Here is a 54563-nt window from a genome sequence, read left to right on the forward strand (position 1 = left end):
GCGGCGCGGTGGACAGCTCGTCCAGGAACAGCAGGCCGCGCCCGGCCCGCACCAGGCGCACCGCCCAGTCCGGCGGGGCCATCGGGACGCCCTGCTGCGCCGGGTCGTCGCCGACGATGGGCAGCCCGGAGAAGTCGGACGGCTCGTGGACGCTGGCGATCACCGTGGTCAGCGGCAGGTCCAGGGCTTCGGCGAGCTGGTTGAGGGCGGCGGTCTTGCCGATGCCGGGCTCGCCCCAGAGCAGGACGGGCAGGTCGGCGGCGACGGCCAGGGTGAGCGCCTCCAGCTGGGTGTCGGCGCGCGGTTCGGTGGTGGTGTCGGCCAGCAGGTCGAGTAGCTGCCGGGCGACGTCCAGGCGGGCTGCGTCGAGGCGGACTGCGTCGGGGCGGGAGCCGTCGACGTGGGCGACACCGTGGTCGGCGATGTCGAGGCGGTCTGTTTCGGGCGTGCGAACGGGCATGGGTGAGCACCTCCTGGTGCGAATGGCTTCAGTGAAGGACGAAGGACGAAGGGTGGCGGAGCGCCGCGGTCAGCCGTGGGAGGCGAGGCGCGGTCGGGCCCGGAACGACGGGTGGCGCGGGCGCGGACGGAAGGCGGCGTCGGCCGGGCGCGAGCTGGAGCGCACGGTCGGCAAGGGGTAGTTGACGAGCTCGGGCCCGGTCAGGCCCGCGCGGTAGAGGCCGTAGGCGATCCGCCGTTCGGCCGCCGCCGCCAGCTCGTCCCGCAGCGGTCCCTCGCGCAGCACCGCCTCCGGGCCGAGCAGGGCCTCGACCACGGCCAGTGCCCCGGCGGTGTCGCCGTGGTCCAACCGCTCGCGCACCCCGGCCAGTTGGTTCGGGCTCCGGTGGGCCCGGTCGATCGCCCGCAGGCAGGGCAGCGGGGTACCGGACAGGGCGGCCAGCAGTTCCTCGCGGCGCAGCTCGGCCGGGTCGTGGTCGAGCGGGGCGAGTACCCCGTCGACCAGCCCGATCCGGTGCCGCGCCCCCCGGCAGTCCACCGTCCGCTCGGCCGGACGCGCGTCACCGGTCCACGCGGACCGGTCGGGGCCGTGGCCGGGCGCCAACGCGGCGGCCACCAGCGGATGCAGCCGGTCGGCCTCGACCGCACCGCCGCGGAGCAGGTCGACGTCGGGTGGCACCCAGGTCGCGGCGTCGGGTAGCAGCGGCAGCCCCGAGGTGCCCCCGGAGGCCTCGGCCGTCGTCCCGTTCGGTCCGAGCAGCAGTCGCCGACGACGCCCGAGCCGCACCACGACGGGCCCGGCGGGTAGCGCGTCGGCGCGCCGCAGCAACTCGGCCTCGGCGGCCCAGCGGTCGACCGCGCAGCGCAGCGTGGGATCGCCAAGCACCGCGCCGGGCAAGCCCGTTGGGGGAGCGCCCGCGCCGGCCCGGACGGCCAGCTCCGTGCTGCGCCCGGCGTCCCAGAGGTGCCGGTGCAGGTCGAAGCGGAACCGCCGGCTGGGGCGCGGATGCGGGTGCGGCGAGCGGCCGTCGCCTTCCGAGCCGTCCCAGAGCGCCAGGCCGACCCGCTGCCCGTACTCCGCCCAGGCGGGCGGGGTGCGGACCACCAGGACGACCGGCGGCGCACCCGGGTAGCGGGCCAGCGGCACGGTGAGGCCGGGCCGCAGCAGTCCGTCGGGGGCGGACCTGGGAAGGTGCCAGCGCAGCAACTCCGGTGCGAGGCAGCGGAGATCGGCCCGGACCAGGTCGGCGAGCTCCCGGCCGTGGACGCGGGCGACGTCCCGCAGGCGGAAGTCGACCTCGACGTTGGCGGCGGCGCAGGCCCCGGCCCAGTCGCCGGTCAGCCGGCGGGCGGTGGCGGTTTCGATCATGGAGGGCGGCACGGCGTACTCGCGTACGCGCCGCCAGAAGGAGAGGCGGGAGTCGTTCCCGTGCGCGGGGTGAGTGGGCATCAGCACTCACTCTTCGCGGACGGGACCCCCATTCTGTGATCAGCGTGAGTGGTCATCGCCGGGAGCATAACGCCCCGCGCCGTCGCCCGCCACACCGTTCCGGCCGCTCGGGCCGGGCGTCCAGGGAGATACGGGGAGCGGGGGCGCGGGCCGCGCTGCCGCGCCCGCTCGCCGCCACCGGACTTCGCCGACCACGCCCGCGGCGGGCCGGGTCGAACGATCCTCTCCCGGGCCCCGCCCTCGGCACCCGGCCCCCGGCACCCGGCACCCGGTGCCCGACTGGCCGGTTCCGTTCGCTCGCGACCGACGGCGGGTCGCGGTGGACGGGCCGTCGGGAGCAGACTGGCCGGTGCACGGGAGTTCCGACCGCAGGGGGCAGGCATGTCCGTACGACCCGTCAGGCGCATGGCAGTTGGCAGGCTCCGGACCGCGATCGGCGCACTCGTCGTCGCCCTGGCCTCGGGCGCGGCGGTCGCCCTCCCGGCGGCCGAGGCGGAGGCGGCCGGCGTCAGGGGCGGCAAGGTGGTCTACCTGACCTTCGACGACGGCCCCAGCCCCGCCCACACGCCCAAGGTCCTGGCGGCGCTCGCCCGGTACGGGGTGCGGGCGACCTTCTTCGAGATCGGGCAGAACGTCGCCGCCCACCCCTGGCTGACCGCGCAGGTCGCCAAGCAGGGCCACAGCGTGCAGAACCACTCCTGGTCCCACCCGGACCTGCGCAAGCTCTCCGCCTCCGCGCTCAACGCGCAGGTGGCCGACACCGACAGGGCCATCCGCGCCCAGACCGGCCGTACCCCGACCTGCCTGCGCCCGCCGTACGGCGCGGTCAACAGCACAGTGCGCTCGAAGGCTGCGGCGCTCGGCAAGCAGGTCGTGCTCTGGTCGGTGGACCCGGCGGACTGGTCCCGACCCGGCACCGCCGCGATCCGGTCTCGGGTGCTCGACAAGGTCCGCCCCGGCTCGGTGATCCTGCTGCACGACGGGGGCGGCGACCGCAGCCAGACGGTGGCGGCCCTGCCGGCGATCATCTCCACGCTCAAGGCGCGCGGGTACGGCTTCGCCACCCTCTGCGGCTGAGCCCGGTCGCCTTCGCTCCGCCGACCGGGCCGAACCGGCCCGGTCAGCTGCGCCCGTTGAGGACGAGCGCCCAGGCGAGGCACGCCAGGGCGCCCGTCGACAGCAGGGCGCGCAGCACGTTGAAGCGCACCCAGCGCGCCTCGAACCGGGCGCGCACCGCGGCCGGGTCGGCGATCCGCCGGGCCTCACCGGCGGCTTGGAGCTCGTCGTTCAGCGGGATGTTGACCGCGCGGGTGACGCCGATCACCGCGACGTACAGCACCAGCGCGGCGATGGTCGCGGGCAGGACGTCGTGCCCGTCGGAGGGCAGGTGCAGGGCGACCGCGGCCGCGGTGGCGAGCAGGGCGCCGACGAAACCGAGGGCGAACCAGCCGTTCAGGATCGCCACGTTGACGCGCTGCATGACCTCGACGAAGGTCCGGTCCTCGACCCGCGCGAGCGCCGGCATGACCGAGCACGAGTAGCCGTAGAACAGTCCCGCGGTCAGTCCGCAGGTGACCGTGGCCGCCACCAGGACGAGTGTGCGCGCCGTTTCCATCGTGAGCCCCCCTGGCTTCTCGCTGCCGGTACCCCCGTACGGCGCTGCGCCGCGTCCCGGTCCGTACCCCGTGGGCCGATCATCCGGTATTCGGGGCGCACGAGGCCACCCCGATTCGCTCAGGATGGCCTTGGGTCACGGAACGTGGTCCCTGCGGGAAGCGGCCACCCGGGAGGCGTGGGCTGTTCGCCATTTGCCTAATCCATATAGGAAATCCCATACTGGCCGTAGACAGCCGACGCGACCGTACGGGAGAACGCACATGGCAAGGGCAGGGCTGACCGTCGAACGCCTGGTCGTCGCGGGTGCCGAACTCGCCGACGAGGTCGGCTTCGACCAGGTGACCGTCGCCGCGCTCGCCCGCCGCTTCGGCGTGCAGACGGCGAGCCTCTACTCCCACCTCAAGGGCTCCCAGGACCTCAGGACCCGGATCGCCCTCCACGCCCTGGAAGAACTCGCCGACCTCGTCGCCGACGCCCTCGCCGGCCGGGCGGGCCGCGACGCGCTCGCCGCCTTCGCGGACGCCTACCGCGACTACGCCGCCCGCCACCCCGGCCGCTACGACGCCACCCGCCTGCGCCTGGACGCCGAGACGGCCGCCGCCAGCGCGGGTGTCCGGCACGCCCAGATGACCAGGGCGATCCTGCGCGGCTACGACCTGACCGAACCCGAACAGACCCACGCGGTGCGCCTGCTCGGCAGCGTCTTCCACGGCTACATCAGCCTGGAGGCGGCCGGCGGCTTCAGCCACACCGCCGTGGACCCGCGGCAGTCCTGGGACTGGATCATCGACTCCCTCGACGCCCTGCTGCGCGCGGGCGGAGCCCGTACGGCCGGCTGACCGGCCCCCGCGCGCCCTGTATGACTCGACCATTTCGTACGACGACCCATGTCGTACGACGACCCGAAGAAGCATCATGACGACGATCACCACCCCCGTCACCGAGGACCTCCTCCACGGCCACCTCGACGTCGAGCACACCCGCCGCGGCCTGCTGCCGCACCGCCTGCCCGCCGGCGCCCGCCGACGGATCCCGGACGAGCAGCTCGCGATGGCCGAGTCCCAGCCCTCCGGCGTCCGGCTGGCCTTCCGCACCCGCGCCACCACCGTCACGCTGCACGCCGTCCCCACCAAGCGCGCCTACCGGGGCGTCCCGAACGTCCCGGACGGCGTCTACGAGCTCCTGGTGGACGGCCGCCTCACCGCGCAGAGCGGCGTCCCCGGCGGCAACCTGCGCACCGTCGACCTCGCCAGCGGACGCGTCGAACTGACCGAAGGGCCGCCCGGCAGCGCCCGGTTCACCGGACTGCCGGAGCGGGACAAGACCGTCGAGATCTGGCTCCCGCACACCGAGACCACCGAACTGATCGCCCTGGACACCGACGCCCCGATCGAGCCGATCCCGGCCGGCACCCGCAAGCGCTGGCTGCACCACGGCAGTTCGATCAGCCACGGCTCCAACGCCGCCCACCCCACCGGCACCTGGCCGGCCCTGGCGGCCAACGCGGCGGGCCTGGACCTCACCAACCTCGGCTTCGGCGGCGGCGCCCTGCTCGACCCCTTCACCGCGCGCACCATCCGCGACACCCCCGCGGACCTGATCAGCCTCAAGCTCGGCATCAACGTGGTGAACAGCGACCTGATGCGGCTGCGCGCCTTCACCCCGGCCGTCCACGGCTTCCTGGACACCGTCCGGGACGGCCACCCGACTACGCCGCTGCTGGTCGTCTCCCCGCTGCTGTGTCCGCTGCACGAAACGGTACCGGGCCCGCTCGCCCCCGACTTCAGCACCGGCACCCTGCGCTTCCGCGCCACTGGTGACCCGGCCGAGGTCGCCGCCGGACGGCTCACCCTCACCGTCATCCGCGCCGAACTCGCGCGCATCGTCGCCGACCGCCGGGCGGACGGCGACGAGCACCTGCACCACCTGGACGGCCTGGCCCTCTACGGCGAGTCCGACCACGACGCCCACCCGCTCCCCGACGGCCTCCACCCCTCCCCGGAAGCCCACCGGCTCATCGCGGAGCGCTTCACCGGACTCGCCCTCGGCCCCGGTGGCGCGCTGGCCCCGTGAGCCGGGGCGGGAGTGCCGGCACGATGGGGGCGGGTGCCGGTGCGTGGGGTCCCCGGGGGCCGGGATGGGGAACGGCCCGCCCCCTCTTGTCGCCTTGTCGCCTTTTGCCAGGTGGGCGGGGCGTGGGGGCGGGCCGCGGAAGGCGGTCAGTTGAGGACGGCGAGCGCGGCCTCGTAGTCGGGCTCGTCGGCGATCTCCGCGACGAGCTCGGTGTGCAGGACGGTGTCGTTCTCGTCCAGGACGACGACCGCGCGGGCGGTGAGTCCGGCCAGCGGGCCGTCGGCGATCGCCACGCCGTAGACGTCGTGGAAGTCCCGGCCGCGCAGGGTGGAGAGGGTCTTGACGTTCTCCAGGCCCTCGGAGCCGCAGAACCGGGCCTGGGCGAACGGCAGGTCGGCCGACACGCACAGCACGACGGTGTTGTCCAGCGAGCCGGCCTTGGCGTTGAACGTGCGCACCGAGGTCGCGCAGGTCGGGGTGTCGATGCTCGGGAAGATGTTCAGGACCTTGCGTCGGCCCGCGAAGTCGTTCAGCGACACGTCCGCGAGCCCCTCGCCGACGAGCGTGAACGCCGGCGCCTGGGTCCCGGCGGCGGGCAGTGCGCCACCGATCTGAACCGGGTTCCCCTTCAGCGTGACCTGAGCCATGAAAAGCCTCCTACCAGCGGTGTGTACGAGATGCAACGCCGCTGATCCTACTGCCCGCCGCGTCCCCCGCGTGGGGGAACCGGCGACCGGCCCCCGACCAGGGACGGGCGCCGGCGCTCGCGTTGCCGGGTCCTGGATCCCGGCGGGGCCGGTGGTGCGGTCGCGGTGGTCGTCGGGAACGGCTGCCCGTCTCAGCGGGGGGCCGGTCCGGTGTGTGTCAGGGCTTCCGCGATGATCTCCGCGATGCGCCGTGGTTCCTCGTTGGGGAGGAAGAAGCTGGTGCCGGGGATCGTGACGAGGGTCGCCCGTGGACAGGCGTTCAGGGTGCGCCGCTCGTCGGGGGTGAGGTCTCCGTCGCCCTTCTCGGCGTGCACGATCCAGACCGGCACGCCGGCCGCGCACAGGCGTTCGGCCGGTTGCTCGTGTGTCTCCAGGTGGTCGAGGTAGCCGCGGAGGATCCGGCGCGCCACGCGCGGGTCGTTGTTCCGCAGGTCGGCGAGGATCTCGCCTGGAAGACCGCCGTCTGGCCTGGGTGCTGCAGGCCAAGGGCTCGACGACCGCCCACCGGGAGGACGCCGAACCGCATCAGCCTCCCCATGGGGGCCGGGGCCGGGGCCGGGGCCGGGTCCTTGGCCGGGGCCCGGCCGCCCGCCGAGGGGTACGGCCGTTCGGCCCGTCATCTGCCGCCGTACTGGTTGGGATTTCGCTCCACCGTGCGCGAAGCATCGCCCAACGTGGCTCGTGGATCGTCGCTGCAGTAGTTCAGGAGAGTGGGGGTGTGATGGAGAGCGGGATAGCCGTCCTGTGCCTTCGATCCCAGGTACGCGTGAAGCTTTTCATCCAAAGCGGCTTCGACGGTCGCGTTGAGGTCCGAGCACTTGCTCTCGTCCGTGAGTGGCGTGGTGTCCACGGTGCGCGGCGAGGCAGGTGGGGCAGTCCCGCCGGTGTGTCCGAGGACTTCCTCCACCGCCGGTCCGAGCCCGGTCTCCGGATTGCTTCGACAGAAGTCTCCCAAGTGGTATGCGAGAGTGAACGACTCGTCGTCGTACTGCATGACGAATACCTCTTGAGCGATCTGGCTCGTTGTGTTGTACCAAGCACAGGACTCGCTGACTGAGAGCCTTTCGTCCTGAATACCGCTACTGCCGCTCGTCGTCGGCGGACCCGGTGGTGCCGACAGGTCGGCGGAATATGGTTTAGCGGTCGGTCCGCTCCATGCGCCCAGCACGAGGCTGGAGAGAGCCAGCCCTGTTCCGATCATCTTGTTCATGCTTGTCCCGCCCGGGGTGATTTCCGTGTGACTGACCAAAGGCTGGAGGTCATGTTTCCAGCCTGGCGTCGCCCCACGCGCCGTAGCAGTAAGTGGAAGTATCCGCCGTCGCGGTGTATGTGACTGCGATCTTCAGGCGCAGGGCGTCACTGACACCGAGATTCAGATCCTGGGACTGCCCGAGACGGAGAACCGCTCGGGCGGCTGACCTGCCGTCGACAAGGACCTCGAACGTCAGGACCGCATCAGTGGGAGAGTCGTCGCGAACGCCGATCGTGGCGTGGAAGCTCTGCCATGAGCGTTCGAGGTTGTACTCGGCCTCGTTGGTCGGAATGGAGCTGCGATCTGTGCGGAGCGAGACGCTGCGTGCATAGTTCCTGCCGTTCACGGCGACCGGACCGGTTTCGACTCCGTAGGAGGTGGACAGCGGCTCGGCCTCGCTCAGGTACTGCGCGCCGGTTGTCGGAGCGGAGGGCGAAGCCGACCCTGGACCCGATGCGGTCGGGGTGACGGCTGCACTGGACGGAACCGTCGTCACCGTGGCCGTCGGGGGCGCCGTGGCCGCAGCCGTCGACGTGTGGCCGCCGGACGACGATCCGCCGGCACCACACGCGGTCGTGGCGAGGGCGACCATACCGGCTGTAAGGGCGGCTGCGGCGGTACGCACCGGTGGACTCCACCGTGCCGACGGTCTTCTCGGCCCTCCGGCCAACTGCGTCCGCTTCTGGGAACTCGACAGTTCCGCACCCGCGCCGACTCCCGAAGACCAGTGATGGGAAGCACCCGCCATCAGGCGCTGACCGCTGTGGCGCTCAGAAGAATGGGAATGTGCCAAGGTTCCTCCAGCTGTTAAGGCGTCACGCCTTCGAGGAGGGAAAGCAGCAGAGCCACCCGGCCTCGTGTGCCGCGCCAGCACAGCTTTTTCAGCATCGTGGAGTCACGGTGCCACCGCAACTTCGGCTCGTGTCGGCGACGTGTCACAGCCGCCCTGTCCGCCCTGAACCAGGACCTGCTGCGCTTCACTCATGGGAGATACGCCCCCGAGACGACCGCGGCGGCGAACGAGGTGCCCCAGAGTTGCGCCCCCGCGCCCGTCAGGCCGGTCAAGGAGTTCAGGTCACCGAGACTGTCGGTAGTGCTTCCGCCGTACGCCCATTCAGTGATCGCCTGCTCGGGCGGCGTGGAGTTGTACCTGGCCGGCCGGCCCTGCTCATCCTTTGCGAGAACGACAACGGCCTCACTCACACGCGCCGGATATCCGCTGGCCTTTCCCCTTGTATTGCCTGCGGCGGCGACCAAAACCGGGACCGGGCTGACGCCATTGGCGTGACAGGCGAGCAGGGTGAAGTCGATGGTCCGGCCCAACGCGGTCTCGGAGGAACCGAAGACCGGGGTGGTCAAGCTCGCGTTGACGAGGTCGTACTCGCCGCAGAACAGGGTGTACATCAGGGCGGCCAGTACCTCGTACGACTTGGCTTCGGCCCGATGGTCCAGCACCCGGACGGGGTTGATCACCGCGTTGCCCCGAATGGTCTCGATGATCTTCGCCACGGCGGTTCCGTGCCCATGTGGATCATCTGCTGCCACGAGCTGCGGTCCGTGCACGTCGCAGTCGAGGAAGTCGAGCATCGTTCCGCCCACCCCCCGGATGCCTGTGTCGAGCACTGCGACCGTGCGCCCTGCGGCCTTTCGGTGGTCGGCGATGGTCGGTGCGCTCTCCCTGAGGGCGAGCAGCTTCGCCGGATCGAAGGGGTCCGGGATGCCGCCCCCGCCGTGGGCGGCCCGGAACTGGAAACCGGGTTCCCACAGCAGTGGCAAACCGGTCTCGGCAGGGTACGGGGGCATGGGATAGCGCCACCAAGGCGAGATCATCATTTCGGCCTGCAGTCGAGCGGTGGCCTGGACGCCGACACCGGGCCGGTGTCGGGCGACGGCGATCGCGGGACTGTGCGAATCGTTGAAGCGTTGGGTGGTCCGCTCGGAGATCCGGCTGAGGTCGACGAAGCGAGGATGACTGACCTCGAATCGCCGCGGCGTCTCCAGTTCGTGCCAGAACTCAAGAAGGGCCTCAACCGCCCAACGCGGGCCGGCGACCGTCGAATAGTCCGCGGTGTCCTCCCACATGTCGCCCGCCCTTCTCCTCGTCCGAATCCTAGATCCGACGGATATGCCGCGCATTCCTGGCAGAGGGTGGCCTGGGTAGGCCGCCGCGCGTGCCTGTCCGGAGGGCCACACACTTGGACCATGACGCCCATCAGTCCGGCTTACGAACCGGGGCAGTATCCGGTCACTGACACGGAACTGGTCATGTGGACGGTGGTCAGGTCGGATGAAGGAGAGATCCTCCGCATCAAAGGGCCTTGCCCGAGCTGCGGTCATGACACCGCACAGCAGGTCGAGGGTCGTGCACTGGACCGCCTGGCCGTGGCCGCCGGAGGATCGGCACCCCCACCGCCGCCGGCCGCGCGCATGACCAGGATCTGCGAATGCGCCTGCAGCGAGCCGCACCCGGACGGATCGACACCGCCCCAGAACATGCGCACATGCGGTCGCTGGTGGCTCGTCAGCATCATGCTCGACAGGAGTGTTCCCGGGCAGCAGGAAGTGGTCGCCGCCCTCGATGACTCGTTGCTCACGGCAGCCCGCGCGGCAAAGGAGATGGCGGCCACCGAGGAGAAGCGGCTACGCACGTCGGCGGAGAAGTGGATCGCGGGCATCACCGCGCTGATCGGGCTCTTCAGCCTCTCCGGCGTTGTGGTCGGCAAGGACTCCTTCACCGGTCTGCCCGATGAACCCCGCGCTCTGGCCGGCTTTGCCGCGGCCGCCGCCATCGGCTGCGCGGTCGTGGCCGTCATGAAGTCCTATCGGGCCGCCTACGGGTGGCCCATCGATGTCGACATCAGCAATGACGAACTGCTGAAGAAGTGGTTCGACAACCGGCGGGACTACATCTCAACGGCTGTGAACGATCTCAAGACCGGCGTAAGGCTCTCGCTGATCTCCCTCGGTTCCCTGGCCCTGGCTGCCGGATTCATCTGGTTCTGGCCGCGGGACTCTCCGACCGGGCCCCTTGTCCAGGTAGTGCGTACGGACGACGCCCGAATCTGCGGGACGCTCCTGAACACCACGGTCGACGGCGAGTTGCGGATCCGACGGGCGAGCGGAGCGGTCGAGACGGCGCACGCTACCGGCGTCAGATCGATCAAGGTGGTGCCTGCCTGCGCATGATCCCCATGGGAACGCCCGGTATGTCTCGGCGACCTGTGCCCACGGCCGGATCCGGACGGTGGCGGAGATCGCCCGCCACCGTCCGACACGGCTGGATCCGTCCGTTCGCCATGGAATGGTGGAACCCGTCCGCCAATTCCCTGGACGGAACCGAGAGGGCGGCCAGGCCCAGTTCGTGGAGCACCCGGTGGGCAGGGCGCCGTCCGGCGACCCGATCGGGAGCGCCGTGCGGCACGCGCTGGAGAACCTTCACCGGCGGCTCACCGTCGACGAACTGGCCGGCGTCACGCACCTGTCGGTCCGTCAGTTCGAGCGCTCGTTCGCCGACTCGACCGGCCTGCCGCCGGCACGCTGGATCACGATCCAGCGGATCCGGGCCGGCGCCGCTGCTGGAATCCGCGGACCACCCGGTCGAGACGGTGGCCGACCGGGTGGTCCTGACCTTCGCGGCCTTTCGCCACCACTTCCGGAAGGCGATGGGCGTCAGCCCCTTGACCTACCGCCGGCAGTTCCGGCCCTGACCGCCGCCCGGTGCCGGCGACCCCGCGACGTCTGCGATCTCCTCGGCGCCGGGTACGGCGGCTTCGTGAGCAGGTCGGATGAGGCCGTTGTCCCTGGCGTAGAGCGCGGCCTGGGTGCGGTCGCGCAGGCCCAGCCTGCTCAGCACGCGGGATATGTGGTCTTGACGGCCCCTCGCCGAGGTAGCGGCGGGAGGCTGTCTCCTTGTTCGTGGCACCCGCCGCGATGACGCGCGGGACGTCCGTCTCGCGGCGGGTGAGGCAGCTCGGGGGCCGGGAGCCCGGCGGCCAGGTTGGCGATCACCGTCTGGTCGAACTGGGCCACTCCCGCGTGGGCGAGTCGTACGGCCCGCGTGCCCCTGCACCGGTACGTCCACGTCCCCGGCGGTACTCACACCGATGGGTCGGCGAGGATCGACAAGGAGTACCAGCCGATGCTGCCGTCGTTCGTCGCGGCGTTCGACGAGCTGGAGGCGTGGGCGCGGCCGACCACCCGCTCACGGCGCCGCCTCGGCAGCCGACGGCCCGGCCCCTTCCGTCCCCGCGGCGGGGACGGGCCGTCACCGTGACCGGAACACGCCGACTATGCCTGGGGGGTGGCCGGGGTGGGGATGAGGTGCCAGGTGGTCTCGTAGTGGGCCAGGCGTCCGTCGTCGGCGATCTGGCGCATTCCGCAGGCGGTCATGACGCGCCGGGAGGCGGTGTTGTGCAGGTCGGTGTCGCCGCGGACGCGGCGGGCGCCGGTGTTCCGGGCGTGGGTGAGCAGGGCGTGCAGGGTCTCGCGGGCGTAGCCGTGGCCGCGGGCGGCGGGGACGAGGCCGTAGCCGACGGTGACGGTGCCCTCGTCGTCGGCGGGGCCGTGGAAGCCGGCGCCGCCGATGGCGAGTCCGTCGTCGCGGCGGCGGATCTCGTAGGCGCCGTACGGGCCCTGGCCGCCGTCCTGCGCGGACACCTCGAGGAAGCGGCGGGCGCCGGCGATGTCCGCGGGCGTCGGGTAGCCCTGCGCCCACGGCCCGTCCGGGCCCGGGTCGTCCGGGACTGAACCGTCCGGGCCCGGGTCGTCCGGGGCGGCGGTCATGATGCGTCGGGCCAGGGCCGTGGTGAGCGGGTGCAGGACCAGCCGTGCCGTCACGATCGTGTCCGGGGCGGTCGGTGCGTGGGTACCGGTGTCGTCGTCCATGCCGGTGTCGTAGCAGAGCGTCCCGTCGCCGCGCACCCGGATTTCCCGCCGGCCCCGGGCCACCCGGCTCCGTCTGCGGGCGGTGGTGCTGATGCCGCCTCACTGCCCCGCGCCGGGGGAGGGGCGGTGGTCAGGTGCGCGTCGCGTCCGGGATGGTGAAGGTCGTTCCGGTCAGTTCCTGGGACACCTCCCACAGCCGCCGTCCGATCTCCTCGTCCTGTGCGTGCCGGGCCGGGGAGGTGCGTGCGGGTGCGCCGCGCAGTTCGCCGGGGCCGCTGGGTCCGTACAGCTCCCCGCCCCGGACCTCGGGTGCGGTCGCCGCGTGCAGTTGTGCCAGCGCTCCGCGTGCGGGTGGCTGGGCGAGGGGGCGCAGCAGGTGTCCGAACAGCAGCCGTACGGGGCCGACGGCGCCGGTGTGCGGCAGCCGGGTGGCGGCGTAGCCGGGGTGGGCGAGCACGCTGCGTACGGGGCTGTGGGCGGCGTGGAGGCGGCGGTGCAGTTCGAGGGCGAAGACGGCGTTGGCCAGTTTGGACTGGTTGTAGTGGCCCATCGGGGAGTAGGCGCGTTCGCCGGTGAGGTCGTCGAAGTCGAGCCGGGCGCGGCGGTGGTTGGCGGAGGTGACGGTGACGACGCGGGGGTCGCGGCCACGGGCGAGGAGGTCGAGGAGGTGGGCGGTGAGGGCGAAGTGGCCGAGGTGGTTGACGGCGAACTGCAGTTCGTGGCCGTGCGGGGTGAGGGTGCGCGGGGGCGCCATGACGCCGGCGTTGTTGATCAGGACGTCGGGGGCGGGGCCGTCCTGGCGCAGGCCGGTGGCGAAGGCGTGTACGGAATCCGGGTCGCCGAGGTCGAGGGGGCGCACAGTCAGCCGGGCAGCGGGGTGGGTGGTGGTCAGGAGGTCCGCGGCTCGGCGGCCCTTGGCCTCGTCGCGTACGGCGAGGACGACGTGGGCGCCGCGGCGGGCGAGGGCGTCGGTGGTGGCCAGGCCGAGGCCGCTGCTGGCGCCGGTGACGACGAACACCCGTCCGCGGAGGTCCGGGGCGGGGTCGGAGGTCCGGTTGCTTGGGGTCATACGGCTCACCGTGCCTTGCATGTCACCAAGTGTCAAGGCTGACGTTTGATGTCGTGGATGGCGTGGGGGCTAGGATGGGACGGTGACCTCCCGACCCGCGACCACGCTGGCCCAGCGCAAGCGCCAGCTGGTGGCCGACGAACTGACCCAGGCGGCCCTGGACCTGCTGGCGGACGGCGGGTTCGACGCCGTGACGGTCGACGAGATCGCCACCGCCGCGGGTGTGTCCAAGCGGACGTTCTTCCGCTACTTCGCGTCCAAGGAGGACGTGGTCGTCCAGTTCCTGGCCGCGCTCGGCGCCGCCATGCGCGAGGAACTCGCCCGCCGTCCGGCCGACGAGGCGCCCTCGGTGGCGCTGCGGCACGCGGTGTGGCGCTGCGTGGAGGACTGCGCCGGCCACGAGGAGCGCGCCCGCAAGGTCGTGCGGCTGATCCTCTCCACTCCCGCCCTGCTCGCCCGCTTCCTTGAGCGCCAGGCGCAGTGGCGCGACGAGCTCGCCGCGGAACTCGCCACGCGCCTGGGTCTGGACGCCGGGCGCGAGCTGTACCCGCGCCTGGCCGCGGACATGGCGCTGGCGGCCTTCCACACGGTGCTGCAGCGGTGGAGTGCCGCCGGGGCCGATGGCACGGACGGCGGTGCGGGCGGTGACGCGGGCGGTGGTGCGGTGGACGTCGCCGTGCTGACCCGGGACTGCTTCGCCGTCATCGCCCCGGCCCTGGACGCCGTCGTGCGCGTCCCCGCCGCGAGCTGACCTGGCCTGGCTTGGGCCGGCCCGCGCACGCGCGTCGGCGAAGGAGGCGGCGGCAGGCCGCGGTAGGCCACGGTAGGCGCCCGGCCGCGCGCTCCCGTACGGGTCGTACAGTGGCCGCGTGTCGGCGCACCAGTGGTTCGTGAGTGACGATCCGGAGACCGAGTCCGAACTGGACGAGGCCGAACGGGCCTTCGTGACGGTGCTGCGCGGGCGCGCCCGGGGGTGGCGGGTGGCGCCGGCCGTGAGCTGGGTGGGACGGCCCGAGGACGACTCCTCGCTGGTGGCGTGCGCGGGGGTCGGGGACGGGGAGCTCGGGTGGCCGCTGCGCGTGGGTGTGCACCTGAGCGGCTCCACGGTGCGCGGGGACCGGCTCGCCCACCAGAACTTCTACTGGCCCGTGCAGCCGCCGAGCGCCCTGGCGCTGGACGCCGGCGGCGCCCCCGAGGTGCTGGCGGCGCTGGCGGCCGACTGGTTCGAGCGCGTCCTGCGGATGCCCGTGGTGCGCCACGAGTGGTGGCACGAGGGCCGGTGCTACGCGTACCGGTGCCTGTTCGTCGGTGACGGCGACGGTTGGTGCGACGGGTACCGCGAAGCGCTCGCCCCGCCGGGGTGGCGCCGGCGCCTGCGGGCCGCAGGCACGCGGGAGGCGGGGCCCGGCATCCGCTCGGAGGCCCTCGGGCGACCCGACCGCGTCGTCACTCTGCGCGCCGCGCCGCACTGACGCCCCGCGCCCAGGGGTCGGCCGTGACCCGGCAGGAGCGGCAGCGGTGCGCGCAGCCGACGACGGTGACGTGATCGTGCCGACCGTTGTCGTGGCAGGCCAGTCACACCCCCACCCCGATCCCGAGTGGGTGCGTGGACAGCTCTCCCCTCCCGTGTGAGCAGGATCCGTGCCTGCCCGGAGAAGCGGGGGTGGAGGCGGGGTCGACGGCGGCGGCCGTGCCTCGAACCAGCCCGCCGTTCGCCAGGAGGAGGAGAACGGCGACGGCAGGACGGACCGGACCGGGGCGGCCTGCCGACCGGTCCGGGTCGCCGGGGAGTTCGCACCGATGCCGGTGCTGCATTGCCGAGGCGCAGCAGGTCGAGGCGACGCAGTCGGCACGTCGCCTACCGCTGCCCACCGCCGCCCACCGCCCCCTCGCTGGTCACCTTCGGCCGGAGGAGGGCGGCGCCGGTGCCGGCGGCCCTGGCTGGGGGCAGCCCGCGGCTTCGCCGTCCGACCCCGGCGACTACAGTGCCTTCATGCCTGAGAGACCGACCGACGTCTGGCGTGCGCACGTTGCCGAAGAAGCCGCAGCGGTGGCGGCGGGAACGCTCGACCCGGAGTCCGCGTACAGTGCCGCACTCTTCCCCGCGAGCCTCCTGAGCGTCACCGACGACGCCCTCGCCGCCTTCGAGGCGGACGTGGCCGCGCTGGGCGGCAGCCCGGCCGACGACGACGTCCTCGGCGTCGTCGAGCGCGTCGTGCTGGAGCTCAACCGCGTCCATGAGGCCCACGACGAGGCCGCCTACGAAACCGAAGAGCGGGAACTGCTCTGCGCCTACATCGACGACTCCCTCCTCGCCGCCGGCGTCGACGTCGCGGCGCTCACCGAGCGGCAGGGCCTCGGCCGCCACGAGATCACCGACCGCTGGCGAGAATGGTGATCGGGATGCGGCGGCTTGGGGCGGCCGGCCGATAGCACCTCGAAAGCGGGGCCGATCCGAGGTCAAGAGCGTGCCCCCGCTGCCGGGTGCGGCTGTGCGGAGGCGGAGGCGGGGTCGGACACGGCGTAGGCGGCCGGCGGGAACGCTCGCGAGGACACTGGACCGCGCTCCGGCCGGGGCAGTGGAGGTGCTCGTGCGGCCGGCGGAGGCCAGTGCCCGTAGCGCCAGGCGGGAACATCCGCCGCCGTTGGCTCCGGGCGGCGGATCCGACAGCAGGATGGTCGGCTGATGTGGAGCAGCCCCTCGGGGCGGCGTGCGACCGCCTTCCGCCTCCGTTTGATAGGCAAGTCTCGACTTGCCTATGGTGGAGTGGTGACCGACGATGGAGTCTGGAAGGCGCTGGCGGACCCCACCCGCCGCCTGATCCTCGACGAGCTGGCCCAGCGTGGCGGCCAGTCGCTGTTCGAGATCTGTGTGCGGCTGACCACCCGGCACGCGCTGGGCCTGTCGCGGCAGGCCGTCAGCCAGCACCTGGCGGTGCTGGAGGCGGCCGGCCTGGTACGGGTGCGCCGCGAGGGCCGCTACAAGTTCCACGACCTGAACAACGAACCGCTTGAGCGCATCGCGACCCGCTGGCTCAGGCCCGAACCACCCAAGGACGCCCCGTGAGGATCAACCTGGCCAGTGTCTTCGTCGACGACCAGGACAAGGCCCTGCGCTTCTACACCGACGTGCTGGGATTCGTGAAGAAGACCGAGGTCCCGCTCGGCGGGCACAGCTGGCTCACCGTCGTCTCACCCGAACAGCCCGACGGCACCGAACTGGTCCTGGAGCCCGACCAGCACCCCGCCGCCAAGGCCTATGTCGCCGCCCTCGCCGCCGACGGCATCCCCGCCACCTCCTTCGCCGTGGACGACGTGCACGGCGAGTACGAGCGCCTGCGCGCCCTGGGCGTGCGCTTCACCCAGGAGCCCCTCGCCCTCGGGCCGGTCACCACCGCGGTCCTGGACGACACCTGCGGCAACCTCATCCAGATCGCCCAGTACCACTGACGCCCGTGGCCCTGTGGCCCCGTGATGCCGCGGCCCGCGCCGTGCCGGCCCCGTGTCGTGACGGGCGCCGTGCCGGGGGTGTCAGAGTGCGGCGGCGGGGCGGGACAGGTCGGCCGCCACGAGGCCGGCCGCCCGTGCGGGGTCGCCATCGGCACGGGTGAGCAGGGCGGCCGCCTCGTAGCGGGCGTCGGGGGCCTGTCGGCGGGTCACCGTCATCTCCAGCTCGTGCACCGATGCGTAGCGCGGTGAGCTGAGCGCCGCGTCGATGTCCGGGTGCAGGCGTTCCAGTTCCAGGACGATCTTCCAGGCGTCGTCCTGGATGCGGGCCCGCCGTGCCGGGTCGCAGGCCGCCAGAGCCCGGTCGGTCTCGGGCGGGTCGAGTTGGCAGGCCGCCAGGGCCGGCAGGAGTTCGGGGACACCCAGGATCGCCGCCGCGTCCAGGGTCAGGTTGTGGGACCAGCTGTCGGTGCCCAGCAGGTGCGCGATCAGCGGCACGGCTCGGGGGTCGTGCCGTCTGGCCAGGCCGCGTGCGCCTTCCTCACGGACCTCGCCGTACTCGTCGGTGGTGCACCTCCACAGCGCGTCCCGGATGGCGGTGGTGTCCTGGTCCAGTTGGGATCCCAGCGTGAAGGCCGCCCAGTTGCGGACGTCGGGGTCCCGGTCGCGGGTGAGGCGGATCAGTGCCCGGACATCGGGCCCGTCGGGCAGTGAGCTGTGGACGGAGGCGAACTGCGAGGCGACGTGGCACCGCAGGTCGGCCTCCTCGTGGCGGGAGAGGTCGACGAGTACGGTGACGGCGCGCGCATCGTGCGTGCGGCCCAGGGCGCAGACCAGGGACGACAACGCGAGGGGCGCCGTCTCCGTCCCGGCGAGTGCCAGCAGGGCGGTCGCCGCCCCGGCGCGCAGGCGCTCGTGCTCGTCGGCCGCGGTTCCCAGCAGGTCGCAGCCCACCATCCGTTCCAGGGCGTCGGGTGATTGCAGCAGCCGCGTCCCGGCCTGCCATGCGACCTGCCCGCCGTCCCCCTCGACCGCCTGCCGGGCCAGCGTCCAGTAGGCGTGCCAGTCGTCGTCGGCCTGCGAGGCCTGCGCCACTCGCGCCGCGGCCGTCACCCGCTCCGTCAGTCCCACCGCGTCGTCCATGGTCGCATCCTGCCCGAACAGCCCGGCGCGGGGCATCCGATTTCCACGCCGGACCCCCACGTAGCTCTGCGTGCGGCTGAGCGCGAGGGCTGCGCAGACCCTCCGGCTTCCTCTGTGCACGCGGGGGCTACCTTGCCACCATGTGCATCTCGACCAGTGAGGCCGCGTTCTCCGGCACGATCGTGTACTGCGGTCGGCAGCACCACCCGCTGCACGGCCGCCTTCATGTGCTGGGCTACCAGAACACTGCCGTCAACCTCGCTGACGGCCCGAACGCCATGCTGCTGCACGTGCCGACCCGTCAGCTCACCCCCGGGCACTTCCTCTCCGTCGGACGCAGCAAGGACGTCCTCGAGCGCATGGTTGCCGCCGTTAGGCCCACCGCGGTGGCGGTCGACGAGATCACGTGGATGAGCCGGGAGCCAGAGACCGTCCAGATCTTCGAACACGACGTCTACACCGTTCTCCTGGCCACTGACCCCACCGCCATTCCCGCCGCACTGCGGCAGGTGCCGTCACACCGGCGGCCGGACCTCGATCCGGACCTCATGCGTTTCTACGCCTCCCACTTCGCCGACCACACCATCGTCCTCTGCTGCTTCGACAACGCTGACGCACAGCGTGCCAAGCCCCTGCTGTTCTGGTACGCGCCGCTCGACCCCGACCGTTTGACCGTGCCCGCGCTGGACTGCCACACGGGAGCAGCCCCGGACCTCGACGCCGCCGTCCCCGTGGATCACTGGGTCCTGTTCTCCACCGACCAGGCTCCTTCCGGGTGGGGCGAATCCGTTGACTACCCCGAGGACATGCGCCACAGGCTGCGCTCCTTCCTGCCCACCGCTGTCATGGGCCGGTACTACGGCGGGGGAGATGTCCTGCTCAACGGAGACTTCACCATCAGCCACGGCGACCTTCTCGCCGGTGACCTCGACCGCATCGAGCGTTCCCAGCCGACTCGCCGCTGACCCGGGTGTTGGAGCCCGTCCTTACCCCCGCAGGCTGGGTCCCGCGCACGGGGGTCGGCGGCCGGCGGCGATCAGAGGAGCCGTTCGCGTAGCAGCGGGGCCTTCGGCCGTTGCCGGCAAGTCGGCGGCTTCATCCCCACCTGCCCTGGGGCAGGGAGCGGCTGTGCACTGACACCGCCGCCCCGCAAGCCCGGGCGGGTCAGGCGTAGCGGTCGAAGAGGGCCTGCAGATAGTCCTTGAGGCGTTGGGTCGGCACGGGCGGCGGTGTCGTCGTCCTGGTCCGGGCGCACGCTGCCGGGCAGGTGGTGGGTCATCAGCAGCGACGGGTGCTCGCACACCGACCCTTGGGCATCCACGGCGACGAGTCGGTTGATGAGGCTTTCTGGGTCTGGCCAGTGTTGCTCCGGCTCCTCAGTTCTTCGACCTGTGAACGGTCTGGGGAGTGGGGTGCGCGGGGTGGGCCTTTTCTGCGGATCGCATCGGCGAGACCATGGCTTGATGAAGATGAAAGAGCCGCTGGAGGCTGCTTGGGACTTCGAGCTGGCCTGTTCGACAGGGATCGACAAGGCCTGTGGTCGCGGTGAGCACGTGGGCTTGGTCGCTCTGGTCTCGGCGGCTCGGGGTGGTGGGCTCACGCGCTTCTATCCGTTCACCAGCATGGGCCGACTTTGCTTCAGCACGGGGTCGCGGTGGTGGATGGGGGACGGGGAGCCGGTGCCGGCGTTCGTGACGGTGGACCCGGCGGGCGGCTATGTCGTCTGGCGCGGAAGTCCCTATGTCCATCCGGCCGAGGAGGTGCTGGAGACTCATGCGGCCGTCGAAGCCGTCGCTGAGCTCGAACGCCTGCTGGGACCGCAGGACTTCACCTGACGACGGCGGCAGCGGCGAGAGGGGAGCCCGCGCGCTGCGGGCTCCCCTCTCGAAGGCTGACGGGTCAGACCCGGCGGAGTGGGACGACGTCGCCGGTCGGATGCGGGATGGTCGGACGGGCCGGCTTCTGGGGTGGCCGGCAGAGCGACGACGGTGAGCAGGCCGTCGAGGAGCAGCCGCTGGCACCGTGATGCGGAATCCGGTCGTGGTCATCCTTCCTGGCCGGGGCGGTCTTCCTGTCGCGCCAGGGGGGTGGTGGCCCAGCCGTGTTCCAGCAGGGCGAACAGGTCGCGCATGGCCTGGGCCGGGTCGTCGCTCGTGCGGGCGATGCCGGGGGCTTCCAGGGTGAAGCGTGCCAGACCGGTGATGGCGGGGGCATCCGGGGCGAGTCCGGTGGCCTCGGCGAGGGCGGCTGCCAGTGTCCTCTCGTGGCGCGACCACATGCGCCGGGCGTAGTCCCGCAGGGCGGGCGTGGATTCGATGAGGACGAAAGTGGGGTCGTCGGTGCGCACCCTGGTGCGGTTGTGCACCATGTGGTCGCGCAGGGCGTGGAGCACGGTCTGTCCGGGGGCCCGGTCGTGAACGGCGGCGACCAGGGCGCTCTCGATGTCCGCGTCCAGATCGAAGACGAGGGCTTCCTTGCTGGGGAAGTGCTTGAAGAGGGTGCTCAGTGAGACGTCGGCCGCCTCCGCCACCTCGCGCACGCCGACGTTGTCGAAACCGCGCTCGCTGAACAACCGCACTGCGGCGTCCGTCAGAGCCTGCCTGGTCTGAGCCTTCTTGCGTTCGCGGCGTCCTGTTGTCGTCCCGGCCATGCCCCCACCCTACCCGCCTGAGCACACCCGATCACAAAGAGGATCAGATAGAAAGTCGGAGCAGTTGTACTTTTGTATCTGCTGTGCTTCTGTGGTCGGGTACGCCTGACCGGCACCACAGCTGCCAGAACCAGTCGGAGTCCGCGCACCGGACTGGTCTGCCGCGTCCGGAAGGGCGTCACCACGAGACGCCGGCCCCCTCCTCAACCATTCGACGGAGCGTGACCCCTATGTCCACGACATCCACCACCTCTCGCATAGCGATCAGCGGCGCCGGCCTGGGCGGCCTCGTCTGCGCGCGCGTGCTGCAGCAGCACGGCGTGCCGGTCACGGTCTTCGAGCGTGAGAGCGACCCCCGCTCCCGCTCGCAGGGTGGCACCCTCGACATCCATGAAGACACCGGCCAGGTCGCCCTACGAGCAGCCGGGCTGTTCGACCGGTTCCTCGCCCTGTCCCGGCCCGAAAGCCAGGAGTGGCGCCTGTACGACCGCCACGCGACCCTGATCCGCCACGACCAGGCCGGCGAGGACGATCTGAGCAGGCCCGAGATCGACCGCGGCCGGCTGCGCTCCCTCCTGCTGGACTCCCTCATCCCCGGCACGGTCCGCTGGGACCATCCCGTAAGGGCCGTCACCCCGCTACCCGACGGCACCGTACGCCTGCACCACCGCAGCCCCACCGCCGAGGGCTTCGACGACTTCGACGACTTCGACCTGGTCATCGGCGCCGACGGTGCCTGGTCCCGGGTACGCCCCGCGCTCTCCGGCGCCCAGCCCTCCTACGCGGGCGTCACGATGGTGGAAACCCACTTCAACGACGTCGACCACCGCCACCCCCGCATCGCCGGCCTGGTCGGCCGCGGCACCATGGCGGCCAAGGCGGGCCGCCGAAGCCTGGTGCTGCAACGCAACAGCGACGGGCACGTCCGCGCCTACATCACCTTCCGCGGCCCCCAGGACTGGCACGCCGGCCTCGACCTCGCCGACACCGAAGCCGTACGCGCCCGCCTCCTCGCCCAGTACCAGGGCTGGCACGAGAGCCTGCTGGACATCCTGCGCGACAACGAGGGCGGGTTCACCGACCGCCCCATGTTCGTCCTTCCCGTTCCCCACTCCTGGCAGCGCGTCCCCGGCATCACCCTGCTCGGCGACGCCGCCCATCTGATGCCGCCCGCCGGCGTCGGAGCCAACCTCGCCCTGCTCGACGGCGCCGAACTCGCCCAGGCCGTCATCGGCCACCCCACCATCGACCAGGCCCTCGACGCCTACGAAAGCACCATGCTGCCCCGCGCCATCGACAACGCGAAGACCGCCCAGCAGATGCTCACCACCCTCCTGCCCGACACCGACACCGACGACGCGGCCTTTCCCGACACCCTCTGGCCGGCCGACACCCTCCCCGACCCGCACCCCGCGCACCCGAGCGGCCAGGAGCGGGACGGCACGGGGCGTCAGCCACGAGGCGGCCCCCACGCCGATTCGAGGCGCCGGCACGCTCGTTGAGCAGCTCGTCTCCTACCGCACCTGGTGCGAACCGGCGATCAAGTGCGCAGCAGTCCGTCACTGACGCGGGATATCAATGCCCGCCGCACGCAGGTGGCCCTCGACCAGCCCGTTCAGCCGGGCGATGGACGGTGCCTCGTCCTCCCGGTGGTGGTTGACCACGCCGTACCGGGAGTCCGCGTCGGGCCCGTGCGGTCGCTTGGCCGGCAGCGTCAGCAGCGCGCGGACGCCCAGCAGGTTGGCGGCCACCGCTGAGGCCAGCTCCTCGATCCGCGGGTCGTCGGGATCCCAGGACCTCGCCTCCCAGCCGCGCTTGGTCAACTCGACGAACTCGGGGTCGTCGAGCCGGTGTTCGAGGTTGGCCAGGAAGACCTCGAAGACCTCGGGAGTCAGCGCCCGCGACAGCACCAGGGCCTCCCGCTGGGTGGTGACGTAGTCGGGGCTGAAGTCGAGCTCGGCGAGTCGCTCCAGGACCGCGCAGGCCCGGTCGGGCAGCAGGGCGCGGTCACCGTGGGCGAGCCGGTGCAGGGTGTCGCGGCGGGCGGTCAGCTCCTCGATCTGTTCGGTGAGCCGGCGGCGGACGTCGTCCAGGGCGGTGGCGAACCGCTCGGGCTCGGCGTCGAGCAGCTCGCCGATCTCGGCCAGAGGCACGCCCGCCCCGGCCAGGGCCCGGACCTGGACAAGGCGCAGCAGGTCGGCCGAACCGTAGCGCCGGTAGCCGGAATGGTCCCGTTCCGGTTCGGCGACCAGACCGAGCCGGTGGTAGTGCCGCACCGTCTTGACGGTGATGCCGACGAAAGCCGCCGCCTGACCGATCGTGAGCCCGTCTGCCATGGGGCGAGCCTAGCGCTCATCTGTCGCCTTGACCTTGACCTTGGGTCAGGGTGCACGCTCAACTCACACCCGCCGACGCGAGATGAGGAATCACCATGAGTGAGCAGAACACCGCCCCGCAGGACCGCCCCGAGCTGCGGAAGGCCATGCAGGAGATCGTCGACGCCGGTTTCTCCGGCGTGCAGCTGCGCGTCAACGACGAACTCGGCGAGTGGGTCTGCAGCGCCGGGGTGAGCGAGCTGGGCCGGACCGCGAAGCCGCCGACCGACGGGCACTTCCGGATCGGCAGCGCCACCAAGACCTTCGTCGCGACCGTCGTCCTGCAGCTGGTGGCCGAGGGCCGGCTCGGTCTCGAGGACCTGGTGGCCGACCACTTGCCCGAGTTCCGGCTCGACCGGCGGATCACGGTACGGATGCTCCTGCAGCACACCAGCGGGCTGTTCAACTTCACCGGCGAGTTCTCCGAGGACGGGTCGGTCGAACCCGGTGTGGTCGCCGGATGGGGCAAGGAGTGGGTGGACCTGCAGCACGCGACCTACCGGCCGGAGGAGCTGGTGCGGGGGGCGTTGGAGAAGCCGGCGCGGTTCGAGCCGGGGACGGCCTGGAGCTACTCCAACACCAACTACGTCCTGGCCAGGCTGCTGATCGAGCAGGTCACCGGCCGCTCGCTGCCCGAGGAGACGCACCGGCTGATCCTGGGCCCGCTCGGGCTGACGGGCACCCTACTGCCGGAGACCCGGGAGGACATCCCCGAGCCGCACGCCCACGGCTACTTCGGCTACGACGACGCCGGACAGTGGAAGGTGGTCGACACCACCCGCTTCAACCCCTCCTGGGTATCCGCCGCCGGCGACATGATCTCGACCAGCCGGGACCTCCACACGTTCTTCTCCGCGCTGAACAGCGGCAAGCTCATCCCGGCCGGGCTTCTGGCCGAGATGCGCGTCGCGGACCCCACGATGGGTTACGGCCTGGGGGTGTTCGTGGAGGAGCTGGACGGCGGCGGCACCGTTCTCCACCACAACGGAGGGTTCTGGGGCTGGGGCGCACTGATGTACAGCACGCCCGACGGCACCAGGACCCTGACCGGCTCGCTGACCTCCGGGGACGTCGAAACGGACCTGCCCACCATGGCCGGGACGTTCGAGAAGGTGAAGCGGACACTGGTCAAGGCGGTGTTCGCCTAGCCAGTACTCCAGGACGTACCCGCGGCACATGTGACCGAAGTGCTGCTCGACGGTATGTACCTGTCCATGCCACGTTCGAAGCCGCAGGGGGAACGGGCTACGGAGGCTGGGATGCTGGTGACGGAGTTCAGCACGGAGGTCGTGGCGGCGCCGGAGCGGTTCGCGCTCTGGGAGGCCACGACAGCGCGGTCGCACATGTCCAACAGGCTGCGCAGCGACCACCAGGACGACTTCCGTGCCAGGATGCGCGCCGTGGACCTGGGTGAGCTGCAGGTGTCCGCGCTGGTGTTCCCGCACCTGGAGATAGCTCGGACGGCGAAGCTGATCCGGCAGTCCGATCCGGAGGTCTACCTGCTCAACTACTTCCTCCATGCGGAGGGGGCGCTCTCCGAGGCCGGGGGCGACGCGGCGATTCGGCCCGGTGACCTCATGGTGATGGACAGCAGTCGTCCCTACAGCGGTGTTGTCCGCACCGTGCCGGGCGACTGGTCGCACCTGACGGTGCAGTTCCCCCGCAGATTGCTGCCCCTGCCGGAGAAGGCGGTGCGGAGTCTGCTCTCGGTCCCGATCAGCGGGCACCGCGGCATGGGCGGGGTGTTCAGCCGCTGGCTGACGGACATCAACGCCCGCGCGGGCGAATTCACCCCGGCCGACCTCCCCACCCTGGCCTCGGTCACCCTGGACCTCCTGGCGTCCGTCCTCGCCCGCTGCCTGGAAGCTGACGAGGCGCTGAGCCCCGAGGCCCGCCGGAGCGCCCTGCGGGCCCGGATCAACGCGTTCGTCGAGCAGCACCTCTCCGATCCGGCCCTGACCCCCCGGGCGATCGCGGACGCTCACCACATCTCCTTGCGCCATCTCCAGCAGTTGCTCGCCGAGGACGACACGCCACCGGCGGCCTGGATACGCCACCGCCGCCTGGAACGCTGCCGCCTCGACCTCGCCAACCCCCGCCTGAAGGCCCGCCCCATCCAGGCCATCGCCGAACGGTGGGGCTTCACCAACCCGACGCACTTCAGCCGCCTGTTCCGGGCCACCTACGGGATACCGCCGCGGGACTACCGGAACCTGCCGCCCAAGGCGTGCGCGAATCGGCAATGGCCCTGCGCGGAATGACATGGCCTGGTGCCATCGCCCTCGACATCCTGAATGCGGAACACCGGAACAGCCCTCAGTCACGACGGCCTCGCCCAAGCGGCCAGGCCGTCGGCGCGGGACACCGAACGCGTCTGCTGCCCAGCAGCAACGGGCCGAGGGACCGAACGGATCCCGCTCGCTCGGACAAGGCTTCCCGGACGCCGAGCGCGTCCACCCGGGCGCTGCGGATCACCCCTGGCCGGACAGCGGTCGGGGAGACCGCCGACATCGACCATTCCGCACGGAGGAGAAGAATGCGTACTCGACTCGCTCTCACCGGAGCCACCGTCGCCGCCGCCCTGCTCATCGGCGGCACCGCCGCCACCGCCGCGCAAGCGGTCCCCGCGTCTGCCCGGACCAGCACGGCGTCGCCGGTCGTGGCGGGGACCCTCTCGTACATCGACGCCGGTACCTACAGGACCAAGTCGGCGTGCGAGGCGGACGGGCGTGCCTCCGTCTACTCCGACTGGTACTGCAAGCCGAGCACCACCACCACCAACTGGCACCTCATGGTGAACCCGAACTCGTAGGCGCCGGCGGCCGGGCGTCCGGCCGGGGCCACCCGGCCGGCAGTCCGGCCCCGGCCACCCGGCCACCCGTCCGGCCCCGGCCACCCGGCCACCCGTCCGGCCCCGGCCACCCGGCCACCCGTCCGGCCTTCCGGACATCGCCGTTGCCGCTGGAACCGGTGCGGTCGGCGCCCGGACGATCCTCTCCGGGCGCCGACCGCGTCCACCCGGGCGCTGCGCTGTCACCGTGAACGGAACCGGTGAGGTGCCCCGGCGGGGCCGGACCTCGCCACAGCAGGGCCGGTGTCGAAGACGTGCTGCTGGTCGACTCCGGGACGGGCCCGCGGACCGCCGCCGCCCGGTGCCGCGGTCCGTCGAGGGGGCGGACCGCGGCACCGCCGCCGTTTCACCGCCGTTTCACCGCCGCTCTCCGGCGGGCACGGGGCGGGCGGCGCGCACCGCCGGGAGCGCGACGAGCAGCGCCACCAGGGCGCAGCCGAAGGCCAGCGTTTCGTAGCCGCCGGCGGCCACCACCGGGCCGGAGAGCAGACCGCCGGTGCAGCCCGCGACCGACAGTCCGACATCGGCCAGGCCCTGGGTCGCGGCGCCCCGGGAGGGCGGCGCGGCGGCGGTGACCACGGCCGTGCCGCCGACCAGGCCCAGGTTCCAGCCCACGCCGGCCAGCAGCAGGGCCGCCGCCAGGACCGGCACCGAGTCCGCCGGCGCCAGGCCGGCCAGCAGGGCGGCCGCGCCGAGCGTGACGCCGGAGGCGGCGGCCACCGGGAGCGCTCCCCAGCGGTCGACGAGCAGGCCGCTGAGCGGGGAGGGCAGGAACATCGCGCCGATGTGCAGCGAGACGACCAGGCCGATCACACCGGTGCCGTGGCCGTTGGCGGCCAGGTGGACCGGGACCATGGTCATCAGGGCGACCTTCGGCAGCTGGGCGAGCACCATGATCCACAGGCCGGTGGCCACGCCCGGGACCCGCGAGCGGTCCGACGGCTTCGCCGCTTCGGCCGCTTCGGCGGGTTCCGCCGGCGCCGGTGGGGGCGTCGCGGCCCGGGCCGACCGCAGCGGATCGGGCCGCAGCAGCGCCCCGATCACGACGGCCGCCACCGCGTACCCGACGGCGGCCAGCAGGAACGGCGCGGCCGTCCGGGGCACGCCCCAGTCCTCGGCCGGCCCGCCGACGAGCGCCACCAGGTTGGGCCCGGCCACGGCGCCGAACGTCGAGGCGAGCAGCACCCGGCTGACGGCCCGGCCGCGCCGCTCCGGGGCGGCCAGATCGGCGCCCGCGTACCGGGCGAGCAGGTTGGTGGCGGTGCCGGCGCCGTAGACCAGCAGCGCGGGCAGCAGCAGCGCGACCTGGTCGGCGACCACCGCGACCACCACGCCCACGCTGCCCAGGGCGCCGACCGCGTACCCGAGGCCGAGCCCCGGGCGGCGTCCCCAGGCCTGGCAGAGCCGGCCGATGCCCAGGGCGCCGAGCATCGACCCGCCGGTGAACAGGGCGGTGGGCAGGCCGGCCAGCCCGGTCGAGCCGAGCATCTCCTCGGCGATCAGCGCCCCCACCACGACGCCCGCGGTCAGCCCGACGCCGCTGACCAGCTGGGAGACGACCAGAACTGCCAGCACCCGGCGCTGCGCCGGGTGTTCGGGCGGATGCCGGGCCTCCTCGGCGACCTGCGGGGAGACCGTCACGCCGCCACCGTCGGGCTCAGCGCCGAGATCTCCTCCAGCGACATCCCCAGCTCCTCGTGGAGGTAGCGGACGATGGTCCAGTGCGCCAGCGCGCCCTCGTCGAAGGGCCCGAACTCCTGGCAGTAGAGCGGGATCCAGCGCAGCGCCTGCTCGGCGGCGGCCTCCCGGCCGGGCTCCTCCTGGTACGCCTCGTACGGGATGCCCCGGTGGTGGACGAAGTAGCGGCCCGGCAGGCGTTCCTCGCACAGGGCCCGGTACTCGCGGGTCTGCAGGATGAGGTAGTGCCAGATCTCGTCGATGTCCTGCTCGACCGGCAGGAAGAGGCCGGCGAGCTCCTCGCGGTGGCGGGAGACCAGGTAGAGGTAGCGCAGGCACTCGGTGACCTGCCGTTCGGCGTCGGCGGGTGCGGCGCCGGTGCGCGCGACGGTGTACGCCACCACCTCGGCGTGCAGGTCCTCGCCGAGCAGGGCGGCGAGCTCGTCGGCGGTGACGCGGGGTCGGTCGGCGGTCATCGGGCGTCTCCGTGGCTGTCCCCGGTGGCCGGGGCGGTGGCCGGGGTGGTGGTCGGCGTGGCGGCGAGCCAGGCGTACTTGCCCGAGGCGCCGATCGGCAGGTGCTCGTGGTGCTCGACCCGGCACGGCCGTCCGATCAGCCGGCCGGCCTCGCGGGCCGTCGCCTCCGCCTCGGCGGCCGTCAACGAGGCGCCGTCGAAGGTGGTGCAGCGCAACACGGCCTCGTCCCCGGGGCCCGTGACGTCCAGCCGGTGGAGGAAGGTCCGGGGCGTGACCGCGCCGACCACCTCGTCGAGGTCCCCCTGGGCGACCGGGCCGTCGGGGGAGTCGAGCAGTTCCTTCTCCCGGCCGCAGAACCGGGCGATGCGGCCGGGGTCCGCGCTGCCGTCCAGCGTGCGGACGCAGTCCCCGGAGCGGTAGCGGACCAGCGGCATCCAGGGGTTCCGCACGCTGGTGACGATCAGGGTGTGGATCCCGCTCCCCGGGGCGACGGGCAGGAGCTCGACGCTCATCCCGTCGAGGTATGGCCGGTACCGGCCGCTGCGGTCGCTGTAGTAGAGGTAGCCGAGTTCGGTGCTGCCGAACAGGTCGACGATCGGGCAGTCGAAGTGCTCGCGCAGGTACCGGGCGACGTTCACGGGGGTGTACTCGTAGGCGTGCACGATGCCGGCCGGCTGCGGGAAGTCCGCCCACAGGCCCCAGGCCCTGGCCTTGCGCACCAGGTGCGCGAGGTGGGAGGAGGAGCAGTCGAGGTGGTACCGGCCGCGCGGGTGGGCCCGGGCGGCCTCCCGGATCTCCGCGAGCATGCGCTCGACGTCGGCCCGTTGCCAGTGGTCGGGGTCGAGGCGGAGGTTGAGGTAGCAGGTGCGTTCGTCCAACCACCGTTCCGCCAGGGCCGGTCGGGAGTCCGGCTCGCCGCCCCGCCTGCGGGCGTTGACCCGTGCCACGTGCTCGGTGGCCAGGACGGTGGTCAGCGAGACCCGCTTGCAGCCCTCGGCCCACGTGTCGGCGATGTCGGGGTGCTCGCTCCACAGCCGGTAGTAGGACTTCAGCAGGAAGTACGGTGGCCGGATGAGCTGCATGCGGGCGTGGTTGGTGCCCGTGGACAGCACGAACTCGGCCTCGCCCGACGCGAGGGCCTCGGCGAGGCCGGGCGTCATCCAGTTGTCCGGAAAGCCGCGGGCGATCTCGGACTTCTCCAGCACGGGGAAGTGTCCCCGCTCGATCGAGGCGCGGTAGAGGGGGATGTCCTTGATCCGGTCGACCACGTCGGCGGTCGGCTGGCCGTTCATGTCACCTCCGGTCGGTGGGGTCACCTGGGCTCGTGGGCCCGGGGCCGCTCCGACCCGGGGCCCGGGGGCCCGGGCCGGCCGAAGCGGCCGGCCCGGACCCTGTCGGCACTGCCGGTGCGTCGGGCTGGGTCAGGAGATACAGCCGGACTTCGCCACGCTGATGCATCCGGACTTGGCGACGCTGATGCAGCCGTCCTTGGCGCCGCCGGCCGAGTTGACGGCGACCCAGCGCTTCCACTTGTCGTCCTGGGTCATCCGCTTGATGAGCTGCTCCATCGGACCTCCTCGGGTGTGCCGGTCATCCGACGGCGCGGGTCGGCGCCGCCACGGCGACAGTAAAGTGATGGTCAAGAAAGTGTCAATGACGGGTCATCAGTCTCGGCCACGAGCGATCTGACGCGAAGTCAGTTTTGGCCGAACGTCGCCGACCGAGGAGGTGCCCCGTGGCCACCGCTGAGACTCCCTTCTGCCCCGCCCGGCGGGCCGAGCGCAGCTGCCACCACCGACTGGCTGACGCTCGTACAATCGCGCGGAGGGCGAAGCGCCAGGCCGAGGTCCCGGTACCGGGCGTGAGGGAGGGGTCGGGATGTTCGGCAGGATGTTCGGCAGGGCGTTCGGCAGGCTGTTCGGTTCGGGTGAGAAGCCCGAGGATCTGGTGGCACGGCTCAGGCCCGACCTGAGTCGGGAGTCGCTCGGCGTCGGGCCCGACTTCCCGGGCGTCGCCCCGAACCCGCTCCTGAGCGGTGACGCACGGAAGCGCAATGCGGAACTGCGTACGGGGGAGCTCGCGCTCGGCGTTCTCGTCGACTGGCGGGAGGTCGGCAGCGACGGCAGTCCACGCGTGGTGCTGATGTTCGACGTGGAGACCGCCGACGGCATCTCGTTCCGCGGCATCGCGGACGAAGACCTCACGATCACCGAGCTCACCCGACTCGCCCCAGGACAGACGTTGCCCGTGCGCTACCGGCCGGCCGTCATGGACCACTACGTCGCCCTTGCCCGGGACGCGGACCCCGCCCACGTGCGGCGGCTCTCCGAGGAGATCGCGAGCCGCCGGCGGACCTGACAGACCTGACACTGTCAGTCGAGGGTGGGGTAGTCGGTGTAGCCGGTCTCGCCGCCGACGTACATCAGGTGGGCGTCGCGGATGGGGTTGAGGGGTGCGCCGGTGCGCAGGCGGGTGACCAGGTCGGGGTTGGCCAGGAAGGAGCGGCCGAGGGAGATCAGGTCGGCGCCGGCGGCCAGCAGGTGTTCGGCGGCGGCGCGGCCGCCGTCGGCGGGGAGGGGGCCGGGCCAGGGCAGCGCCGGGTTCGCGATCAGCGTGCCGGACCAGGCCTGGCGCAGGGTGCGGAAGAGGGGCTGGTCGGGGTCGGCGAAGACGACGTGGAGGTAGGCCGGGCGCAGGCCGTCGAGTTCGCGCAGGAGCGCGGGGTAGACCTCGTCGACGTCGTCCTCCGTCATGGCGTTGGCGGTGACGCCGGGGGCGATGCGGATCCCGACGCGTTCGGCGCCGATGGCCTCGGCGACCGCTCGGACCACCTCGACGGTCAGGCGGATGCGGTTGGCGACCGACCCGCCGTAGCCGTCGGTGCGGTGGTTGGTGTGGCGGGAGAGGAACTGGTGGAGCAGGTACCCGTTCGCGGCGTGGACCTCGACCCCGGCGAAGCCCGCGTCCACCGCCCGGCGCGCGGCGGCGGCGAAGTCGGCCACGGTGGCGTGGATCTCCTGCTCGGTCATCTCGCGCGGCACGACGTTCTCGCGGTGCCCGGACGGGGTGACGATGGTGCCGGGCAGCGGTACCGGCGACGGGGCGAGCGGGTGGTGCCCACTGGTCTCGGGGTGCCCGACCCGGCCGCCGTGCTGGAGTTGGAGGAACATCTGCCCGCCCGCGGCCCGGACGGCGTCGGTGACGCGGCGCCACCCGGCCACGTGCGACTCGTCGTGGATCGCCGGGATGTCGGGGTAGGTGGCGCCGACCGCGTTCGGCGTCGTGGCCTCCGCGATGATCAGCCCGGCCGAGGCGCGCTGGGCGTAGTAGGTGGCCATGATCGGTTCCGGTACGCCGGTGGCGCTCGCGCGGTTGCGCGTCATCGGGGCCATCACCAGGCGGTTGGCGAGCCGCAGGGCGCCGAGGCGGGCGGGCTGGAACAGCGGGGACTCCGGGCCGGCGGTCTCGGTGTCCGTGCCCGCCGGAACCAGGGTGTTCGTGCTCATGGTGGTGCTCCATCGTCTTCCGTGGTGGTGCCGGCCGGTTCCTCCGGCCCGCTGAGATGACCTTCCCGCAGCCCGCTTCGGCTCTGCTGATGCTCCGCTGACGGTCCGGCAGCAGCCCGGGCCGACCAGCTGATGATCATCCTGTGTAGGCTGTGCCCCATGAGGTTCGGGGTGCTCGGCCCGCTGGAGGTGTGGGGCGACGACGACGCGCCCGTGCGGGTGCCCGAGACCAAGGTGCGGGCCCTGCTGGCCGATCTGCTGGTGCACGAGGGCCGACCGGTGTCACCCGACCGCCTCGTCGACGACATCTGGGGGGACGGTGCGCCCGCCAACCCCGCCAACGCGCTCCAGGCCAAGGTCTCCCAGCTGCGCCGGGCGATCGGCCGGGACCGGGTGACCCACCACCCCGCCGGGTACCGGCTCCGACTCGACGACCACGCCGCCCAGGTCGACGCGGCCCGCTTCCGGGAACTGGCCGTACGGGCCCGGAGCGAGACCGACGCGCGCGCCCGGGCCGCCGCGCTCGCCCAGGCGCTCGACCTGTGGCGTGGACGCCCGTACGCCGACTTCGCCGACGAGGAGTTCGTCCGCCCGGCCGCCCAGCGCCTGGCCGAGGAACGGCTCGCGGTCGTCGAGGAACTGGCGGAGGCCCGCCTCGAGTTCGGCGATCCGCTGCTGCTCGGCGAGGTGACCGAGCTGGTGGACCGCCATCCCCTGCGCGAGCGGCTGCGCGCCGTGCAGATGCGGGCCCTGTACCGCGCCGGTCGGCAGGGCGAGGCGGTCGCCGCGTACGGCGGACTGCGGGCGCTGCTGGTCGACGAGCTGGGCCTGGACCCGAGCCCCGAACTGACGGCCCTGCACGAGGCGATCCTGCGGCAGGACACAGCCCTGCTGCCCGCCGCCGTGCCGGAAAACCGGCCGGCTCCGGCCCGCTCGCCCGTCGGTCCGCCGGCCGCGGTGGCCGTCGGTGACCGGTCCGCCGACGGGTTCCCCCGCCCGGACCTGCCGGCCCCGCGCACCACGCTCGTGGGACGCGGCGCGGCGCTGGACGACCTCGCCCGTCTGGTCCGCGCCGAGCGCCTGGTCACGCTGACCGGCCCCGGGGGAGTGGGCAAGACCCGGCTCGCGCTGGCCCTCGCGCACCGCCTCGCGGACGGCTCCGAGGGCGGCGCGCCGGACGGGGTGCGGCTCGTCGAGCTCGCGGCCCTGCCCGCCGACGCCGCCGACCTCGCCCAGGCGGTGGCCGCCGCGTTCGGCATCCGCCAGACCGTCGGGCCGGCCGTGCCCCCGGCCGCCCCCTTCCCCGCGCTGGCCGCCGCCCTGCGCGAACGGCGGGCCCTGCTCGTCCTCGACAACTGCGAGCACGTGATCGAGCCGGCCGCCGACCTCGTCGCGGCCCTGCTGGACACCGTGCCGGAGCTGCGCGTCCTGGCCACCAGTCGGGAGTCGCTGCGGCTGCCCGGGGAGGCGGTGTTCCCCGTCGCCCCGCTCGACCCGGTCGCCGCGGCGCGGCTGTTCGCCGAACGGGCCGCCGCGGCCGCGCCCGGGTTCGCCCTTCCGGCCGCGGCGGCCGGGGACGTCGGGGAGGCCGGGGCGGACGACGGGACGCGGGCCGCCGTCGCGGAGATCTGCCGGCGCCTGGACGGCATCCCGCTCGCCCTGGAGCTCGCGGCCACCCGGGTGCGGGTGATGGGCGTGCGGGAACTGGCGGCCCGCCTCGGCGACCGGTTCCGGGTGCTCGGCTCCGGGCAGCGCGGCCTCCCGGCCCGGCAGCAGACCCTGCGCGCGGTGATCGACTGGAGCTGGGACCTGCTCACCCCGCCCGAGCAGGCCGTCCTGCGGCGGCTGGCAGTCCCCGTCGGCGGCTGCCCGCTGCCGGCGGCCGAGGCGGTGTGCGGGGGAGACGGCATCCCCGGCGACGAGGTCCTCGACCTGGTCGGCCGCCTGGTCGACCGCTCGCTCGTCGAGGCCGCGCACACCGGGGACGGCCCGCGCTACCACCTGCTCGAATCCGTCGCCGCCTACGCCCGCGACCGGCTCCACGAGGCGGGGGAGGCCGCGGCCACCGCGGCCCGCCACGCCGGGTACTTCCGCGAGCTGGCCGAACGGGCCGAAGCCCGGCTGCGCGGGCCGGACCAACGGCACCTACTCGCCCTCCTGGACGCCGAGTCCGCCAACCTCCGCGCCGCGCTCGACCACCTCCTGCGCACCGGCGACCAGGACGGCGCGGCCCGTACAGCCGCCGCGCTGTGCCCCTGGTGGCTGCTGCGCGGGCGCCTCCACGAGGCCAGGCGCGCCCTGGCCGCCGTACTGGAGGCCATCGGCCGCGCTCCGGCCGACAGACCCGGCCCGGCATCCGGATCCGCCGCCGTCGCGGCCTCGACGGCCGCCGAACTCCACCTCCTGCACGGCGCGTTCGCCATGCTCACCGGCCACCGGCCGCCCGAGCGGGACTGCCCCGAGGCGGACATCGCCGACCCCGTCCGGCGCGGTCGGGCGCTGTGGCTGTTCGCCTACGGCCTCCACCACGCGGGCGACCCGGCCGCGGCGCACGCCGTCGGCACCCGGGCCCTGGACCACTGCGCCGCCGCGGGCGACCGTTGGGGCACCGCCGCGGCGCACGCCCTGCTGGCCCGGACCGCACTGGCCGCCGGCGATCTGGCGGGGGCCCGCCGCGACGGCCGCACCGCCGCCGCGGAGTTCCACGAACTCGGCGACGGGTGGGGCGAGTTGCAGACCGTGCCGACCCTCGCCGCGCTCGCCGAGATCGAGGGTGACTACGCCGACGCCGAGTCCCGCCACAGCGTCGGGCTGCGCCTCGCCGAGCAACTTGGCCTGGCCGTGGAGGCCTCCGCCTGCCTCGCGGGCCTGGGTCGCCTCGCGCTCCTCACCGGCGACTGGGAGCGGGCCCGGCTGCTCCACGAGCGGGCCCGCCGCGCGGCCGCCGAGCAGGGCCACCTCTTCGGCGAGGTCTTCGCCGTGATGGGCCTCGCCCTCGGGGCGCGTCGGGCCGGTGACCTCGACGCCGCGGAACGCCACCTCCGGGCGATGCGCGACGACTACCCGTCGTCGACCGCGGGAAAGCACCTGGTCGAGGTGGAACTCGGCTTCGTCGCCGAACTGCGCGGCCTGCCCGCGCAGGCCGCCGCCCATCAGGCCCGCGGCCTGGCCCACGCCCGGGAACTGGCCGAGCCGCGCGCCCTCGCCCTCTCGCTGGAGGGCGCCGCCGGCGCGGCCGCGGCCACCGGCGAAACCTCGGGGCTCACCCGTGCCGCGCTGCTCCTCGGGGCCGCCGACGCCGCCCGCCGGGGCGCCGGTGCCCCGCTCCCGCCCGGCGAGCGCGCGGACGTGGAGCGGGTCGCCTCCGTGGTCCGCGCGGCCCTCGGCGCGGACGGCTTCGCCGCCGCCTTCGAGCAGGGCGCGTCCCTCCCGCTCCCGGCCGCCGTCCGCGCCGCGACCGGTTCCTGACCCGGGGAAGGTTGCGGAGCCGCACGCCGGCGGGTGTCCGGGCGGATCGGTCGGGTCCATCGAACCGGGCCGGTCGGGCGCGCCGCTCCGGTCCGACGGTCGGGACCATCAGGCCGGCCGGGACGGTCGACGGCCGGATCCTGTACGGACAACTCGAGGCGTTCGTCTGCCGTACGGCGGGCAGTCATGAATGGTCCGCCGGGCGGTACCCCGCACGCGCTGTCCTAGGGGACGCCGTCCTCCACCTTCCTGACATGCAGAGGTCAAACCACCCATGGTCGAGCTGAACCGCCGCCGCTTCCTCCAACTCGCGGGCGCTACCGCCGCGTTCTCGTCGCTGTCGCAGAGCATCGCCCGAGCCGCGTCGATCGCCCCGGCGGGGACCACCGGCACCATCCAGGACGTCGACCACATCGTCGTGCTGATGCAGGAGAACCGCTCCTTCGACCACTACTTCGGCTCGCTGAAGGGCGTCCGCGGCTTCGGCGACCCCCGCCCGGTGACCCTGCCGAGCGGCAAGTCGGTGTGGCACCAGACGGACGCCCTGAAGCGGGAGGTCCTGCCGTTCCGGCCGCAGGTCAGCGACCTCGGGATGCAGTTCGTCCAGGACCTCAACCACGACTGGGCCGGCGGCCACAAGGCCTTCGACAACGGCCGGTACGACCAGTGGGTGCCCGCCAAGACGGCCACCACGATGGCCTACCTGACCCGCGACGACATCCCGTTCCACTACGCGCTCGCCGACGCGTTCACCATCTGCGACGCCTACCACTGCTCGTTCATCGGCTCCACCGACCCCAACCGCTACTACATGTGGACGGGCTGCACCGGCAACGGCGTCAGCGGCAACGGCCCGGTCCTCGGCAACCAGGAGGCCGGCTACAACTGGACCACCTACCCCGAGCGGCTGGAGAAGGCCGGGATCTCCTGGAAGATCTACCAGGACGTCGGCGACGGACTGGACGCGGCCGGCTCCTGGGGCTGGATCGGCGACGCGTACCGCGGGAACTACGGCGACAACTCGCTGCTCTACTTCGACAACTACCGCAACGCCAGGCCGGGCGACCCGCTGTACGACAAGGCCCGCACCGGCACCAACGCCAAGGCGGGCGACGGCCTCTTCGACCACCTGCGGCGCGACGTACAGGCCGGCACCCTCCCGCAGATCTCCTGGATCGCCGCACCCGAGGCCTTCACCGAGCACCCCAACTGGCCCGCCAACTACGGCGCCTGGTACGTCGCCCAGGTGCTGGACGCGCTGACCTCCAACCCCGCTGTGTGGGCCAGGACGGCGCTGTTCATCACCTACGACGAGAACGACGGCTTCTTCGACCACGTCGTGCCGCCGTTCCCGCCCTCCTCCGCCTCCCAGGGCCTGTCCACCGTGGCGACCACCGCCGACTACCACCCCGGCACCATCGGGTACTCGGCCGGGCCGTACGGGCTCGGCCAGCGGGTGCCGATGCTGGTCGTCTCGCCCTGGAGCACCGGCGGCTACAGCTGTTCGGAGACCTTCGACCACACCTCGATCATCCGCTTCATGGAGCGCCGCTTCGGGGTCCAGGAGCCCAACATCTCGCCCTGGCGGCGCGCGATCTGCGGCGACCTCACCTCCGCCTTCGACTTCACCGCCTCGAACGCGGCGCCGCCTGCGCTGCCCTCCACCGCCGGCTACCTCCCGCCCGACCGCAACCGGCACCCCGACTACGTGCCCACCCCGCCGGCCACCGGCACCATGCCGAAGCAGGAGGCGGGCGCCAGGCCCACCCGCCCGCTGGCGTACGCGCCGTCCGTGGACGGTGCGGCCGACACCGCCACCGGCAAGTACCGCCTCACCTTCGGCTCGGGCGCGGCGGCGGGCGCCCAGTTCCTGGTGACCTCGGCCAACCGCACCGACGGCCCGTGGACGTACACCACCGAGGCGGGCAGGACGATCGCGGACGCCTGGAACACCACGTACTCCAAGGGCGTCACCGACCTGACCGTGTTCGGCCCCAACGGCTTCCTGCGCCGCTTCCGCAACCCCGGCAAGACCGTGGGGCCCGAGGTCACCGCGCGCCACAACGCGGCCACCGGCAACCTCGACCTCACCCTCACCAACGCGGGCGCCGCGGACGCCGTGCTGACCCTCACCAACGCCTACGGCGGCACCCCGAAGACCGTCACCGTCCGCCGCGGCGCGACCGTCAACTGGACCGTCGACCTGAGCGGCTGCCGCAACTGGTACGACGTGACCGTCACCGCGGGCACGAGCACCGACTTCGTGCGCCGCCTGGCCGGCCACGTCGAGACCGGCGCCCCCGGCCTCTCCGACCCGGGCATCGTCACCTACTGACGGCGCCCCTCACGCCGCCGGGCTCCCGGGAGCCGCGGGGCCAGATCCGTTCCAGGCCCCGCGGCCTCGGTCTCTCAGTCCAGGCCGCGGGCCCGGCGGAAGCGGGAGCCGAGGGCGTCCGGGGCGACGAGCGGGGCCGGGTAGTCGGGCGCGAGGGACCACGGGCGGTGCACGGCACGCCCGGGCAGGTGGGCCAGTTCGGGCACCCAGCGGCGCACGTACGCGCCGTCCGGGTCGTACCGTTCGGCCTGGCGCAGCGGGTTGAGCACCCGGTTGGGGCGGGTGTCGGTGCCGGTGCCGGCGACCCACTGCCAGTTGAGCTGGTTGTCGGCCACGTCCCCGTCGACCAGCAGTGACAGGAAGTGGGCGGCGCCGATCCGCCAGTCCAGGTACAGGCCCTTCGCGAGGAAGCCCGCGGTCAGCAGGCGGGCCCGGTTGTGCATCCAGCCCTCCTCGGCGAGTTGGCGCATCCCGGCGTCGACGATCGGGTAGCCGGTGCGGCCCCGCCGCCAGGCCTCGGCCTCGCGCTCGTCCCGGTGCCAGTGGTCGTCCCGGGGCCGGTAGTCGCGGTGCGCGGCGTCCGGGCGGGCGGCGAGGACCTGGTGGTGGAAGTCGCGCCAGGCGAGCTGCCGGACGAAGGCCCGCGCCCCCTCGCCGTCGTGCCGCAGGGCGCGTTCGACGAGTTCGGTGGGGGACAGGCAGCCGAAGTGCAGGTACGGGGAGAGCCGGGAGGTGGCGTCGGCGGCGAGGTCGTCGTGCACCTCCGCGTACGGGCCGGCGTCCCACTGCCGCCACCGCCGGCGCGCCGCGGTCTCGCCGCCGGGCGGCAGCGCGGGTGACAGCGCGGGCGAGAGCGCCCCGGTGGGCGGCAGGCCCTCGCTGCCGATGCCGCTGGGGCTGTCGATCTTCCGGGGCGGGCCCAGCACCGTACGGCGCGGCGTCTGCTGCCAGACGCGGTGGTACGGGGTGAAGACCGCGTAGTGGTCCCGGCCGGCCGGGGTGATCCGGCCCGCGGGGACCACCGTCAGCGAGGCGTCGTGGACGTGCAGGCGGTCGCCGAACAGCTGGCGCAGCCGCTCCTCGCGCCGCTGCGCGAAGGCGCTGACGCCCGCGGCGACGTGCACGGTGGCGGCGCCGGCCTCGGCGGCCACCCGGGCCGTCTGCTCGGCGGGTTCGCCGCGGCGCACGACCAGCCGGGAGCCGGTCCGGCGCAGCGAGGCGTCCAGGTCGGCGAGGCAGTCGGCGAGGAAGGCCTGCCGGTTGGGCGCGGCGAACCCGGCGCGTTCGACGGCCGGGTCCAGGACGAACAGGGGGACGACCTGGTCGGCCGCGGAGCGGGCGGCGTGCAGCACGGGGTTGTCGTGCAGCCGCAGGTCCTGGGTGAACAGGGCGATCGATACGGTCACGGGTGGGGCCTCGCAGGGGGTGCCGTCGGGGTCCGGGCAGTCCTTCCCGGGTGGGGACGGAGCCGCCCGCGACCCTTTCCGGGCGTTCGGACCCGACCCTTCCCGGGTGTTCGGAGCCGCCCGCGACCCGGATCGGACCGGCGGCCGGGACCGAAGGTACCGCGCGGGCCCCGGTCGGCGGGCCCATGACCCGGCGTCGGACGGGGCGTGCCGCCCGCAGGACCGCCGCGTGAGAGGCTCACCCCATGGAACAGCGCGTACTCGGCCGTACCGGCCGCCCCGTCTCGATCGTCGGACTCGGCACCTGGCAGCTCGGCGCGGACTGGGGTGACGTCCGGGAGGAGGACGCCCTGGCCGTGCTGGAGGCCTCGGTGGAGGCCGGCGTCACCCTCTTCGACACCGCCGACGTCTACGGCGACGGCCGCAGCGAGCGGCTGATCGGCCGCTTCCTGAAGGACCGCCCGGACGCGGAGGTGTTCGTCGCCACCAAGTTCGGCCGCCGGGCCGAGCAGCGGCCCGAGCACTACGGCCTCGCCAACTTCCGTGCCTGGGCCGACCGTTCACGGGACAACCTGGGGGTGGAGCGGCTCGACCTGGTGCAGCTGCACTGCCCGCCGACGCCGGTCTACTCCTCGGACGAGGTGTTCGACGCCCTGGACACCCTGGTGGAGGAGGGCCGGATCGCCGCCTACGGGGTGAGCGTGGAGACCTGCGACGAGGCGCTGACCGCGATCGCCCGCCCGAACGTCGCGAGCGTGCAGATCATCCTGAACGCGTTCCGGCTCAAGCCGTTGGAGCGGGTGCTGCCCGCCGCGGAGGCGGCCGGGGTGGGCATCCTCGCCCGGGTGCCGCTGGCCTCGGGGCTCCTGTCGGGCCGGTACGACGAGCGCACCGTCTTCGCGCCGGACGACCACCGTACGTACAACCGCCACGGCGAGTCCTTCGACCAGGGGGAGACGTTCTCCGGGGTGGACTTCGCGACGGGCGTCGAGGCGGCGGTGGAGTTCGCCGCGCTCGCGCCCGAGGGCGCGAGCGCGGCGCAGACGGCGCTGCGGTGGGTGACCCAGCAGCCGGGGGTGACGACGGTGATCCCCGGCGCCCGCAACGTGGCGCAGGCCCGGGCCAACGCGGCCGCCGCCGACCTGGCGCCGCTGCCGCCGGCCACCCTGGACGCCGTGCGGGAGCTGTACGACCGGCGGATCCGGCCGCAGGTGCACGCCCGCTGGTGACGGTCGGCGCCCGGATCCGGTCGGGGACCGGGCGGGACGCTCACGACGGCCGTCGGAGCGGGGCCGCGCGGTGGGCCCGCCGGTGCGACGGCCGGTCGGCGGGCCGGCGTTGGGCGGGCTTGCGCTCGTCGTGGCGCGGGGCGTTACCGTCGGGGGTGCGCCAGGAGTCGGTGCGCGCCGCGTGGGCGCCCCTGGTCGGCCTCGCCGCCCGACGGTTCAGATGGTGGTTGCCCCAGGCGAAAGCGCCGGTCAGCAGTACGGCGATGGCCAGGGCGGGCACGGCGACGGCGAACAGGGAAGGGCCGTCGGCCGAGGCCGGAAACGGTGGCGCGTTCATGGTCTTCTCCTCTTGTCGCGGCTCCTCGCGGTGTTCCGGCGGCGGTCCCGGCCCCCGCGGGGAGGGAGTACCGGGCCGGGGCCGCCGCATGTCGCCCGCCTACCCCGCCCGCCGGGGGACATGCTCCCGGCCGGGCGGCGGCGGGTCAGGGGAGCAGCCGGGCGAGGGCGGCGTCGACGTCCAGGTGCTCGGTCTCGGTGCCGGCCGGTACCAGCCGGAAGGAGTCGAGGAGGAACGCCGTCACAACGGCCGCGGGGATGCTGATGACGGCCCGTGCGGCGGGGGAGCGCAGGGTGATCAGCACGCGGTCCTCCGGCCCGGGCGCGACGGTGACGTCCCCGCAGCCGACCGGGCCGTGCCGGCCCTGGTCGAGCAGGTCGCGCGCGAAGGTCCACTGCGCCCGGTCGTCGTCGCCGAGCGGCGGGAAGGCCAGGCACACCGCGTACGGCGAGGCGGTGTCGTAGCGCAGCGCCGCCTCGACGGCCACGTCGGGGAACGGGCCTTCGGGCAGGGTGACGGCGGTGGACCAGGAGGTGGCGACGGCCATGCGGCGAACTCCCATTCTGGCGGTGGCGCCGCTGGGTGGCAGCGGCCCCGGAGGCCGGTGACGACAGCGCTCGGTTACCCGCCCGGCCGGGGTGCATTCCCGGCGCGGGCGCGAAATCGGGCCGCGTCGCCGTGTACGGCCCGGCCGGGACGCCGGAGCCCCGCCCCGGCTGTCGTCGCCGGGACGGGGCCTGGCCTTCGGGCGTCAGCGGGTGACCGCGGGAGCCGTGGGAAGCCGGCTCACGGTGCCACGGTGTCCGCCGCGGGCGGCTCGGGCTCCTCGTCGTCCTCCGCCTTCCTCCGCACGTCGGCCGGGGTGGGCGCGGTGATGGAGCGCTCCTCCGCGGACCGCTCCCGGGCTCCGGTCCGGCCCTCCGCCTTCGCCCGGACGTCGGCCGGGGTCGGGGCCGTGATCGAGCGTTCCTCGGCGGACCGTTCCTGCGCCGGTTCGTCCGGCTGCGTTCCGTGGTCGTCGGGTGTGGTCATGGGCTCGTTCCCCTTTCCGGGTCCTGGACTGCGGCGGACGGGACACCGTGCGGTTGCCCCGGATGCCCGGTCGTGAACCGGGCGGACGAGGCCGATCGGCGCGGCGCCCGCCCCGGCGACCGGCCGTCGACGGCCTCTCGACCGTAACCCCGGGCCGCAGACCGCGCCGCCGGACGCCGCCCTCCGGCCGCCCCCTCCTGGGCCCCGCCCGGTGCGGTGGCGCGCGCGCTCCGGCGCTCACCAGAACGCCGGCACGCCCGCGCCGGTGCCCGGCACCCGCGGAGCGGCCGACAGCGGCCGGGCGCCCACGAGCGTGACCGGGAAGCCCGGCGGGGAGGTGCCGGCGGCGGGCAGGACGGCGGCACGGGTGGCGGAGTTCCGCAGGCGACCGGACGGCCAACCCGTGCTCGGGCCCCGGAGGTTGGGATAGGGTCCGTCGGGAAGTGCGGGGATGAGCTTCCGGTTGGCGGCGTATGCCGTGTGCATCGAGGACGGGCGGGTGCTGATCGCTCGCCACGTGTCGCCCGGGGGCGAATCCACCTGGACTCTTCCGGGCGGCAGGGTCGAGCACGGAGAGGATCCGTTCGACGCCGTGATCCGGGAGGTGGCCGAGGAGACGGGCTGCGACGCGGTGGTCGAACGTCTGCTGGGCGTGGATTCCAGGGTGATCCCGGCGGCCGAACGTGCCGTCCCCGGCGGACCCGACCACCAGAACGTCGGCATCTTCTACCAGGTCCGGATCGTCGGCGGCCGGCTCCGGCCCGAGCCGAACGGCGAGATCGCCGAGTCGCTCTGGACGCCGATCCCCGATGTCGCCGTTCGGCGCCGGTCATCGCTGGTCGACATCGGCCTCGGCCTGGCGCAGACGCTTCCGGCCACCGGCCACGTCGCTCCTGTCCCCGTCGGCGGCCTGGTCCGGCACTGAGGCCACCACCGACCTGCCCCGGCCCGGCTGTCCGTGCCGGGGCACGGTGTTCCGGTCAGGCACCCCCGGCAACCGGCGACGCCGCGCCGCAGCTCCGGCGGCGACAGGTCGGTGCGCTCGCGTCATCCCGCCGTGGGGTGGACCAGCCGTCCGTGGTGGATGAGGGAGACGGACTGCTTGAGGCGGCGCGCGCGGACGCTGATCTCGTAGCCCCTGATGCCGTCGACGCCGGCCAGGCGGCCGCTGAGGTAGCGGTAGAAGGCGGGGGTGTCCTCGCAGATCACGACGGCCATGAGGTTGTGCCGGCCGCTGGTGGCCGACACGAAGGCGCATTCGTCGTGCCGGGCGAGTTCCTCGCCGATCCGGTGGAGTGCGGGCAGGTCGACCTGGAGCCAGAGGATGGCGTTGAGTTCGTAGCCGAGGCGTTCGGGCAGGATGTCGATGCCGTAGGTGAGGGAGCCGGTGGCTTCCAGGGCCTCCAGCCGGCGGGCGACGCGGGCCGCGGACCAGCCGGTGGCCTGCGCCAGGTGGGTGTGGGAGGCGCGGCCGTCCTCCGCCAGGGCGTCGAAGAGGGGGCGGTCCTCGTCGGTCGGGGCGAGCGGCGGCCCTGCGGGTGCGGGGCGCTGTGCCGCCAGCTGTCGTGCCTGCTCGTCGGTGAGGGACTGTCGGCCGCCGGCCCAGCCGACCGTTCCCGGGGGGCGGAAGGGGTGGATGAGGAGGTCCAGGCTCATGTCGAGGATCGAGGCGGCTTTCGGGAGTTGCCGCAGCAGGACGTCGTCGCGTCCGGTGCCGGCGGCCGAGCGGATGGTGCAGATGATCTCCGACCCGCCGGAGGCGATGCTGGCGTAGCCGACCTCGGGCCTGCGGGCGAGCGATTCGGCGACGGGCCCGGCGGCGTCCGGGCGGCACCGCAGGCGGGCGATCCAGTCCGCCCGCCCGTGGGCGGTCGGGTTGCTCAGCCCGACGACGCGCATGACCCCGGCGCGGCGCAGCGCGTTGTAGCGGCGGGCCACGGTCTGCTCGGACACCCCGATGATCTCGCCGAGGCGGCGGAAGGAGGTACGCGGGGCGCAGTAGAGCCCGTGGATGATTTTGCGGTCGAGGTCGTCGTGCACGGAGGAATGGTCACACATCGGCGGGGCGCCGTGGAGGTTTCCACACACCTGCCGAGATCGCTTGCGGGTTTCTCGACCGCCTGGGTGAGGCTGGTCCGCGCCCACACAGCAGCCGGTGCCCGAGCGGCATCCCGCAGTCGAAGGAACCACTCCGTGAACTCCGCAACGGTGCAGCGCCCAGGAGCCGGACGAGGCGTCACGCTCGTCATGGCCTGCCTGGGCGTCTTCGTCGCCTACCTTCCCGTGACCACCGTGTCGGTGAGCCTGCCGGCGATCCAACGGGCGACGGGCGCCTCGACCTCCCAACTGTCCTGGGTCTCGGACGCGTTCGTGCTGCCGATGGCCGCGCTGATCCTCACCACCGGGGTGTGGGGCGACGTCCACGGCCGCAAGCGGGTGTTCCAGGCGGGCATGGTGTGCTGCGCCCTGGGCGCGGCCGTCTCGCTGGCGTCGGACTCGGTGCAGGTGCTGTGGGTGGGCCAGGCGGCCTCCGGTCTGGGGGCGGCGGCACTGCTGCCCACCACGCTGGCCCTGATCAGCCACGCGGTCCCCGACCACCGGGAGCGGGGCAGGTTCATCGGCCTGTGGGCGATGTCCATGCTGGCCTCGCTGGCCGTGGGGCCGCTGATCGCCGGATCGCTGCTGGAGCACGTCGGGGTGCGCTGGATCTTCCTCCTGCCCGTCCCGGTGTCCCTGGTCGTGCTGGTCGTCGCGGCCTTCCTGCTGCCCGACTCGAGGGCGCCGCACGGCCGTCGGCTCGACTGGCCCGGGCAGATCAGCGCGGCCGTGGCGGTCACCGCGGTCGTCTACGGCGTGATCGAGGGCGGCGCCGACGGCTTCGGTACGCCCCACGTGGTGGCGGCGCTGGTGCTCGGCGCCGTGGGCGCGGTCGCGTTCGTCGTCGTGGAGCGGCGCAGCGGCAGCCCGATGCTCGACCTGGCCCTGTTCCGCAGCCCCGCCTTCGCCGCCACCTCCCTGGTCGCCATGATCAGCTTCCTGGGGCTGATCGGCTTCTTCTTCGTCCTGAGCCTGTACTTCGGCCTGGTGCAGCACCTGACCACGCTGGAGGCCGGACTGCGGCTGGTCCTGGTGTCCGGGACGTCCCTGGTCGTCGGGGTCCCGGTCGGACGGCTGATGCACCGGGTCTCCGCCCGGGTCATGATCACCACCGGCCTGGTGGTGATGGCGGGGTCGCTGCTGTCGCTGACCGGCGTCGACGCCGGCACGTCCTACGGGTCGATCGCCTGGCGCCTGGTCCTGCTCGGCCTGGGCGTGGGCGCCGTTCTCACCCCGATGACGGCCTCCGCCGTCTCCTCCGTACCGCACCACCTGGCCGGCATGGCCGCCGCGGGGAACAACGCCTTCCGCCAGGTCGGCGGCGCCCTGGGCCCCGCCGTGCTCGGCGCCCTGCTGACCACCCGCGCCCTCGACGCCCTGCCCGGCCGCCTCGCCGACGCCGCGGTGCCGACGGAGGCGGGCGGCCGCGTCCTGGCCGTCGCCCGGGACCAGGGGCTCGGCGCGGTGGCCGGGCTCGACCTGGGGGCCGCGACCGAACCGGCGCTCACCGCGCTGGGCGGGTCCTTCCTGGACGGGCTGCGGCTCTGCCTGGTCGTGTCGGCCTCGCTGGCCCTGCTGGCCGCGCTGGTCTGCGCCGTCCTGCTGCGCCCGGCCGCGGCGGGCGGGCGGTCCTCTGCCGGAGCCGGGCTTCCGCCTGCCGGGGTCCCTTCCGCCGGCGGGCTCCCTTCCGCCGCCGGTGACCCGGCCCCGGTGCCGCGGACCGCCGCTGCTCCCGCCCACGCCTCCATCGGCGGCACGCCCGTTCCAGGGGCGCGGCGCACACCGTGACACCGGGCACGCCCGGGGCCTGCCGCCCGGCGTTCCGTCGGGCGGCAGGCGGGCGTTTCCGGGGAGACCGGGAGGGGGCGTGCCCGGGGTGGTGCGGGGCGGTCGGCTTCCCGTGCGCCACCGCGGTTCACGCGGGCCCGGGGAGTCCATCGGCTCCCGGGCTGGTGGGGAGCGAGAACCTGACCTTGGGCCGGCCCCGGGCCCCGGCGCGGTGGTAGAAGCGGATGGCGTCGGTGTTCCAGTCGGGCGTCTGCCACTGGACCTCCGTCGCGCCGCTGGCCGCCGCCGCTTCCCGCACGGCGTCGAGCAGGGCGCGCCCCCAACCCTCTCCTCGGAGCGCCTCGGTGATGAACAGACAGTCCAGGTGGACGTAGTCGGTCGCCTGCCAGGTGGAGAACTCCTGGGAGTAGGTCGCGTAGCCGGTCAGCTCACCCCCGTGGTCGACGACGAGGCACCATGCTCTCGGACGCGCCGAGAACAACACGCTCTCCAGACGGGTGGCGAGGTCGGCGGCCACGGGTTCGGCGCGCTCGAAGGCGGCGTGGAGGGCGCACAGGCGGGCTATCGCCGGTAGGTCGGCCGGGGTGGCCGGGCGGATCGCGCCGCCCGGCCGTGCCGTGTCGCTCAGCACGCGCAGGAGATGCCCGACCGCGGGGCGGTCAGGTCGTCGACGGGGCGCTGCTCGGTGCCGGCGGCCGAGTCGTAGGCGAAGCCCTCGCGTACCCAGTACTCGAAGCCGCCGAGCATTTCCTTGACCTGGTAGCCGAGGCGGGCGAAGGCCAGCGCCGCACGGGTCGCTCCGTTGCAGCCGGGGCCCCAGCAGTAGGTGACGACGGTCCGGGTCGGGTCGATCAGCCGCGGTGCGAGGTCGGCGATCTGCGCGGTGGGGATGTGGAGGGCTCCGGGGATGTGGCCCTGGTCCCAGGCGACGTCGCTGCGGGTGTCGACCACCACGATGCCGGGGGCACCGGACGCCAGGTCGGCGTGGACGTCGGAGACGTCCGCTTCGAAGGCGAGACGGGCGGCGAAGTGGGCGGCGGCCTCGGCCGGGGTGGCGGCGGGCACGCTCCGGACGGCGCCGGCGGTCTCGGCGGAAGCGGTGGCGGGCATGGGGTACCTCGCGTTCTTGCTGGTGGGGATGGGGCCGGTGCGCCGCTCCGGGTCCTCCCGGTCGGCGACGGCTCCATCCTCCGGTGCCGCAGGCCCATCCCACGAGTGGCGTGAATGCCATTGGTCGCCAAGATTCCGCCAAGGGGGGTCGAGGCGTTTCAGCGCAGTTGCTCGGCCAGTCCGACGATGATCCCCGCCGGGCCGCGGAGGTAGCAGAGCAGGTAGCTGTCCTCGAACCGGGCGATCTCGCCGAGGAGTTCGGCGCCGTGGGGGCGCAGGCGGGCGACGGTGTCCTCGATGTCGTCGACGGCGAACATGACGCGGTGGGTGCCCAGGACGTTGTGCGGCCGGTCACGCGGCCCGGCGTCGATGAGTGCGGGGCTGAGGTACCTCGCCAGCTCCAGCCGGCTGTGACCGTCCGGGGTCCGGAGCATCGCGATGTCGCAGCGGACGCCGTCGAGCCCGGTGCACCGGTCGGCGAAGGGGCCCTCGACCTGTGCCCTGCCCTCCGGCTCCAGGCCGAGTTCCTCGAAGAACGCCACGGCGGCGTCCAGGTCCTCGACCACGATGCCGACGTTGTCCATCCGCTGAATCGCCATGACGATTCCTCCGCTTCTCCTCGCGCGGCCGGTGGTGGCCGCTGACGTCCCCGGGACGGAGCCGGCGACGCGTTCTCGACATCCACGGTCCGCCGGGAGCCGACGAACCCCCGGCTCTTCCATGCTCGCCCGACGGTGCGCCGCGCGCGGGACCGGTCCGGGCGCGCGGGCCAGGACGGGGAGGGGGACGGGCGGACGGCAGCGCGGCGGGACGGTGGGAGAGGCGGTTGCGCCAGGTGCGGGAGGAGTCGAGGGGGCCGATCGGCTGAGCCGGAACGCGGGAGCGGGCGAGCGGCGGTGTCCGTGGCCTCCCGCGACCGCGGTCCGGGCGGTCCGGGGCGGCCCGGGCGGTCCGGGGCGGTCAGGGCGTCGGGGGAGCGGGGGAGTGGGAAGCCGGCCGGGTCGACTTCCCACTCCTCGGCGCCGAGAGCAGCCGGGGCCGCTCCTGCCGCGGTGCGCCGAGCACCCCCGGAAGCCGCTCAGCGAGCGGCACCTGCCGCTGGGCGGCGTACGGCCGGTGCTCAGCCGAAGCCGCGGGCGTCCTGCTTCAGCGCGGTGTCCACGGTGAGCGCGGTCGCCACGACGAGGCTGATCAGCGGGTCGGGGAGCGGGCGGTGGATCTGCAGCACGTAGTTGTCGGCCGTGGTGAACATCGTCTTCGCCAGGCCTTCCCAGGTCTTGGTGATCCGGGCGACCTCGGTGTCCGTCGCGTCGACGATGGAGAAGTTCCAGGCCCGCCAGTTCTCGGCCTTGATGGCGCCGATCTTCTGACCGCCGACCTCCAGCGCGAAATTGATCTTGCCGATGGCGTTCTGCTGGATGATCTGGCCGACCTCCTGGCCGTCCGGACGCTGCACGATCACCCGCGACTTGATGAGCTTCGCCGGGCGGGTCAGCAGCAGCACCGGAGTGCCGTGGGCGTCACGGATCTCCAGCTTGTGGGTCAGGTACTGGTCGATGGAGAAGAGCAGGCGCACCAGCTTGCGCAGACCGCTCTGGCCGACCTGGACCACCGAGCCCAGCGTGGCGCCCTGCTGGTCGAAGACCGCGTACTCGTTGGTCAGCTCGATCAGCTTGGCCTTCTGGTTCACCACCAGAACGGGCTCGGAGAAGAGGGTGCCGCCGCCACCGAAGACGGGCCCGACGCCCGCCTGGTGCTGTACCTGGCGCTGCACCTTGGCGGCGCCGCCGGCCGGAGCGGCCGGCTGCCCGGGGAAACCGGGGGTGTTCGTGTTCTGGGACATGGCGGGCAGGCTAGGGCCAACGCTCCGCGGGGAGCCAGATCGTTTTCCACCGCCCCCGGGTCCGCCCGGGGCTTCGCGTCGCGAATTCGGCCTGCGGGCGGGGGCGTTGCGACCGGCAGCCGCTTCTCCTCGCGTCGAACGGATGTGGCCGAAGTCACATCGACGCGTCCTGTGCCGGTCCCGCCGGTGCCGACAGCAGGCCCGGATCAGCCGCTACCCGCAACGAGGCCAACGCCCGAGAGCCGACGGCTCGTCACGGCGAGCACGGTTGCAGTACCAGTGGCCGGCGGGCAACGGCGGCTCCCCGGAGCCGCGCCGGACGGGGGAACCGGGCCGGCCCTGCGACGAGGGCGGGCCCGGTCCTCGTGGCGATCAGTTCCGCCAGGAGTCCGTCAGGCCGACCCTGCCGTCGGCGGGGACGGTGGCGGTGCGGTTGGCGCCGGACTCCCAGGTGACGTTGCCGGCGGCGTCCTTGCGGACGTACTTGTACTCGAAGGAGGTGCCGGCGGGCAGGTCCAGGTCGAGCTTCCAGACCGGGTAGGCGGCGGGGTCCAGCTTGGCGCCGGCCGCCGGGGCCCAGCCGCCGAGGACGGGGAGGCTCCCGACGACGTAGACGTTCTGGCCGGGCACGGTGGTGGCGTTCACGGTGAACGAGGCGCCGGTGGCGGCCTGCTGTCCGCCGCAGGGATCGCCGGGCGCGGTGACGCCGGCCCTGACGGTGGTGCTGCCGGTGCCGAGCGTGTAGTCGGCGCCGTTGTTGTTGTCCCAGGTCCCGGAGCCGTTGTTGAAGGCGGCCGTGAGGGTGGTGGCGGATCCGAGGGCGATCGTCTTCCTCACCCAGCCGGTGCAGGCGGCGTCCATGGCGACGCCGGGCGAGGTCGTCCAGCTGCCGTTGCCGGGGCGGTAGTGGAGGTCGTAGGCGGTCCAGTTCTTGTCGGTGCTGTAGTAGACCGTGGCGGTGTTCCCGCCGGGCGTCGGGGTGACGCCCGCACCGACGTGGAGGGCGACGGTGTCGTTGGGGCCGACGGTCGCGGTGAACCTGCCGCCGGCGTCGACGGCGTAGGTGGTGCCGGTGCAGCCGGCGGTCGCGGTCGGGTCTCCGTGCTCCACGTCGCAGTAGGTGCCGGGCGGCAGCGAGGTCTGGAACGTCCGGGTGATCGGTCCGCCGCCCCGGTTGAGGGCGACGTAGGCCTTGTCCCCGCGCCCGAAGCCGATGGCGTTGCCGCCGTCGTCCCACCAGTCGGTGACCGGGGTGTCCCCGGCGGCGTTGCGGAAAGCGACCATGTTCGCGATCTGGGGCCAGGCGTGCTGGCATTTCCAGCCGTCGCGGTAGCACGAGTCGACGGTCCCGCCGTCGGGGGCGCCGGCATCCCGGTCGGAGAACTCGTAGCCGGAGTGCACGGACGGGGTGCCGTAGGGGTGGGCCAGCATGAAGACCTGGGCGAGGGTGTAGGCGGCCCCGTCCTTGTAGTTGAGGCCGGAGCCGTTGCGTTCGGTGTCGTGGTTGGTGACCATCACGCCGGCCTTCGCGGAGGGCATGTAGCCCCAGGCCTCGCCGAAGTTCTTCAGGTAGGAGAGCTTGTCGGTGGTGAAGATCCGCTTCAGGTCGGTGGTGTAGCGGAACTCCTGCACGTCGCCGGTTGCGAGGTACTCGGTGGGGGAGACGGCCTCGTTGGCGCCGTGGACGGCCTCCTGTACCCAGTAGACGTTCGGCTTGGTGAGTTTGGCGCGGATGGCCGAGAGGTCGGTGGCCGCGATGTGCTTGACGGCGTCCATGCGGAAGCCGTCGGCGCCCAGCGAGATCAGGTCGTTCAGGTAGCCGGCGATCCGGCCGCGGACGTAGTCGCTGCCGGTGTTCAGGTCCGCCAGGGAGGGGTTGCCGGTGTCCCCGAGCTCGCACTCCTGGATGTTGTAACGGTCGGCGTAGTTGCTGCCGATCGGGCGGCGGCAGCCGTGGAAGTCCTGGTCCTGGTAGAGGCCGGGGTAGTTGTACTTGGTGTACTGGGTGTCTCCGGTGCCGGTGCCGGAACCCGAGGTCATGTGGTTGACGACCGTGTCGACGATGACGCCGACGCCCGCGGAGTGACAGGTGTCCACCATCTGCCGGAAGGCCGTGCGGTCGCCGAGGGGCCCGGCGATCCGGTAGCTCACCGGCTGGTAGGCGGCCCACCAGGCGCCGCCCCGGATCCGCTCCTGCGGCGGCGACACCTGGACGAAGCCGTAGCCCTTGGGGCCGAGCGTGCGGCTGCACTCCCGGGCGATCGAGTCGAAGTTCCATTCGAACAGGACGGCGGTGACCTTCTTGCCGTTCGAGCCCGTCGGCACGGCGGACGCCGACTGGGCGGGAGTCGCGAGGGTGGTGGCCAGACCCAGGGTCAGGCCGAGCCCTGTCAGTGCCGCGACCGCGCGGCGCTGCGTCCGCCGCCTCGTGGCGGCGGCCAACCGGACCGTACTCATGCGCTCTCCTTCGGGTGGGGGGCGGCTCCCGACGTGGGGTGCGCGGGAACCGGAAGGGGGCCGGGCGGGCATCCGGGATCGACCGGATGAAACACGACTGAAAGATTTCTGAAACCTTTCAGCCGGGTGGCAACCCTAGGTGGGTGGGCAGCGGCCGTCAATGCCGCAGGATCGATCAACTCATGGCGTTTCGAAGGAAATTGGGCCGTGTGCCGCCGTCTCGGCCGGGCGCGGCGCGGAACGGACCGGGGACCGGCGGCCCAACCGGTGGCGGATCGGCGGCCCGGACCGGGGGAGGTGGGGATCGATGCGTCACGGCATGGTGGGCAGCCCGACGGAGGTGCCCTACTCTCGGTAGCCATGACCACGGCGCGACTTTCGGACATCGCGGCGCAGGCGGGGGTGAGCGAGGCCACCGTCTCCCGCGTGCTCAACGGGAAGGCGAACGTTTCCGCCGCCACCCGGCAGACCGTGCTGGCGGCGCTCGACGTGCTCGGTTACGAGCGGCCGGCCCGTCTGCGTCGGCGCAGCGCCGGGCTGATCGGTCTGATCACGCCGGAACTGAGCAACCCGATCTTCCCCGCGCTGGCCCAGGTGATCGAGCAGGTGCTCGGCCGGCACGGCTTCACGCCGGTGCTGTGCACCCAGACGCCGGGCGGGTCCACCGAGGACGAACTCGTCGACATGCTGGTCGGCCGGGGCGTGGCGGGCATCGTCTTCGTCTCCGGGCTGCACGCCGACACCACCGCCGACCACGACCGCTACAACCGGCTCCGCCGCCGTCAGGTGCCGTTCGTCCTCGTCAACGGTCACAGCGACCGCGTCGAGGCCTCCTGCATCTCCCTCGACGACCGCGCGGCCATGCGCATGGCCGTCCGGCACCTGGCCGACCTGGGCCACCGGAGGATCGGACTCGCCATCGGGCAGAAGCGTTTCGTCCCCGCCGTCCGCAAGATCGAGGGCTTCGTCACCGCCGTCCACGACATCGTCGGCATGATGAGGGAGGAGGCGGCCCACCTCGTCCACCAGACCCTGTTCAGCGTGGAGGGGGGACATGCCGCCGCGGGCGTGCTCCTCGGCAGGGGCTGCACCGCGATCGCCTGCGGCAGCGACATGATGGCGCTCGGTGCCATTCGCGCAGTGCGGCAACGGGGCCTGTCGGTTCCGCGGGACGTGTCGGTGGTCGGCTTCGACGACTCGCCGCTGATCGCCTTCACCGAGCCGCCGCTGACCACGATCCGCCAGCCGGTCGAGGCGATGGCGACCGCGGCCGCCGATGCCCTCCTCGAGGAGATCAGGGGCAATCCGGCCCCACCGGGGGAGTTCGTGTTCCAGCCGGAGCTGGTGATACGCGGCTCCACCGCGACCTTCCGCGGTCCGTCCTGACCTCTGCCGGAGCCTCCCGACACGACCCCCGGCGTGCGTCAGCCGGTCTGCCACCAGCAGGTGCTGTCGGCCGGGAGCAGGACGTCGCCGGCCTCCCCGACCGTCGGCGGTTCGGCGGAGGAGAGCAGCAGGGGGCCGAGCCCGTCACCGGCGACGCGCGCCGGCCGCCGGTGGTGTTGACGGTGCAGACCAGCGCGACCCCCTCCCGCTCGCTGCGGAAGGCGAGGACCCCGGGAGCCGGGTCCAGCCATTGGAGCGAACGCCCCGCGCCCAGGGCCGGATGGGTCCGCCGCACGTGCAGCGCACGGCGGTACAGCTCCAGGACGGACCGCGGATCGCCACGGACGCGACGACCGACCGGTCCCGTGGGGCACGCGCTCGACGCGACGTCACAGGACGCTCGTGCGCGGTGACCCCGATGCTTCCATTCGACTCCGAGTGCTGCAAGGGCTTGCTGAAAGTTTCTGAATGCCCTTGCCGCGCGGGCCGATCGGCTGTTTGACTCTCGATCAGTTGCACGCAGTCGACAGTCGGTCCGCTGGATGGTCCGGCAGATCCGGGGAGTGTTGTGGCGAAGCAGGCGGCAATGGCCGGGCCCGGCGTGGAGAGCGACGACGGGGGTTTTCGACTCCTGTCACCGGAAGGGACGTCGTACCGCGTCGACATCACCGACGGAGTGCTCGCGTCGGCCAACCCGCTACTGGCGGAGTACTGCGAGGGGCGCCGGGTGGTCGCCTTCCTCGGCCCCACCGTCGACCGGCTCTACGGCCGGCAGGTGCGCCGCTACCTGGCGGCCCGCCTCGCGCCGGGCACCTGGAGCGTGGTGACGATCGGCGGCGGTGAGGCGCAGAAGACCATGGAGTCGGTCGAGAGGATCTGTGCCGAGGCCAAGGCCGCGGGGCTGGACCGGCGAGGCGTGATGATCGCCGTCGGAGGCGGCGTCACCTGCGACACGGTGGGCTTCGCGGCGGCCGTCTACTGCCGGGGCGTGCGCTACATCAAGGTCAACACCACCCTGGTGGGCCAGGTGGACGTCGGCGTCGGCGTCAAGACCGGGGTCAACGCCCTCGGTACCAAGAACATGCTGGGGGCGTACCATCCGGCGCACGCGTCGATCAATGATCCGGCGTTCCTGCGGACGCTGCCGGAGCGTCAGATCCGCTGCGGCATGGGGGAGATCGCCAAGATGGCGATCATCAGGGACGCCCGGCTGTTCCGCGCGCTGGAGGAGTTCCCCGAGGTCTTCAGGCAGCCCTGCCCGGCGCCCGCCCGGCCGACCGCCCGCGCCGGCGGGTGGAGCGTCGAGGACCACGTGCTGCGCACGTCCATGGCGCTGATGCTGGAGGAGCTGTGCCCGAACCTTCGGGAGCACGACCTGGCACGGCTCGTCGACTTCGGGCACACCTTCGGGCCGCTGATCGAGACGGCCAGTGACTACCGGATCGCCCACGGCGAGTCGGTGGCCATCGACATGGCGCTCTCCGCCGAACTCGCCCGGGTGCTCGGCCTGATCACCGCCGAGGACTGCGAGCGCGTCGTCCGGCTGATCTCCGCCCTCGGCCTCCCCGTCCACGATCCGCGGACCTGCACGCCCGAACTGATGGAACGGGCCCTGCGGGCGTCCTGGGAGCGCCGCGGGCGCCGGCTGCACCTCGTGGTGCCCGACGGGATCGGCTCGGCCGTCTTCGTCGACGACCTGGAGGACGTCCCGGCCGCCGCCCTGGAGGAGGCCCTGGACGCCCTGGCCGTCCGACCGACAGCCCTGCCCGGCCCGTTCGCCGCCGCCCGTTGAGGGCGGCCGCAGGAGTCCGCACCCGCCCCAGCCGACAGGAGCCCCCGACATGAGTACCGCCGAACCGCCACCGGCCCGCGCCGTGTCCCGCAGCAGGGTGTCCAACCTGCACGACGGACTCCTGCGCGGGGTGTCCGCCGACCACGGCGGAACCGGCACGATCCTCGCCCACCGGGCCTACCGGCGCGAGGGTGCCCCGGCTCCCGTCGCGTTCATCGATCTGGTGGTGCTGCCCCCGGACACCTCCATCGGCCGGCACCGGCACGCCGACGACGAGGAGACGTACGTGATCCTGGACGGCCGGGGCCTGATGACGCTGGACGGTGAGGAGTTCGAGGTCCGGGCGGGGGACGTCATCCCCAACCGCGCGTACGGCGAGCACGGCCTCGCCAACGTCTCCGAGGGGGACCTCCGGTTGCTGGTCTTCGAGATCGGTCCGCTGGGCGGCGCGGAGTGACCGGCCCCCGCCAGCTCGAACTGCTGGCCCGCGAGGCCGCCCACCTCTCGCCGGGTGCCTCGGAGGAGTCCGCGGCCGGCCGCCGGGTCTTCGTGGAGGGCAGCGGTGCCGTCCTCACCGACCTGGACGGCAACCAGTACATCGACCTCGCCGCCGGGACCCTCACCCAGTCACTGGGCCACTGCCACCC

General features: G+C 73.1%; 55 protein-coding genes and 1 pseudogene (2 of these 56 running past the window's edge). 27 read left to right on the top strand and 29 right to left on the bottom strand.

Features of this window, described 5'->3' with window-relative positions; genetic code table 11:
• Together ACZ5GH_RS33790 and ACZ5GH_RS33795 are read right to left on the bottom strand one after the other, a co-directional pair.
• On the bottom strand, positions 1-460 hold the beginning of the coding sequence (locus ACZ5GH_RS33790) for an AAA family ATPase (protein ID WP_464336198.1). Its footprint begins 839 nt before the window's first position; 460 of the gene's 1299 nt are visible here — the first part of the coding sequence; the start codon lies at positions 458-460; its stop codon lies off the left edge, out of view.
• 69 nt (positions 461-529) lie between these two features.
• Complete coding sequence (locus ACZ5GH_RS33795) at positions 530-1909, bottom strand: hypothetical protein (RefSeq protein ID WP_464336199.1); 1380 nt, start codon at positions 1907-1909, stop codon at positions 530-532.
• Positions 1910-2314: 405 nt separating this feature from the next.
• Here ACZ5GH_RS33795 and ACZ5GH_RS33800 point away from each other — a divergent pair, with 405 nt between their 5' ends.
• The gene (locus ACZ5GH_RS33800; RefSeq protein ID WP_464336200.1) at positions 2315-2986 is read left to right on the top strand and encodes a polysaccharide deacetylase family protein; all 672 of its coding nucleotides are present in this window, start codon (positions 2315-2317) and stop codon (positions 2984-2986) included.
• A gap of 43 nt (positions 2987-3029) precedes the next feature.
• Here ACZ5GH_RS33800 and ACZ5GH_RS33805 read toward each other — a convergent pair whose 3' ends face one another.
• Complete coding sequence (locus ACZ5GH_RS33805; protein ID WP_464336201.1) at positions 3030-3524, bottom strand: anthrone oxygenase family protein; 495 nt, start codon at positions 3522-3524, stop codon at positions 3030-3032.
• A gap of 262 nt (positions 3525-3786) precedes the next feature.
• Here ACZ5GH_RS33805 and ACZ5GH_RS33810 point away from each other — a divergent pair, with 262 nt between their 5' ends.
• Positions 3787-4365, top strand: a complete 579-nt coding sequence (locus ACZ5GH_RS33810) for a TetR/AcrR family transcriptional regulator (RefSeq protein WP_387757160.1) — start codon at positions 3787-3789, stop codon at positions 4363-4365.
• A 76-nt stretch (positions 4366-4441) separates the two neighbouring features.
• Complete coding sequence (locus ACZ5GH_RS33815) at positions 4442-5599, top strand: GDSL-type esterase/lipase family protein (RefSeq protein ID WP_464336202.1); 1158 nt, start codon at positions 4442-4444, stop codon at positions 5597-5599.
• A 146-nt stretch (positions 5600-5745) separates the two neighbouring features.
• Here the strand turns inward: ACZ5GH_RS33815 and tpx are convergent, their stop codons facing one another.
• The 5 genes from tpx to ACZ5GH_RS33840 form a co-directional block, all read right to left on the bottom strand.
• Positions 5746-6246, bottom strand: coding sequence for a thiol peroxidase (tpx, locus tag ACZ5GH_RS33820; RefSeq protein WP_387757167.1), 501 nt, complete (start codon positions 6244-6246; stop codon positions 5746-5748).
• 191 nt (positions 6247-6437) lie between these two features.
• Entirely contained in the window at positions 6438-6716 is a 279-nt protein-coding gene (locus tag ACZ5GH_RS33825; protein WP_387757169.1) for an alpha/beta fold hydrolase, read from the bottom strand.
• A gap of 206 nt (positions 6717-6922) precedes the next feature.
• The gene (locus ACZ5GH_RS33830; RefSeq protein ID WP_464336203.1) at positions 6923-7516 is read right to left on the bottom strand and encodes a hypothetical protein; all 594 of its coding nucleotides are present in this window, start codon (positions 7514-7516) and stop codon (positions 6923-6925) included.
• A gap of 49 nt (positions 7517-7565) precedes the next feature.
• On the bottom strand, positions 7566-8183 hold the full coding sequence (locus ACZ5GH_RS33835) for an NPCBM/NEW2 domain-containing protein (protein ID WP_464336204.1): 618 nt from the start codon (positions 8181-8183) through the stop codon (positions 7566-7568).
• Positions 8184-8539: 356 nt separating this feature from the next.
• Complete coding sequence (locus ACZ5GH_RS33840) at positions 8540-9640, bottom strand: S8/S53 family peptidase (protein ID WP_464336205.1); 1101 nt, start codon at positions 9638-9640, stop codon at positions 8540-8542.
• Between the two features lie 120 nt (positions 9641-9760).
• Between ACZ5GH_RS33840 and ACZ5GH_RS33845 the strand changes: the two genes are divergently transcribed.
• Positions 9761-10744 (top strand): hypothetical protein, encoded by a 984-nt coding sequence (locus tag ACZ5GH_RS33845; RefSeq protein ID WP_387757177.1) that lies wholly within the window; start codon positions 9761-9763, stop codon positions 10742-10744.
• A gap of 496 nt (positions 10745-11240) precedes the next feature.
• Here ACZ5GH_RS33845 and ACZ5GH_RS33850 read toward each other — a convergent pair whose 3' ends face one another.
• On the bottom strand, positions 11241-11411 hold the full coding sequence (locus tag ACZ5GH_RS33850; RefSeq protein ID WP_464336206.1) for a hypothetical protein: 171 nt from the start codon (positions 11409-11411) through the stop codon (positions 11241-11243).
• A 204-nt stretch (positions 11412-11615) separates the two neighbouring features.
• Here ACZ5GH_RS33850 and ACZ5GH_RS33855 point away from each other — a divergent pair, with 204 nt between their 5' ends.
• On the top strand, positions 11616-11831 hold the full coding sequence (locus tag ACZ5GH_RS33855; RefSeq protein ID WP_464336207.1) for a hypothetical protein: 216 nt from the start codon (positions 11616-11618) through the stop codon (positions 11829-11831).
• Positions 11832-11845: 14 nt separating this feature from the next.
• Here the strand turns inward: ACZ5GH_RS33855 and ACZ5GH_RS33860 are convergent, their stop codons facing one another.
• Together ACZ5GH_RS33860 and ACZ5GH_RS33865 are read right to left on the bottom strand one after the other, a co-directional pair.
• On the bottom strand, positions 11846-12478 hold the full coding sequence (locus tag ACZ5GH_RS33860; RefSeq protein ID WP_464336208.1) for a GNAT family N-acetyltransferase: 633 nt from the start codon (positions 12476-12478) through the stop codon (positions 11846-11848).
• Between the two features lie 94 nt (positions 12479-12572).
• Positions 12573-13511: an oxidoreductase gene (locus tag ACZ5GH_RS33865; RefSeq protein ID WP_464336209.1), complete on the bottom strand. Its 939-nt coding sequence runs from the start codon at positions 13509-13511 to the stop codon at positions 12573-12575.
• An 82-nt stretch (positions 13512-13593) separates the two neighbouring features.
• Here ACZ5GH_RS33865 and ACZ5GH_RS33870 point away from each other — a divergent pair, with 82 nt between their 5' ends.
• From ACZ5GH_RS33870 to ACZ5GH_RS33895, 6 genes and pseudogenes are all read left to right on the top strand, one after another.
• Positions 13594-14262 (top strand): TetR family transcriptional regulator, encoded by a 669-nt coding sequence (locus tag ACZ5GH_RS33870; RefSeq protein ID WP_464336210.1) that lies wholly within the window; start codon positions 13594-13596, stop codon positions 14260-14262.
• 118 nt (positions 14263-14380) lie between these two features.
• Entirely contained in the window at positions 14381-14983 is a 603-nt protein-coding gene (locus ACZ5GH_RS33875) for a hypothetical protein (protein ID WP_464336952.1), read from the top strand.
• A 16-nt stretch (positions 14984-14999) separates the two neighbouring features.
• A pseudogene (locus tag ACZ5GH_RS33880) lies at positions 15000-15143 on the top strand (glutaredoxin domain-containing protein); the annotation flags it as partial.
• 361 nt (positions 15144-15504) lie between these two features.
• Complete coding sequence (locus ACZ5GH_RS33885) at positions 15505-15909, top strand: hypothetical protein (protein ID WP_387757187.1); 405 nt, start codon at positions 15505-15507, stop codon at positions 15907-15909.
• Between the two features lie 372 nt (positions 15910-16281).
• Positions 16282-16578, top strand: a complete 297-nt coding sequence (locus ACZ5GH_RS33890) for an ArsR/SmtB family transcription factor (RefSeq protein WP_401103856.1) — start codon at positions 16282-16284, stop codon at positions 16576-16578.
• Complete coding sequence (locus ACZ5GH_RS33895; protein WP_387757189.1) at positions 16575-16961, top strand: VOC family protein; 387 nt, start codon at positions 16575-16577, stop codon at positions 16959-16961. The genes ACZ5GH_RS33890 and ACZ5GH_RS33895 overlap by 4 nt, the downstream gene beginning before the upstream one ends.
• An 81-nt stretch (positions 16962-17042) precedes the next feature.
• Here ACZ5GH_RS33895 and ACZ5GH_RS33900 read toward each other — a convergent pair whose 3' ends face one another.
• Entirely contained in the window at positions 17043-18101 is a 1059-nt protein-coding gene (locus ACZ5GH_RS33900; RefSeq protein ID WP_464336211.1) for a HEAT repeat domain-containing protein, read from the bottom strand.
• A 140-nt stretch (positions 18102-18241) separates the two neighbouring features.
• Between ACZ5GH_RS33900 and ACZ5GH_RS33905 the strand changes: the two genes are divergently transcribed.
• A complete protein-coding gene (locus ACZ5GH_RS33905) occupies positions 18242-19066 on the top strand; it encodes a hypothetical protein (RefSeq protein ID WP_464336212.1) in 825 nt (274 codons plus the stop codon).
• 498 nt (positions 19067-19564) lie between these two features.
• The gene (locus ACZ5GH_RS33910; protein ID WP_464336213.1) at positions 19565-19936 is read left to right on the top strand and encodes a hypothetical protein; all 372 of its coding nucleotides are present in this window, start codon (positions 19565-19567) and stop codon (positions 19934-19936) included.
• A 209-nt stretch (positions 19937-20145) separates the two neighbouring features.
• Here ACZ5GH_RS33910 and ACZ5GH_RS33915 read toward each other — a convergent pair whose 3' ends face one another.
• On the bottom strand, positions 20146-20751 hold the full coding sequence (locus ACZ5GH_RS33915; RefSeq protein WP_464336214.1) for a TetR/AcrR family transcriptional regulator: 606 nt from the start codon (positions 20749-20751) through the stop codon (positions 20146-20148).
• A gap of 230 nt (positions 20752-20981) precedes the next feature.
• Here ACZ5GH_RS33915 and ACZ5GH_RS33920 point away from each other — a divergent pair, with 230 nt between their 5' ends.
• Positions 20982-22253 carry an FAD-dependent oxidoreductase gene (locus ACZ5GH_RS33920; RefSeq protein WP_387757198.1) on the top strand — a complete coding sequence of 424 codons (1272 nt, stop codon included), beginning with the start codon at positions 20982-20984 and terminating at the stop codon, positions 22251-22253.
• Positions 22254-22310: 57 nt separating this feature from the next.
• Here ACZ5GH_RS33920 and ACZ5GH_RS33925 read toward each other — a convergent pair whose 3' ends face one another.
• Complete coding sequence (locus tag ACZ5GH_RS33925) at positions 22311-23087, bottom strand: MerR family transcriptional regulator (RefSeq protein ID WP_387757200.1); 777 nt, start codon at positions 23085-23087, stop codon at positions 22311-22313.
• Between the two features lie 95 nt (positions 23088-23182).
• Between ACZ5GH_RS33925 and ACZ5GH_RS33930 the strand changes: the two genes are divergently transcribed.
• From ACZ5GH_RS33930 to ACZ5GH_RS33940, 3 genes are all read left to right on the top strand, one after another.
• Positions 23183-24274, top strand: a complete 1092-nt coding sequence (locus ACZ5GH_RS33930; RefSeq protein ID WP_464336215.1) for a serine hydrolase domain-containing protein — start codon at positions 23183-23185, stop codon at positions 24272-24274.
• Positions 24275-24385: 111 nt separating this feature from the next.
• Entirely contained in the window at positions 24386-25387 is a 1002-nt protein-coding gene (locus ACZ5GH_RS33935) for an AraC-like ligand-binding domain-containing protein (protein ID WP_464336216.1), read from the top strand.
• A 275-nt stretch (positions 25388-25662) separates the two neighbouring features.
• Entirely contained in the window at positions 25663-25938 is a 276-nt protein-coding gene (locus tag ACZ5GH_RS33940; RefSeq protein WP_387757204.1) for a hypothetical protein, read from the top strand.
• Between the two features lie 396 nt (positions 25939-26334).
• On the opposite strand, the gene ACZ5GH_RS33945 is transcribed toward ACZ5GH_RS33940, so the two are convergent.
• The 4 genes from ACZ5GH_RS33945 to ACZ5GH_RS33960 all read right to left on the bottom strand — a co-directional run bounded on the left by ACZ5GH_RS33945 (position 26335) and on the right by ACZ5GH_RS33960 (position 29698).
• A complete protein-coding gene (locus tag ACZ5GH_RS33945; protein ID WP_464336217.1) occupies positions 26335-27618 on the bottom strand; it encodes an MFS transporter in 1284 nt (427 codons plus the stop codon).
• The gene (locus tag ACZ5GH_RS33950) at positions 27615-28130 is read right to left on the bottom strand and encodes a glycine-rich domain-containing protein (RefSeq protein WP_387757207.1); all 516 of its coding nucleotides are present in this window, start codon (positions 28128-28130) and stop codon (positions 27615-27617) included. The genes ACZ5GH_RS33945 and ACZ5GH_RS33950 overlap by 4 nt, the downstream gene beginning before the upstream one ends.
• Positions 28127-29422 carry a phenylacetate--CoA ligase family protein gene (locus tag ACZ5GH_RS33955; RefSeq protein WP_464336218.1) on the bottom strand — a complete coding sequence of 432 codons (1296 nt, stop codon included), beginning with the start codon at positions 29420-29422 and terminating at the stop codon, positions 28127-28129. The genes ACZ5GH_RS33950 and ACZ5GH_RS33955 overlap by 4 nt, the downstream gene beginning before the upstream one ends.
• Before the next feature lie 129 nt (positions 29423-29551).
• Positions 29552-29698, bottom strand: a complete 147-nt coding sequence (locus ACZ5GH_RS33960) for a hypothetical protein (protein ID WP_387757210.1) — start codon at positions 29696-29698, stop codon at positions 29552-29554.
• Between the two features lie 310 nt (positions 29699-30008).
• Here ACZ5GH_RS33960 and ACZ5GH_RS33965 point away from each other — a divergent pair, with 310 nt between their 5' ends.
• Positions 30009-30488: a hypothetical protein gene (locus ACZ5GH_RS33965; protein ID WP_464336219.1), complete on the top strand. Its 480-nt coding sequence runs from the start codon at positions 30009-30011 to the stop codon at positions 30486-30488.
• Positions 30489-30502: 14 nt separating this feature from the next.
• Here ACZ5GH_RS33965 and ACZ5GH_RS33970 read toward each other — a convergent pair whose 3' ends face one another.
• Positions 30503-31636: an alkene reductase gene (locus ACZ5GH_RS33970; RefSeq protein WP_387757213.1), complete on the bottom strand. Its 1134-nt coding sequence runs from the start codon at positions 31634-31636 to the stop codon at positions 30503-30505.
• A gap of 159 nt (positions 31637-31795) precedes the next feature.
• On the opposite strand from ACZ5GH_RS33970, the gene ACZ5GH_RS33975 reads away from it, so the two are divergent.
• Positions 31796-35104 carry an AfsR/SARP family transcriptional regulator gene (locus tag ACZ5GH_RS33975; protein WP_464336220.1) on the top strand — a complete coding sequence of 1103 codons (3309 nt, stop codon included), beginning with the start codon at positions 31796-31798 and terminating at the stop codon, positions 35102-35104.
• Between the two features lie 274 nt (positions 35105-35378).
• Positions 35379-37439: a phosphocholine-specific phospholipase C gene (locus ACZ5GH_RS33980; protein ID WP_464336221.1), complete on the top strand. Its 2061-nt coding sequence runs from the start codon at positions 35379-35381 to the stop codon at positions 37437-37439.
• A gap of 74 nt (positions 37440-37513) precedes the next feature.
• Here ACZ5GH_RS33980 and ACZ5GH_RS33985 read toward each other — a convergent pair whose 3' ends face one another.
• Positions 37514-38845, bottom strand: coding sequence for a cryptochrome/photolyase family protein (locus tag ACZ5GH_RS33985; protein ID WP_387757218.1), 1332 nt, complete (start codon positions 38843-38845; stop codon positions 37514-37516).
• A gap of 245 nt (positions 38846-39090) precedes the next feature.
• Between ACZ5GH_RS33985 and ACZ5GH_RS33990 the strand changes: the two genes are divergently transcribed.
• A complete protein-coding gene (locus ACZ5GH_RS33990; RefSeq protein WP_464336222.1) occupies positions 39091-40074 on the top strand; it encodes an aldo/keto reductase in 984 nt (327 codons plus the stop codon).
• 40 nt (positions 40075-40114) lie between these two features.
• On the opposite strand, the gene ACZ5GH_RS33995 is transcribed toward ACZ5GH_RS33990, so the two are convergent.
• The 3 genes from ACZ5GH_RS33995 to ACZ5GH_RS34005 all read right to left on the bottom strand — a co-directional run bounded on the left by ACZ5GH_RS33995 (position 40115) and on the right by ACZ5GH_RS34005 (position 41443).
• Positions 40115-40411: a hypothetical protein gene (locus ACZ5GH_RS33995; RefSeq protein ID WP_464336223.1), complete on the bottom strand. Its 297-nt coding sequence runs from the start codon at positions 40409-40411 to the stop codon at positions 40115-40117.
• Positions 40412-40556: 145 nt separating this feature from the next.
• Positions 40557-40958: an SsgA family sporulation/cell division regulator gene (locus ACZ5GH_RS34000; protein WP_464336224.1), complete on the bottom strand. Its 402-nt coding sequence runs from the start codon at positions 40956-40958 to the stop codon at positions 40557-40559.
• 239 nt (positions 40959-41197) lie between these two features.
• Positions 41198-41443 (bottom strand): hypothetical protein, encoded by a 246-nt coding sequence (locus ACZ5GH_RS34005; RefSeq protein ID WP_387757225.1) that lies wholly within the window; start codon positions 41441-41443, stop codon positions 41198-41200.
• Between the two features lie 451 nt (positions 41444-41894).
• Here ACZ5GH_RS34005 and ACZ5GH_RS34010 point away from each other — a divergent pair, with 451 nt between their 5' ends.
• Positions 41895-42368 carry an NUDIX hydrolase gene (locus ACZ5GH_RS34010; protein WP_387757226.1) on the top strand — a complete coding sequence of 158 codons (474 nt, stop codon included), beginning with the start codon at positions 41895-41897 and terminating at the stop codon, positions 42366-42368.
• 122 nt (positions 42369-42490) lie between these two features.
• On the opposite strand, the gene ACZ5GH_RS34015 is transcribed toward ACZ5GH_RS34010, so the two are convergent.
• Positions 42491-43483 carry an Lrp/AsnC family transcriptional regulator gene (locus ACZ5GH_RS34015; protein ID WP_387757228.1) on the bottom strand — a complete coding sequence of 331 codons (993 nt, stop codon included), beginning with the start codon at positions 43481-43483 and terminating at the stop codon, positions 42491-42493.
• A gap of 207 nt (positions 43484-43690) precedes the next feature.
• On the opposite strand from ACZ5GH_RS34015, the gene ACZ5GH_RS34020 reads away from it, so the two are divergent.
• Entirely contained in the window at positions 43691-45328 is a 1638-nt protein-coding gene (locus tag ACZ5GH_RS34020; RefSeq protein ID WP_464336921.1) for an MFS transporter, read from the top strand.
• A gap of 127 nt (positions 45329-45455) precedes the next feature.
• Here ACZ5GH_RS34020 and ACZ5GH_RS34025 read toward each other — a convergent pair whose 3' ends face one another.
• From ACZ5GH_RS34025 to ACZ5GH_RS34045, 5 genes are all read right to left on the bottom strand, one after another.
• Positions 45456-45959 carry a GNAT family N-acetyltransferase gene (locus ACZ5GH_RS34025; protein ID WP_387757230.1) on the bottom strand — a complete coding sequence of 168 codons (504 nt, stop codon included), beginning with the start codon at positions 45957-45959 and terminating at the stop codon, positions 45456-45458.
• Positions 45953-46438: a rhodanese-like domain-containing protein gene (locus tag ACZ5GH_RS34030; protein WP_387757232.1), complete on the bottom strand. Its 486-nt coding sequence runs from the start codon at positions 46436-46438 to the stop codon at positions 45953-45955. The genes ACZ5GH_RS34025 and ACZ5GH_RS34030 overlap by 7 nt, the downstream gene beginning before the upstream one ends.
• A gap of 158 nt (positions 46439-46596) precedes the next feature.
• Positions 46597-47037, bottom strand: a complete 441-nt coding sequence (locus ACZ5GH_RS34035; RefSeq protein ID WP_464336225.1) for a VOC family protein — start codon at positions 47035-47037, stop codon at positions 46597-46599.
• Between the two features lie 521 nt (positions 47038-47558).
• A complete protein-coding gene (locus ACZ5GH_RS34040) occupies positions 47559-48425 on the bottom strand; it encodes an LURP-one-related/scramblase family protein (protein WP_464336922.1) in 867 nt (288 codons plus the stop codon).
• 228 nt (positions 48426-48653) lie between these two features.
• Positions 48654-50738, bottom strand: coding sequence for a carbohydrate binding domain-containing protein (locus ACZ5GH_RS34045; RefSeq protein ID WP_464336226.1), 2085 nt, complete (start codon positions 50736-50738; stop codon positions 48654-48656).
• A gap of 360 nt (positions 50739-51098) precedes the next feature.
• Between ACZ5GH_RS34045 and ACZ5GH_RS34050 the strand changes: the two genes are divergently transcribed.
• The 4 genes from ACZ5GH_RS34050 to ACZ5GH_RS34065 all read left to right on the top strand — a co-directional run.
• A complete protein-coding gene (locus ACZ5GH_RS34050; RefSeq protein WP_464336227.1) occupies positions 51099-52124 on the top strand; it encodes a LacI family DNA-binding transcriptional regulator in 1026 nt (341 codons plus the stop codon).
• A gap of 568 nt (positions 52125-52692) precedes the next feature.
• A complete protein-coding gene (locus ACZ5GH_RS34055) occupies positions 52693-53916 on the top strand; it encodes a sedoheptulose 7-phosphate cyclase (protein WP_464336228.1) in 1224 nt (407 codons plus the stop codon).
• A 49-nt stretch (positions 53917-53965) separates the two neighbouring features.
• Positions 53966-54373 carry a cupin domain-containing protein gene (locus tag ACZ5GH_RS34060; RefSeq protein ID WP_387757243.1) on the top strand — a complete coding sequence of 136 codons (408 nt, stop codon included), beginning with the start codon at positions 53966-53968 and terminating at the stop codon, positions 54371-54373.
• Positions 54370-54563 carry the 5' end (the start) of an aspartate aminotransferase family protein gene (locus ACZ5GH_RS34065; RefSeq protein ID WP_464336229.1) on the top strand. It continues 1108 nt past the right edge of the window, so the window shows 194 of its 1302 coding nt (coding positions 1-194); the start codon lies at positions 54370-54372; its stop codon lies beyond the right edge, outside the window. The genes ACZ5GH_RS34060 and ACZ5GH_RS34065 overlap by 4 nt, the downstream gene beginning before the upstream one ends.

The sequence above is a fragment of the Kitasatospora sp. Xyl93 genome, from assembly GCF_055383135.1.

What these genes read in the sequence shown, in the direction of transcription:
- ACZ5GH_RS33795 (WP_464336199.1), bottom strand. Translation starts at nt 1,909, where the DNA reads ATGCCCACTCACCCCGCGCACGGGAACGACTCCCGCCTCTCCTTCTGG.
- ACZ5GH_RS33800 (WP_464336200.1), top strand. Translation starts at nt 2,315, where the DNA reads ATGGCAGTTGGCAGGCTCCGGACCGCGATCGGCGCACTCGTCGTCGCC.
- ACZ5GH_RS33805 (WP_464336201.1), bottom strand. Translation starts at nt 3,524, where the DNA reads ATGGAAACGGCGCGCACACTCGTCCTGGTGGCGGCCACGGTCACCTGC.
- ACZ5GH_RS33810 (WP_387757160.1), top strand. Translation starts at nt 3,787, where the DNA reads ATGGCAAGGGCAGGGCTGACCGTCGAACGCCTGGTCGTCGCGGGTGCC.
- ACZ5GH_RS33815 (WP_464336202.1), top strand. Translation starts at nt 4,442, where the DNA reads ATGACGACGATCACCACCCCCGTCACCGAGGACCTCCTCCACGGCCAC.
- tpx (WP_387757167.1), bottom strand. Translation starts at nt 6,246, where the DNA reads ATGGCTCAGGTCACGCTGAAGGGGAACCCGGTTCAGATCGGTGGCGCA.
- ACZ5GH_RS33830 (WP_464336203.1), bottom strand. Translation starts at nt 7,516, where the DNA reads ATGAACAAGATGATCGGAACAGGGCTGGCTCTCTCCAGCCTCGTGCTG.
- ACZ5GH_RS33840 (WP_464336205.1), bottom strand. Translation starts at nt 9,640, where the DNA reads ATGTGGGAGGACACCGCGGACTATTCGACGGTCGCCGGCCCGCGTTGG.
- ACZ5GH_RS33845 (WP_387757177.1), top strand. Translation starts at nt 9,761, where the DNA reads ATGACGCCCATCAGTCCGGCTTACGAACCGGGGCAGTATCCGGTCACT.
- ACZ5GH_RS33865 (WP_464336209.1), bottom strand. Translation starts at nt 13,511, where the DNA reads ATGACCCCAAGCAACCGGACCTCCGACCCCGCCCCGGACCTCCGCGGA.
- ACZ5GH_RS33885 (WP_387757187.1), top strand. Translation starts at nt 15,505, where the DNA reads ATGCCTGAGAGACCGACCGACGTCTGGCGTGCGCACGTTGCCGAAGAA.
- ACZ5GH_RS33900 (WP_464336211.1), bottom strand. Translation starts at nt 18,101, where the DNA reads ATGGACGACGCGGTGGGACTGACGGAGCGGGTGACGGCCGCGGCGCGA.
- ACZ5GH_RS33905 (WP_464336212.1), top strand. Translation starts at nt 18,242, where the DNA reads ATGTGCATCTCGACCAGTGAGGCCGCGTTCTCCGGCACGATCGTGTAC.
- ACZ5GH_RS33910 (WP_464336213.1), top strand. Translation starts at nt 19,565, where the DNA reads ATGAAGATGAAAGAGCCGCTGGAGGCTGCTTGGGACTTCGAGCTGGCC.
- ACZ5GH_RS33915 (WP_464336214.1), bottom strand. Translation starts at nt 20,751, where the DNA reads ATGGCCGGGACGACAACAGGACGCCGCGAACGCAAGAAGGCTCAGACC.
- ACZ5GH_RS33920 (WP_387757198.1), top strand. Translation starts at nt 20,982, where the DNA reads ATGTCCACGACATCCACCACCTCTCGCATAGCGATCAGCGGCGCCGGC.
- ACZ5GH_RS33925 (WP_387757200.1), bottom strand. Translation starts at nt 23,087, where the DNA reads ATGGCAGACGGGCTCACGATCGGTCAGGCGGCGGCTTTCGTCGGCATC.
- ACZ5GH_RS33930 (WP_464336215.1), top strand. Translation starts at nt 23,183, where the DNA reads ATGAGTGAGCAGAACACCGCCCCGCAGGACCGCCCCGAGCTGCGGAAG.
- ACZ5GH_RS33935 (WP_464336216.1), top strand. Translation starts at nt 24,386, where the DNA reads ATGCTGGTGACGGAGTTCAGCACGGAGGTCGTGGCGGCGCCGGAGCGG.
- ACZ5GH_RS33940 (WP_387757204.1), top strand. Translation starts at nt 25,663, where the DNA reads ATGCGTACTCGACTCGCTCTCACCGGAGCCACCGTCGCCGCCGCCCTG.
- ACZ5GH_RS33950 (WP_387757207.1), bottom strand. Translation starts at nt 28,130, where the DNA reads ATGACCGCCGACCGACCCCGCGTCACCGCCGACGAGCTCGCCGCCCTG.
- ACZ5GH_RS33955 (WP_464336218.1), bottom strand. Translation starts at nt 29,422, where the DNA reads ATGAACGGCCAGCCGACCGCCGACGTGGTCGACCGGATCAAGGACATC.
- ACZ5GH_RS33960 (WP_387757210.1), bottom strand. Translation starts at nt 29,698, where the DNA reads ATGGAGCAGCTCATCAAGCGGATGACCCAGGACGACAAGTGGAAGCGC.
- ACZ5GH_RS33965 (WP_464336219.1), top strand. Translation starts at nt 30,009, where the DNA reads ATGTTCGGCAGGATGTTCGGCAGGGCGTTCGGCAGGCTGTTCGGTTCG.
- ACZ5GH_RS33970 (WP_387757213.1), bottom strand. Translation starts at nt 31,636, where the DNA reads ATGAGCACGAACACCCTGGTTCCGGCGGGCACGGACACCGAGACCGCC.
- ACZ5GH_RS33975 (WP_464336220.1), top strand. Translation starts at nt 31,796, where the DNA reads ATGAGGTTCGGGGTGCTCGGCCCGCTGGAGGTGTGGGGCGACGACGAC.
- ACZ5GH_RS33980 (WP_464336221.1), top strand. Translation starts at nt 35,379, where the DNA reads ATGGTCGAGCTGAACCGCCGCCGCTTCCTCCAACTCGCGGGCGCTACC.
- ACZ5GH_RS33990 (WP_464336222.1), top strand. Translation starts at nt 39,091, where the DNA reads ATGGAACAGCGCGTACTCGGCCGTACCGGCCGCCCCGTCTCGATCGTC.
- ACZ5GH_RS33995 (WP_464336223.1), bottom strand. Translation starts at nt 40,411, where the DNA reads ATGAACGCGCCACCGTTTCCGGCCTCGGCCGACGGCCCTTCCCTGTTC.
- ACZ5GH_RS34000 (WP_464336224.1), bottom strand. Translation starts at nt 40,958, where the DNA reads ATGGCCGTCGCCACCTCCTGGTCCACCGCCGTCACCCTGCCCGAAGGC.
- ACZ5GH_RS34005 (WP_387757225.1), bottom strand. Translation starts at nt 41,443, where the DNA reads ATGACCACACCCGACGACCACGGAACGCAGCCGGACGAACCGGCGCAG.
- ACZ5GH_RS34010 (WP_387757226.1), top strand. Translation starts at nt 41,895, where the DNA reads ATGAGCTTCCGGTTGGCGGCGTATGCCGTGTGCATCGAGGACGGGCGG.
- ACZ5GH_RS34020 (WP_464336921.1), top strand. Translation starts at nt 43,691, where the DNA reads ATGGCCTGCCTGGGCGTCTTCGTCGCCTACCTTCCCGTGACCACCGTG.
- ACZ5GH_RS34030 (WP_387757232.1), bottom strand. Translation starts at nt 46,438, where the DNA reads ATGCCCGCCACCGCTTCCGCCGAGACCGCCGGCGCCGTCCGGAGCGTG.
- ACZ5GH_RS34035 (WP_464336225.1), bottom strand. Translation starts at nt 47,037, where the DNA reads ATGGCGATTCAGCGGATGGACAACGTCGGCATCGTGGTCGAGGACCTG.
- ACZ5GH_RS34045 (WP_464336226.1), bottom strand. Translation starts at nt 50,738, where the DNA reads ATGAGTACGGTCCGGTTGGCCGCCGCCACGAGGCGGCGGACGCAGCGC.
- ACZ5GH_RS34050 (WP_464336227.1), top strand. Translation starts at nt 51,099, where the DNA reads ATGACCACGGCGCGACTTTCGGACATCGCGGCGCAGGCGGGGGTGAGC.
- ACZ5GH_RS34060 (WP_387757243.1), top strand. Translation starts at nt 53,966, where the DNA reads ATGAGTACCGCCGAACCGCCACCGGCCCGCGCCGTGTCCCGCAGCAGG.